Origin of the sequence: Helicobacter valdiviensis (genome assembly GCF_003245365.1) — a bacterium.
Classification (GTDB): Bacteria; Campylobacterota; Campylobacteria; order Campylobacterales; family Helicobacteraceae; genus Helicobacter_D; species Helicobacter_D valdiviensis.
Map to the genome: position 1 here is coordinate 1 of NZ_NBIU01000006.1, position 57,671 is coordinate 57,671.

A 57,671-nucleotide genomic window follows, 5' to 3' on the forward strand; every position below is an offset into this window, starting at 1 on the left:
ATATGATAATAATTCTAAAACTTTAACAGGTTTTATGTATCAAAAAGAGTTTGTGCCAAATAGATTGGATGTGTAAAGGTTTTTTGAAATAAATATTTTTTGTGTTACAAAATTGGATTTATTTTTAAGAATTTTTAAAGGTTTTAGAAAAATTTTGTATGTAAAAAGCTTGTAATTGAAATTTTTAGCTAAAATAATTTTCCAAATTTATGTTTAATTTTACACAAGGAGATTAATGGAAGCTAATACTACATTTATGGACACAATCATACAAATGTTTTCAAATTTTATCAGTGTTTCAAACGACCTTTTATATACCTATATTTTAGTGTTTGTTTTGATAACATGCGGATTGTATTTTACTTTCATGACGGATTTTATTCAACTTAAATTCTTGCCACAATCTTTGAGTATTTTAAGAGAAAAAAGCCAAAAAGAGCATATTTCTCCCTTTGCTGCTTTGATGATTTCCACTGCTTCAAGAGTTGGGATAGGAAATATCGTTGGGGTGGCTGTTGCAATAAGTTCAGGAGGTGCAGGAGCGCTTTTTTGGATGTGGATTGTGGCGATATTTGGTGGGGCAAGTGCATTTGTAGAGAGCACTTTGGCACAAGTTTATAAAAGAAAAGAGGGGGAGCATAATTATAAAGGTGGACCTGCTTATTATATCCATAGTGCATTAAATTCAAAAACTTTTGGAATTGTATTTGCAATTTCTTTGATTTTGTGCTTTACTTATGGCTTTAATGGTTTGCAATCTTACACGCTTACTTCGGCATTTGAGTTTTATGCAGGAAAAGAAGCATTTAATGAGGGCTATATTACTACTTTTGTAGGGCTTATTTTAGCACTTTTAACGGCTATCTTTTTCTTTGGTGGTGGAAAATCTACTGCTTTTATTTCTAAAATTATCGTGCCCGTTATGGCGTTTGGCTATTTGCTTGTAGCTTTGGCCGTGATTTTTACAAATTTTGGCGAACTTCCTAGAATCTTTATGGAAATTGTAGAGAAAGCTTTTGATTTTGAAGCAATATTTGGGGGTTTTGCAGGAAGTGCTATTGTAATAGGGATTAAAAGAGGTTTGTTTTCTAATGAAGCGGGTATGGGTTCAGCACCTAATGCAGCAGCAGCCGCACATACAAGCCATCCAGCAAAGCAAGGTATGGTGCAGACTTTATCAGTATTTATTGATACACTTATTATTTGTTCAGCAACTGCTTTTATGGTGCTTTGTTCTCAAGAAAATTTGGAGGGCTTAAAAGGTATGCCATTAATCCAAAAAGTGATGTATGGACATTTTGGCGAATTTGGATTGCATTTTGTGAGTATTGCGGTTGTGCTTTTTGCTTTTACTTCTCTAATAGGGAATTATTTTTATTCGGAGATGAATTTTAAATTTATTACAGAAAATAAAACTGCGTTGCAAATCTTCCGTTTAAGTGCAGTAGCAATGGTATTTGTAGGTTCTCAACTTAGCCTAGATCTTGCATGGGATTTTGCAGATGTGGTTATGGGAATTATGGCACTTACTAATATTGTGGCAATTTTCCTTTTGGGAGATATTGCAATTAAGGTATTAAAAGACTATGAAAAGCAAAGAAGAGAGGGTAAAAACCCTGTATTTAAGGCGAGCGATGTAGGGATTACTAACACAGAGTGTTGGAAATAGCTAAGTTTTTTAAAGATTCTAAAAATTCTTTTAATTTTTTAGGATCTTTAATCCCTATCTTGCTTTCTAAAGAAGAATTTACATCTAGCATTTTTGCTCCTATTTGCTTTAAATCTTTTAAATTATGCAAACCCACACCCCCAGCTACACATAAATAGTTATTTACTTTTTCTTTCAACTCTAAAAGTAGATGAGTATCAATACTCTTTCCGCTACCACCCCCTAATGTGCTTTTAGAATCCAAAAGAACAAAAGGGCTCAAAAAATTGTTTAAATCTTCTAAACTAGCAATGTTTTTTACTTCATAAAAAGGAAAGTTGGCTTCTTTTAGATTAAAAGATGCAAAGTTTTCTCCTTTTGTTCCGTGGAGTTGGATTGCATCTATCAAGCCTAGCCTATAAAGCTCTATGGCTTCTTGTAGTTCTTCTTGTTTATTACTTACCACAGCGATTTTAAGAAGCGGGAAAGGTGTAAGTGCGTTTGCTAAATCTTTGATTTTTGAAGGGCTAATGTAGCGAGGAGATTCTTTAATTAAAATAAAGCCTAATGCAGCAATTTTTTTTGCATTTGCTGTGTCTTTTAGCGTTTCTTCTAGGATTTTAGCACACAAAAGTGCATTTTCTTTATCGGTAATCCCACAAATTTTTATAAAACCTAGAGGGGAATTTAAAAGCATAAAGGCATTGTGGTAAAAATCATTAGGAGAATTTTTGCCTATTTTGATGCTAGAGATTAAATTTTGCAAATTTTTTGTGGGCTCATAGGTGCTTACAAGATAGCTTCCGCACAATATCCCATCAAAGCCTACATTTCCCGCTACAAATCCATCAAAACTACAAGAAATAGAAGATTCAAAAATAAATTTTGCTTGCTTGTTGGTAGTTTTTAGATGATTTAACAAGTTAAAAGCCATGATTTTATCAATTTTAAAAGTATGGAGATTTCTTGAATTTATTCCTATAAGTTTGGCATTAAGTGGTGTTATAAAGTCAATTTCTTCTTGATTATGCACTTCAATGAGGGGAGTAAGATTAAGGGCTAAAGCACTCCTATAAAGCTCTTTTAGTTGTTTGAAGCCTCCAAATTCTCCATTTGCAAAAATTGCCGCAATGAGCAAAACCATATCCGCACCAAAATCATAAGCTTCTTTAATCTGCTCTTTTGTGGTGATAAAATCTTTTCTTAAAACACAGGCATTGCTAAATTTGTCTTTAATGGCTTTTAAATCTTGTAAACTGCCTTTAAAATAATCTTCTTCACAAAGCACAGAAATGGCACTTGCACCACCTTCTAAATATTTTTGTGCTAATTGCGGAGGGTTTTTTATTGCTCCTATATCTCCAAGCGAGGGACTAGCGCGTTTGATTTCTGCAATTACAAAAGGAAAACTTTCTAAAGGAGGGCTTATTAGAGGGGTTTTGCGAGTGGCATTAAGAATTTTTGCTTTTTGCTTTTTTTCTAAAATTTCTTTTAAAAAAGTTGGAGTTTGCATCTTTAATCCTTAAGAGCTTTATGGCTTAGAGTGCTAAAAGTTTCTAGTGTGTTAAAAACTTCTTTTTTTGCAATAATCTCTTTTGCTAATAAAAAGCCTTCCTTGATACTAGATGCTTCCTCGCATACATAAAGTGCAGCGCCCATATTGAGTGCTACTAAATCAAGTTTAGGAGAGGGGATTGCATTAAAAATATCAAGACTAATGGCAAGATTTTCTTTAGAATCTCCTCCTAAAAGCATAGAGTGATTTACAAAATCTAGTCCTAATTCAATAGGGTTGAAAATAAAAGTGCGGATATTTCCATTATTTAGCTCTGTAATTTGTGTGGGAGCACATAAAGAAAGTTCATCATAGCCATCTAGTCCGCTTACAACAAGAGCGCGTTTAATACCTAAAATTGCAAGAGCTTTTGCCATGATTTCGGTATAGGCTTTATCAAATACACCTACTAATTGGTGTGTGATTTGTGCGGGATTGCTAAGAGGACCTATTAGATTAAAAGCAGTTTTAAAACCCAAAGAGGCTCTAGCAGGTGCTGCAAAACGCATAGCAGAATGGAACTTTTGCGCAAAGAGGAAAGTAATATTTAGTTCTTTATAAATCTCTTTTGCGTTTTTAATATCCATATTTGCATTAATATTTAACGCATTTAATAAATCTGCAGAACCGCTTTTTGAAGTAATGGCTTTATTGCCATGCTTAATGATACCAAAGCCTTTTTCTTTTGCATAGCTTGCCAAAAGCAGTGCAGAGGTGGTAGAAACATTGAAAGTTTTGGCTTGGCTTCCCCCTGTTCCCACCATATCAAAACGCTTTTGGAAATTATCCTTTATTTTAAAAGGAATTGCTTTTTTCTTTAATACAGAAGCAAAACCTGCTAATTCATATTCATCTACACCTTTAATCTCTAAACTTGTAAGAAAGCTCCCAATTTGTGCTTCGCTTAAATTGCCCTCAGTTAGCTCATCCATTAAATTATAGCTTTCTTGGAAGTTTAAAGATTTTTGGTGTAAGGCTTTGTTTAGATATTCTTTGATAGGAATAGGCTCTCTTGTGTAGTGGAGGAAGTTTAGGAGCATTTTAATGCCCTCCTTAGTGCCAATGGATTCTGGGTGGAATTGCAAGCCCACAAGTGGATAATGCTTGTGTTCTACTGCCATAACCTCACCATCTTCGCTCATACCGCTAATTAAAAAGCAATCTGGAATTTCTTCTTTTTTGCCAACTAAAGAGTGGTAGCGTGCAATGGGAGTTTTTTGGCTTATGTGGCGAAAAATTCCTTTTTGGTTGTGGATGAGGGGTTCTACCTTGCCATGCACGATATTTTTGGCATTTTTGATTTCCACGCCAAATGCACTCAAGATTGCTTGATGTCCTAGGCAAATCCCTAAAATTGGATAAATCCCTTTAAATTTTTGCACCACTTCTACACTAATTCCTGCATCTTTTGGGCTTTTAGGTCCTGGGCCTATGATGATGTAGCTAGGGTTTAAAGAGGCAATTTCTTCTAGGCTAGTTTTATCATTGCGTAAAACTTTGATGGGATAGTTAAACTGGCTAAAGGCTTGGTAAATGTTATAGGTAAAAGAATCATAATTATCAATTAAAACAATCATTGTTTTTCTCCCATAATGGCTTCAATTAAAGAGAGCATTTTATTTTGTGTTTCAAGATATTCGCTAAGTGGATCAGAATCATAAACAACTCCTGCTCCTGCTTGTAGATAATAAACTCCATTTTGATATACTGCACTTCTAATAGCAATGGCTAAATTAATATCACATTCTTTTGTAAAATAACCTATAGCACCCGCATAAATACATCTTTTGTGTTCTTCTAAAGCGTGGATTGTTTTGATGGCTTGAAGCTTTGGTGCTCCACTTACCGTTCCGGCTGGAAAACTTGCTAAAATCGCCTCTTCTTGTGAGTGCATTTTTAAGTCCATTTTGCCTTGCACTTCAGAAACTAAGTGCATAACGCGAGAGTATTTTTCAATGATTTTTTCTTCGGTTACCTTTACGCTTCCACCTATGGAAACTTTACCAATATCATTGCGTCCTAAATCAAGAAGCATTAAATGTTCGGCATTTTCTTTAATGTCATTTTTTAGTTCTTCTTCAAATTTTAAATCTTGCAGTTGTGTTTTTCCGCGTGGTCTTGTCCCAGCAATGGGGCGTAAAGTTAAAGTTGCTGTGCTATCTTCTTCATTTTTTAGTTTGATTAGCACTTCAGGAGAACTGCCAATAATATGAAAATGCCCGAAATTATAATAAAACATATAAGGACTAGGATTGCTAATCCTTAAATTCATATAAGCTTGCAAAGGGGTTAGGTTGCTTTGTATTTGCATGCTAGTTGATGGGACGCACTGCAAAAGATTGCCTTTATAAATTTCATCTTTTAGAATGGAGACAATATTTGTAAAATATTCCTTTTTGTCTTGTGAGAGGATTTTGGACTCTAATGGTTTAGAGCTAGAAGATGGGATTTTTAAATCTGTAAGTGAGGCTATAAGATCTTTTACCCTTTGTTCTGCATTGATACTAGAGATTTCGTGGGAATAAGAAATGCTTACTGCATATAATGATTCATAAAAATGATCAAATATAATAAAATCTCTCCCAAAAATAAAGGCATTTTCATAGGCATCATACAGAGATTTTTTCTCTAAATTGATTTCTTCAATTTCACTAAAAAATTCATAACCCAAATACCCTACGCCACCAAGGGGCAAAGGCACTTCAAGTGGCAATTTAGAATCTTTTGTGCTAGGGGCAAACTCTCTAAAAGCTTTTAGATAGTCTAAAAATTTCATAGGGGCAGAACTATGGAACATTTTAGGGTTTAAGGAGATGGCTTTTTCTTCTCCATTTTCTTTGAGAATCAGGGAGTAGTTTAAATCTTTTTTTATAATTCTAAAGGCTTCTTTTATTATGAGGATAGAAAAGCGTCCTTTGCCACTTTTTAAAAAGGCGGATTCTAAAAGCACACAAGCATTTAATGCTTCACAAACTAGCAGGGGTGTTAGTTTTGAGGCAGGTATTTTCTCTGCATATAAAGAGGCTTTTTGGGGAGTGCAAGAAGAATTTGAAACTAAAAAATCAAACATAACAATACTCTTTAATGGTAAAATTTTTGGTTATTTTACTTTATGTTAGGTAAAAAAGAATTTACAAAAGCGAGCTTGAATGTGTATTTAATCAAGAATATTAGAAAAAGAGATTTAGAGAGTTTCATAAAAATTTATGGGTAGTTTTTTCCATCATTGCCAAAGAAAAAGAGAGTATTTTTTAAAATTAGCATATTTTATAGTTTTAAAAGAGTTTTTGTTGTAGAATGAAGAAGATTATTTTATAAAAAGGGCAAAAACAAGATGGCTGTTGTAGGAACAAATAAGCAAGAATTAGAAAATATTAACGAGGAAGAAGACTTTGCTACAATGTTGGAGCAATTTGAAAAGAAAGAGAGCCAAAAGGCATCTAGCGGGCAAATTGTTGCAATTAATGATGAAAATGTAGTAATTTCTGTAGTTGGCGAAAAGAATGAGGGTATTATAAGTATTGATGAAATTAAAGATCAAGATGGGAACTTAAAATTTAAAGTTGGAGATTCTCTGCCTATAGTTATCACGGGCAAAAGAAATGAAAGACCTATTGTATCTTATAAAAAAGCAATCCGAAGAGACAATATTAAAAAATACATAGAAGAACTTGGAGAAGACTATAAAGATAAAGTGATTGAGGGTGTTGTTACACATAAAAATAAAGGTGGCTATGTTGTAGAGAGCAATGGAGTAGAGTTTTTTATGCCAAAATTTGCTGCTGCATTTAAAGCAGGGGCAAAAGTAGAAGGAAAACCTATTAAGGCTTGCATTATCAATGTGAAACCTGATGAAGATAGCATTGTAATTTCACGCAAAAGACTTTTTGAGCTTGAAAATTCTGTAAAACAAGAAGTTGTGGATAAGATTTTAGCAAACGAAGGCAATTTAGAAGGCGTAGTGAAGAAAATTACAAGTTTTGGTATGTTTGTAGATGTGCAAGGTGTTGAAGGCTTGGTGCATTATACAGAGATTAGCTATAAAGGACCAGTAAATCCTTCAAAACTTTACAAAGAGGGTGATATAGTGCCTATTAAGGTGCTTTCTTATGATAAGGATAAGAGACGCTTAGCACTTTCTATTAAAGCAACCGCAGAAGATCCTTGGAAAGAAGTTGAAAATGAGCTTGAAGTGGGTGATGCTATTAAGGTAACTGTTAGCAATATCGAGCCTTATGGTGTTTTTGTGGATTTAGGAAATGATATTGAAGGCTTTTTGCATATTTCAGAAATTTCTTGGAATAAAAATATTCAAAACCCAGAGCAGTTTTTGAAAACAGGACAAGAGATTGATGTTGAGGTGATTGAAATTGACACCAAAGAGAGAAGATTAAGAGTGTCTTTGAAAAAATTGCTTGATAAACCTTTTGAGCAATTTGTTAAAACACACAAAGAAGGTGAAGTTTTAAAAGGTGTTGTGGCTACCCTTACAGATTTTGGTGCTTTTGTAAAGCTTGGTAGTATTGATGGACTTTTACATAATGAGGATGCATATTGGAATAAAAATGAAAAATGCAAGAACCTTATGAAAGAGGGAGAAGAAATTGAAGTAAAAATTGCCAAGATTGATAGAGCAAAAGAAAGAATTTCCCTAACTAGAAAAGGTTTAATTGCTTCTCCTATTGATGAATTTGCAAAAACTCATTCTGTAGATGATAAAGTGACTGGTGTAGTGCGTGATATTAAAGACTTTGGTGTGTTTATTAAGATTGATAATGATGTAGATGCACTTATCCGAACAGAAGATCTATCGCCTCTTAAAAAGGAAGAAATTAAGGTGGGTGATGAAATTAGCGGTGCTATTTCTTTGATTGATAAGGAAAATAATCGCATTAGAGTTTCTGTAAGAAGATTAGAAAGGGCAAAAGAGAGAGCAAATTTAAAAAGCTTCAATGATAGTGTAGATGACAAAATGACGCTAGGAGATATTATTAAAAACCAAATTTCTTAGCAGTTAAAGGGGGCTTAGGGTATGCAAATAAGATTGTTGGTTGTTATTTTCTCTATCTTTACTTGCATACTCTTTTTTGTTCTTATACGCTTTTATGTTGGGGCAATGGGTGCTTATGAGCTTCCTTTAGTGCAGACTTATAATTTTAAAGATCAACAAGATAATAATTCTCAAGAAGTCTTAAAATCAGCATGGGTAAGTAGATTGGCCATGCAAGATAAAGCAGAATATATTTATCCTGCCCCAGAAATGCAAGTGAAGCTTATGTTGTCTTCTGAAATGGAGCAAGAGCAAGAAAGCAAGATTTATAGGGTTTCTGTGGGGGTTATTGATGAGTATCAATTTTTTTGTATCAACCAAGTTCTTAGTGCCCATAAGATTAAATATTCCTATTATAAAGTAGGGGATCATATTTGGCTACTTGTTGCCTCTAATAATCAAGATTATCTTCATAATGTTTTAGAGAAGTTAAAGCATTATGAAATTAATTATACAATAACTTTGTCTTAGGAGTTTTAATGTCAAATTTTACAATTATTGTGTGTGATCATATCCATCAAAGTGGCTTAGATTTATTGCAAAAGGCTGAAGATGTAACCATGCTAAATTTAGCACATCTGCCAAAAGATGAGCTTAAAAAAGAATTGCATAAAGCGGATGTGGCAATAACAAGAAGTTCTACAGATGTAGATGTAAGTTTTTTGGAATCTGCTAGCAAGTTAAGGGCAGTGGTTAGAGCAGGTGTAGGAGTGGATAATGTAGATATTGAGAGTTCTAGCAAGCGGGGTGTAGTTGTTATGAATGTTCCTACTGCAAACACAATCGCAGCTGTAGAGCTAACCTGTGCACATATTTTAAGTTCTGTTAGAAACTATCCAGGCGCGAATGCACAACTAAAAAATGAGAGGAAATGGAAAAGAGAAGATTGGTATGGCACAGAGCTAAAAGATAAAAAGCTTGGAATTATTGGCTTTGGAAATATTGGAAGTCGCGTAGGTAAAAGAATGAAAGCCTTTGAGATGGATGTAATTGCGTATGATCCTTATATTAATCCTACAAAAGCAACAGATTTAGGAGTTGCTTATACGACAAACTTTGATGACATTTTAAAATGCGATATTATTACTATTCATACTCCTAAAAACAAAGAGACTATTAATATGATAGGCAAAGATGAGATTGCCAAGATGAAAGAGGGTGTGATTTTAATCAATTGTGCTAGAGGTGGCTTATATAATGAGGAAGCTTTGCTAGAGGGTTTAAAAAGTAAAAAAATCCGTTGGGCTGGAATTGATGTATTTAATAAAGAACCAGCTACTAGTAATCCTCTTTTGGATTTAGAAAATATCTATGTTACGCCCCATATTGGTGCAAATACACTAGAATCCCAAGAAAAAATTGCCATTGAAGCAGCACAAGCAGCATTGGAAGCTGCGAGGGGTTCTAGTTTTCCTAATGCACTTAATTTGCCTATTAAAGAAAATGAATTGCCAAGTTATTTAAAAACTTATTTAGAACTTGTGCAAAAGATGGCATTTTTTGCAATACAGGTTAATAAATCTGAAGTGCGTAGTATTCAATTAGAGGCATATGGAGAAATAAAAGAATATATTTCTTCTTTGGCAACTTTTGCATTGGTGGGTATGTTAAATGCTTCTGTAGGCGATAAGGTAAATTATGTAAATGCTCCTTATGTGGCTAAAGAGAGAGGAATTGAAGTGGAATTGGCTGCTAAGGATTCACAAGGTGTATTTAAAAATCAGATTAAGCTTACTCTTATTACGCAAAATGGTGATTTTAGCGTAAGTGGTGCTGTATTTAATGATAATACACCTCGTTTGGTAGAAATTAATCATTTTAGCTTAGATATAGAGCCAAAGGGTCGTATGATACTCTTTAGGAATAATGACACTCCTGGAGTTATTGGAAGTGTAGGTAGCACACTAGCAAGACATAATATTAATATTGCCGATTTTAGATTAGGGCGTTATGGTAAAGAGGCTTTAGCATTGATTGTTGTAGATGATGAAGTGAGTGCTGAAGTTTTAAATGAACTTTCGCAAATTGAAGCTTGTTTGTCAATAAAATATGCTATTTTATAATTTTTAAGTTAAACTTATACAAAAAGAGGGTATAATTACCCTCTTTATGATCAGCCGGGGTGGTGAAATTGGTAGACGCGCCAGACTCAAAATCTGGTGGGGGCAACCCCGTGTCGGTTCGATTCCGACCCTCGGCACCACTACTTTTTGGGCTTTTTATAGCATTCTTTTATTTTTCTTCTTTGTATTTTTTATTTACTTAAATTTAAGGTAATTTTACTAAAAGTAGCATTATTTTATAAAGTTTGTTTTTATTTCATAATTAAGCTAGAAAATAGCTCCACATTTATAGAATGGATTTATAAAATTATTAAACATAATTTATATCAGTAATTAATAAACTATTAAAATTATTCAATGCAGTTTTATAATGTGTCAATAATAAAATTAATGCATTGTTAATACAAATTTAAGTAGAATTTCAAGAATAAATGGGGTTTAATAAATAGTTAATATTTAAAAGAGGGTTCTATGTTAATAGAGTGGGAAAGAAGCTTTAGCATAAGAAATGCTACAGTGGATAGGCAACATCAAAAAATCTTTGATATTGCCAATAAAGCATTTGCTATTTTGGTGGATTTGAAAAACGGGGAAATTTGTGAGACTACAAAAATACAGATACGAAAGATTATTGTAGAGCTTATAGAATACACAAAGAGTCATTTTAAAGATGAAGAGAACTATATGGAGAGTATTAAATATCCTCTTCTTAATGAACACAAGAAGCTTCATACAAAACTTATTGTAAAGTTAAAAGAAATATTAGCACATATTGATGATGTTAAAAAATTGGTAGATTCTTTAAGTCATCTTATGAAAAACTGGATTTTAGAGCACATATTAAATGAAGATATTTTGGTGCAAGCCTTTGTAAATAAAAGTTTAGAGATTAAAGAGATACACCATAATTTGGAGCTTTATACTAAATTATGTTCCCTAAAAAGAGATATTTATCAAGAAGTGCAGTATGAATATATTTGTGCTTGTGCATTAAAAAGACATAAAGTTTATCAAAGCATTCATGAAGAGTTGCAAGGTGGTGTTTTGTTGCGTTGTCATTCTTGTAAGCAGCCTTTAGTGTATTATCCTCAAATGAAGGGTGCTAAGATTAAAGAGCTAAAGGAAAAGTTTTGCTTAAGGGATAGGAGTTTTTAATGGAGGGGGCTTTATATGCAACTAAAGATCCTTATGGATTGGTTTGCGAGATGCAAGCAAAAAACAATCAAGAATATGATTATGAGATTTTAAGAATTACTACCCACGCAAAACATAAAGGAAATATTCGTAGTTTTGCTTATAGTGAGTTAAGTCATTTTAATAACGGGGTAGAATTTCTTCTTTATGAAGAGATTTATCAAACCTTTGAAATACGCCTTAAGCAAAAGGAAATTAAATATTTTTCTTGGTGTCCCATTACAGAAGAAAAAGCATTGGATTTAGAGGCTGTATTGTCTTTAGAAGAAGGACTTGTTTATGATGAAAAAATAAAAGATAAACTTATACAAGAGCTTTATAAGGAGATGGTTAAAGAGGGTTTATTGGTGGGAATTAGGATTTTGCCTATATTTCTTAAACAGCTAGATGAGATTATAGAGCAGATTAAAACCCAAGAGTATCCTTCAAGTATAACTTTTAAAGTAGCAAAGGGAATTGTAGGAAGAGAAAGTCAAATGGATAAAATGGTGCTAAAGCATCCTATTTTTCAAACCTCCCAACAAGAGATGTATTATGAAAAGCCTGTGCAAAAAGATTCTTTATTGTTTTATTATAAGAGAGGAATAAAAGGAGTAAAAGGAAGAAATTTAAAAGGAGAGATTTTAGAAACTTCTGCTAAAAATATTCATAAAAATATGCCAAAAATTTTAGAAGGGATATATACTAAACAAACTGATGAGGGTTACTTGGCTTATGCTAAGCAATATGGATATCTTTTTAAAAGCGGTAATGAATTTGGAGTGTTTAATGAGATAAGATTGCAAGAGATTTCATTAAAAACCACAGGAAATCTTCAAGCAAATTTAAAAGAAGATATTTCTTTGCATATTAGAAACTTTGATAAGCTTCAAGATAGCATAGGTGAAAATATAGAGTTATGTGCTAATAGTATCCAAGTAGATGGTAATGTGGGAAAATCTTCCATATCGGCTCATACAATAGAGGTGCAAGGGCAAACACATCTAAAAACAAATATCCAAGCACACAATGCAACACTTAGTAATCTAAAAGGGAGCATTAAAGGAGAAGTGGTTTGTGTGGATTCTTTGGAGAATGGTAAAATTAAGGCAAAAGTCGCTATTGTTAATCAGTGTATGGGGGGTAAAATTATAGCGGATAAAATTTATATTAAAAACCTCAAATCCTATAATGAAATTTATCCCAAAGAGGAGCTTGTAATAGGTGAAATAAGCGGAGATATGAATCTATTAGAAATTAGCACAGAAGATAAAGAGGGAATGTGCGAAAATGAGGTGATTTTATCCCAAGATATTAATGAGCTTAGGACAAAATTGCAACATCTGCTTTTAAATATGGAGCATTCTTATTCTTATATTAATAAAAACCAATCCAATGTTTTTGTGCTTAAGAATTCGTTGAATGGGCAAAAAATGCCAGCAAATATTATGAATATTATCCATAAATATGAGGAAATTTTGCAAAAATATAAAGAAAATTTAAAAGAATATCAAGATCTTATTAGGCTTATTTTTCATCTTGAAGGAAAAAGACAGAAAATTGAAGATGCGATTATGGATATTAAATGTGTGATTATGGGAATGGCAAATGGCAAAGACAATCTTTTGAGATATAAAATAAAAAACGCAAATCAAAAAGAATTGCGGTATATGTTAGATGGCACAAAATATAAATATTTTTCATTGAATAAATTAGAAGATAACGGACTTTTTAGATTGCAAAAAGAAGAAGAGTATAAAGAAAACAAAATAGCATGGATTAATTACTATCAAACTTTTTAATAAAAGTTACATTTTGTAGATAGTGTAGAAGTGGTGCGGAAAAGAGGACTTGAACCTCCATGCCTTGCGGCGCCAGATCCTAAGTCTGGTGCGTCTGCCAGTTTCGCCATTTCCGCAAATGAAGAATGGAGATTATACAGAGATTATCCTTAATATAAACTAAACAAGCAAATTTTAGAGGTTTTAAAAATCAATTTTAGCCCTTAGCCAAAAATTTCTTCCTATTTCATAAACTCGCGAGTTTATCGGATTATCTACCGCATCTAGTTCTATGCTGTTTTTGGAAAGATGGTAGCTATAAAGTTTGTTGGTGATATTTTCAACTCCTGCAAAAAGTTTAAAGTTCTTATAGGTGTAACCTGCATAAAAATTTAAAATACCAAATCCGCTAGAATCGCCAAAATCTTGCCCTACTACATTTCCATAGCCTTTTAAGCTTCTAGTTTGTTTGGCATGTGCTATAAGTTCCCCTTTGATGAAATATTTATTATTATCATATTTTAGAGCAAACAAAGATTGTAAAGGTGCAATTTGTGCAAGAGGTCTATTTTCTTTTGTATCTTTACCATAAGTGTAGCTTATTTGTCCTAGTGCAAATGTATAAGGTAGAAATTCATAAGAGATTTCTGCCTCACCACCTAGCAAAAGAGCATCGGTGTTAAAGCTTGTGGTAGATGGAGTGTTATAATTTAGCATAATATAATCTTTAATATAGGAAGCATAACCAGATACATTAAAGCTTAGCTTATCTTTTTGATAGCTTATACCTAAATCTAGTTGAGTATTTTTTTCTTTATTTAGGTTTAGGCCATCTTTTTTGGAGACTTCCCAAAAATCAGGAATTCTTTGTGCATAGCCTAAGCCTGTATAGAGTGTGTAATCTCCTAAATATTTTTCAATTCTGCCAAAACCGCTTAAAGCATATTTTGTATTAGAGATCCCTTGTTTGTGTGCTGAGGTATCTACCCTATCTCCTCTTAAGCCTGCAAAATATCCTACATTAGAGTAAGTAAAAGTTTCCATTTGTGTGAAAATTCCATAATTTTTAAAAGTGTAATTAGGGCTATAAGGATTATTAAGAATGCTCTCTGCATCTTGTGGGCTATTTTGATTGGAGATAGATCTAATTTTGTGCTTATCTAGGTTGTAATTTCCTCCAAAATAAAGCTTAGTAAGTTCAAATTTTTTTTGGTATTCTAATCTTGCCCCTGTGTTGGTTCTATTTGGATTGCTAATTTGGTATTTATTGCCTATTTTAGGGATACCATTAGTGAGGCTAAAATTATCCATAATATGATCAATTTCATGATGATAGAGATGAAAATCTAGCACATCATCTCCAAAAAGCTTAATAAGATGTGCTTGATAAGATTCTCTATCAAAGGTTCTAGCATCCATTGCTCTATCTGCATAAGCAGCTTCTCCTCTGCCAATATCTAGGCTAAGTTCTAGCTTTAAATCAGGGCTGGGGGTTAAAGCACCTATAAAAGTTCCAGATTGTCTTTTGTATTTAGAATGCACTTTTGCACCCTCTCCATTTTTATAATCATCACTTCTATAATTAGAATAAATAGCTTGTAAATTGCCCCATTCATTTCCACCTATTAAGTGAGTATTTGCATCTATCCTGCCAAAACTTCCATAAAGCATATCTGCACCACCATTAAAGCTAGGCTTATTAAGTGTTAAAATTTCTCTATCAAAAAGCATTCCACCTGTAATTAAAGAGCCAAATCTTACATCTTGAGGACCTTTTATAATTTCAATGGAATTGTAATTTTGTGGGAATATGTAGGTTAAAGTTGTATCCATTCTGCCCCCACAGCCACCTAGCAGAGTTCCTCCATTGACAATAATGGGTAATCTCCCGCCTCCAAGTGAGCGGAAAAATGCCTCTGTGCCACCGCCACCTTTTTTGGCAACAGAAAAACCAGGAATTTGTTGCAAGCTTTTTGCAATATCGCTATTATTTAAAAGGGCATCTTTGCCTAAAATATCCGTATAATCAATTTGAGTGGGATTGGTTAGAGGGGAGTTTGTATATTTTATTGATACTTGATTGCTTTGTGGATAGAGAAAAGAAGACAGAGATAGAAGTGCAAATAATTTATATTTCATTTTAATTTACCTTAAAAATTTCTATTTTTATATATAAGTATAATAGCTTTTTACTTAGTAAATAGAAAGTTAAAGTTTTTAAGAGAGATTTTTAAATAAAAAAATAAGAATATGATTATTTTTCACAAGTTTAAAAGATAAAATTTAATAAAATACAAAATACATTTTAAAATAAGGAAGTGAGAATGAAAAAAATAGCCTTGCTATTTAGTTGTGTTGCTTTATTTGCGTATGCAGACTTTAATGCAAATTTTACAAAAAGCATTAAAGAATTAAGTGGTGTAGATGTAAAAGTAGAATTTAAAAAAGAGCTTGAAAGTTTTAAGGATACTTATTTTGTGATTGCAAAAACCAGTAAAGGAGATGCTTTTCCAGTATTTGTTAGCAAAGACGGTAAATATCTTATTGGTTTTAGTAATGTTTTAAACTTGGCAGATAATGATATGAAAATGATGCAAGAGCAACTAAAAAAGGCAAGTGAAGAAAATCTAGCTAGAGATAAACAGGCATTGAGTAAGCTTTTTGCAAGTTTTAGCAAAGATGATTTTGTTTATTTAGAGGGTAATAAAAAAGGACTTCCTACCAAGATTGTTGTAACTGCTCCAGATTGTCCGCATTGCCAAAATCAGCTAAAAGGTGATATTGATAAAATTTTAGAGGAGTCTAATTTAAAAATTATTTTTGCCCCTCTTGGAAAAGAAGATGCATTTATTAGAGCACAGCTTATTATGAATGAAACAAAAAATTTAAAAAGCACCAAAGATAAATTAGCAGTGCTTAAAAAATATTACTTTGCAAAAGAGCTTAGCAAGGCACAGCTTAAAACAAATTATGACAAAATTAAAGCTAATCAAGAAAAAATCTTTGGTTCAGGATTAGTGCAAGGCGTTCCTTTTGTATTTAGTGAGGAATAATGGAAGCATTTTTAGAATATAAAGCTAAAAATGTAGTAATACTTGGAGGGTTTTGGGATTATTCTCTCTCAAAATCCTTGCTTAAAAAACTTCAAAATTGTAAAAATCTCCCCTCTTTAGAAATTATTTTGGATTCTAGTTTTGATCTTGATTTTTGTGGAGGAGAGATTTTGTATGCTTGGGTTTGTGCTCTTAAAAATCCTATAAAAAATGAACTTTTAACACACACTAAAACTCAAGAAATCTTTACACATTTAAAACTAGAACAAAAAGAAGAAAAAATCTCACTAAAAGAGAACTTTTTTAAACTCCATAGCGATAGTTTTAAGATTATTGGAAATTTTTGCAAAAAAATTGTAGGTTTATTGAATTTTTTGGGAGAGATTGTTTATTTTTCTTTTTATATGCTTTTAAATCCTAAAGGTTTCCGTGCTAAAAGCATTTTTTATCATATACAAGAATCTTTAATTAAAGCTGTTGGGATTGTAAGTCTTGCTTGTTTTTTAATTGGGATTGTTGTGGCTTATCAGGGTTCTATCCAGCTTAGGCAGTTTGGAGCAAGCATTTTGATTGTAGAGATGAGTTCTATGCTTACTTTGCGAGAAATGGCACCTATTATTACAGCAATTATTATTGCAGGGCGTAGTGCTTCTGCTTTTAGTGCAGAAATTGGTATGATGAGGGCTACACAAGAAATGGATGCTATGAGGGTAATGGGATTTAATCCTATTACTTTTTTGGTGTTGCCACGCTTTATTGCTTTGGTGTGTGTTATGCCTCTTGTAGTATTTATTTCAGATATTTTTGGGCTTCTTGGGGCTATGCTTATTTCTCAACTCCAATTAGATATTAGCACAGAGCAATTTATAGAGCGTTTCTCTTTAATGGTGTCTTTAAGACATTTTTGGGTGGGGATAATCAAAGCTCCTTTTTTTGGACTCATTATTGCTTTAGTGGGTTGTTATTATGGGTTTAATGCTAATAAAGATACAAGAAGTATAGGTAAAAATACCACCAAAAGTGTTGTGGTTTCTATTTTTTGTGTGATTGCTTTTGATGCGCTTTGTTCTATTCTTTTTACGGAGCTTGGATTATGAGCGGAGTTATCATAGAAGCACAAGATTTAAGCACCGATTATAATGGACGCTTAATCCATGATAGAGTGAATTTTAAAATCTATAAGGGTGAGATTGTAGCATTACTTGGAGGGAGCGGAAGTGGTAAAAGCACACTTTTAAATACAATGATTTTTTTAAAAAAGCCCAAAAGTGGAAAAATGTTAATTTTGCAAAAAGATATTTGGAGTTTAAGTCCTAAAGAAGAACTTGCAATGAAGCTAAATTTTGGTGTTTTGTTTCAATTTGGTGCGCTTTTTAGCTCTTTAAATGTGCTAGAGAATATTGGTATTGCCTTAAAAGAATATAGCGTTTTTAGTGACAAAGAAATTAAAGAATTAAGTAAAATGTGGCTAAATAAAGTGGGACTTAAAGAAAGTGTTGCAGAACTTTTTCCTAATGAATTAAGTGGCGGAATGATAAAACGCGTGTCTTTAGCTAGAGCTTTAGCACTTAGTCCTAAGATTTTGTTTTTAGATGAGCCCACAAGCGGGCTAGATCCCAAAAGTGCTAGAGAATTTGATACACTTATTTTGTCTTTAAGGGATTTACTAGGGCTTAGTATAGTAATGGTAACGCACGACTTAGAGAGCGTTAAAAAGAGTGCGGATAGATTATTAATTTTAAAAGATCAAAAAATTTCTTTTAATGGTTCTTTAGGGGAGTTGGAAAAAGAAGTGAAATCTTTAGACTTGTTTTTGCATGAGATTTAGGAGAAGGAAATGGAGAGTAGATTAAACTATGTTTTGTTGGGTGTGTTTTTTGTTTTCTCGCTTGTAGCACTTGCATTCTTTGTATTTTGGGCAGGGAAATATGATAGAAATCTTACACAATATAACCCCTATTATCTTTACCATAAAGAGCTTCCAAAAGGAGTGAGGAAAGAAACGCAAGTGCGTTATCTTGGCATTCCTGTGGGTTTTGTGAAAGACTATAAGCTACAAGGCGATAAGGTAGAAATTCTTTTGTGGGTAAAAAAGGAAATTGAACTAAAAGAGGGTGCAAAAGCAATCGTGGAATCTCAAGGATTAACAGGAGGGAATTATATCTCTTTAATCCAAGGCGATGGAGGAAGCTTTAAGGGAGAAAGGGCGGTGCTTGCATTTGAGGCAAATTGGATAGAAAAGGTGGGAGATAGAGCACAAGAGACTATTAAAAAATTAGAAATTAGTCTAGATAGGGTTAATCTTTTGCTCAATGATAAAAATTTAGAAAATTTTGAAAAGAGTTTGGAGAATTTTGCTTCTTTTACAACGCATTTAAATTCTACTTTGGTGCATTTTAATAATGAAATTGATGGTTTTAGCAAGGTGCGTGATTCTTTTAGTCAGAGTTTAGAAAGAGGGGATTATAACCTAAAGCAAATGCTAACCCCTTTATTGTATGAGCTAGAGGAAAATTCTAAAAATTTACAAAGGATTTTGCAAACAAGCAATGATATTTTGCAAAATTTAGAAGAATCGCCTAGTGATTTTTTCTTTAGTAGGCAAAAAATTGAGCTAGGACCAAGAGAATAAGGAGGAAGAATGTTAAAAATATTACGATATTTTTTTGTAATTTTAGTAGTTTTTGTTTTAAGTGGCTGTGTGGGAAGAGAAGTGCCAGCTAAAAATTATTATGAACTTAAGGGAGAATTTGGTGGAGAGGGGAAACTAAAGACGCCTATGGAGCTTGAATTTACTCTTAGTGTGCCAAATAAGCTAGATACTAAAAAGATTGCTTATAAAAATGAAACTAAAAAAGAGATAGAAATTAAGAGTATGCAAAATGAGCAAAATCCACAATTAAAATATTTTGCCAAAAATGAGTGGGTGGGAAATACTAAAGAGATATTAGAAGACTATTTTATTCAAGTAGCATTAGAAAAAAATAATATTTTATTAAAAAAGAGTGCAAAAAATACAAAAGGAAAAATACATCTTAAGGTGATGGATATGTATTATTCTCATAATGATGAGAGTGTGAAATTTAGAGCATTAGGATTTTTTAGTATTAAAGAGGGTGTAAATATAGTGTATATTATTTCAGAGAGTGAAAAAGTGGGTAAGGAATATGGTGATTTTAGAGATATTCCAGAGGCTTTTAGTAGGCTTTTAGACAAAGCATTGAGTGATTTTTTGCAAGAGTTGCAAAAGAGTGATTTAAGGTAGGTTTTAGAGAATGGGTATGAAAAACTATGAAATTAGTTTAGAAGATTTGGAACTTGAAGTAATCATTGGAATTTTAGAAAATGAGCGGAAAAATAAGCAAAAAATTAAAATCAATGCTAAATTTTTTTATCAAAAAGAGGGAGAATTTTTAGATTATCGGCTTTTAAGAGATTTTATTAAAAATGCTTTTTGCCAACAATTTTTACTTTTAGAAGATGCTCTAGAGTATTTTTATGAAAAGCTTCCGCAGAATTTTCCACAAATCCAGCAATTTTCTATGTGTATTTGTAAGCTTGAAATTTTTGAAGACTGCAGAGTTTGTATGAAGATTTCTTATCCGTAGTTTGTATTTGTGTGCTTATTAGGGCATTTTCTTGTTATAGCTATAGCCAAAGCAATCTAAAAGGAAACCAAGAAACTTAGTGCTTCTTATAGACTGCCTTAGCTAAAGCCCTTATAGCGAATCTTTGGCTTCCTTTTTCTATCATTTTTTCTATCATTGCGAAGCCCTGAAGTAATCCAGCCTTTTTATCATTGCAAGGAGGCAAAGAGTTATCAAGCAAGCTAAAAGAATAACCAAGAGTTTTGCAATTTCTTTAAATTGCCATGCAAAACTAAAGTTTTGTTCTTAGTGGCATTTAAGAAGCTAAACCACCTCATTTTGAGCGAAGCAAAAATCTCTAAAAAGATATTTTTGTAATATGACAGAGTATAGACTGCCATAGCGGACAAGTCCGCTTTGCAGTGACGGATAGGAGATGTCATTGCAAGGCAACTTGGTTGCCAATCTTAAGATGGTAGAGCAAATCCTTATTTAAAGAAAAATTCTACAATAAAGGTAATCACTCCACCATTGATAATATCAATAAAGAATGCACCCACTAAAGGAACGACAATAAAAGCCATATGGCTTACGCCATAGTGCTGTGTAACTGCCTGCATATTTACTACAGCAGTTGGAGTGGCACCTAGTCCAAATCCGCAATGTCCTGCTGCTAAAACGGCTGCATCATAATCTTTTCCGCATACTCTAAAGGTAATAAATATCGCATAAAGCACCATTAGCACTACTTGAACGATTAAGATTACAAACATAGGGAGTGCCAGTGAAACAAGCTGTGCAACATTAGTAGCCATGAGCGTAATAGCTAGAAATAAAGAAAGGCTAACATTCCCTAAGACAGATACTTCTCTATCAAAGACTTGATGGACTCTAGTAGCCTGTAAAAGATTTCTTAAAATCGCACCCACTAACAAGCACCATACAAATGTTGGCATGGTAAAATTAATCTGCTTGCAATATTCTGCAATTTTTGTCCCAATAAAAAGACAAATTGCAATGAGTGCTAAAGATTCCACAAAAGAAGTTGCAGTAATCAATCTTTCTTGTTCAGGCTTTTCTAAGCCTATGGGTTTGTCATCATGCTTTGTGATAGGTAAAGGAAGATTGTAGCGTTTTACTAAAAATCTTGCTACAGGTCCTCCGATTAATCCTCCTGCTATAAGTCCAAAAGTAGCACTTCCTACAGCTACTTCAAGTGCTGCACTAAATTTATAAGGTTCTTCTACAAAAACAGCAGCCCAAGAAGCACCCGTTCCATGCCCACCACTCATTGTAATGGAGCCACCTAAAAGTCCAATGAGAGGATTTACGCCCATAGCATTTGCTACTGCTAAACCTGCAATATTTTGCAAAATTAATAATCCAGTAACTACAAAAAGAAAAATAAAAAGAACTTTTCCACCCTTTTTAAAAGAAGCAAAATCAGCCGAAAGTCCAATACTTGCATAAAAAGCGAGCATTAGAGGATCCTTAAAGCTTTCATCTAGCTGTATAGTCATGCCTTGATAGGTGGCTAGCAAGTAAATTGCAATGGCTGCAATAATCCCACCCACAACAGGCTCTGGAATATTATAATCGCGTAAAAACTTGATTTTGCCAATAATCCATCGCCCAAGCAATAAAACAAATACCATAGCCAATAAAGTGCCATAGAAATTTAAAGAAATACCGGTAATTAAATCGCCATTTTTTATAAAATCCATAACTTATCCTTAAAAAATAGTATTCTTAGTTTTAAATTTTTAGTGGAAAATATTTTATAAAAAAACTTTTTATGTAATCTTGAATTTTGCAAATAGATTAAAAATATTTTAAACTTTTGGGGTTTTTCTCTGTGTAAAATGTGTAAAATTTATACAATATGTAAAATTTAAGCAAAAGTGAGAAGTATTGTTACTTTAAGATAAGGGTGTGTCTATACCTTCTTTAAAAGTCCAAAAACGCTTAGGAGGCTCTTTAAGGAGCAGGAAAGGCGATTTGTAAAGCTCTTGCTTGATGGCTTGATAAAACTCTTTAGCCTTAAAATAATAGATAAAAGAAGCGCCTATCTTTTGTATTTTAATAACTCCTAAAGAGAGCAAAATCTTAAACATTTTAGAATAATCTACTTTTATTTCTCCATTTGGAGGCAAGCAAAAGTGATAAAATTCTCCTTTGTATGAAACTCCTTGTAAATCTATTACTTCCCCAAAAAAAGGCTTAAAATAGCGGTATTTTACCTTAAGTTTTGCTTCTAGAAACATCATAAAGGTGCAAACTCTAATATCAATCCCCAAAAAAATCATCAAGGCATTGGAGTTTAACAATCTTTGATAGACGCAATCACCTAAAAAAGGATTGTATTCAGCATTTTTGTCTATACTCTCTCCGTTGTTGGAGTTAAAGCTAAACATAGGGTGGATACTTCTGTATTTGGTGGTTATTCTATAAGCTTCTGTTAGGCTTCCAACCTCGCTTGGCAATGTTCTTAAATCTGCAAAAGCACTTTTTGGAAAATCATAATTGAAACTAGGCATTAAAATCTCGCTCTTACATTTTGATAGAAACTCTAAATAGCTATTGATGATATTTTGTGGAGATATTTTTTTGTCCTTTTTTGTGGGGATTCCTAAGTTTGCAATGGCACTATGTATTAAGATATTTTTGGAATCTTTTGTTTGTATTTTTAAAAAAGTTTCAAACTCTTCTATAGCATATGTTTTCATAAAAAATCCCCAAAATTTTTAGCAATTTCTTCATAAGCTTGCGAGATTTCATGTTTAAAAGCTTCGCTTTTCCAAGCCTTACGGCTTAAGAGTAAAAATTCTAATCTTTTATTGCATTTTGATAAATCCTCATTCAAATTTAGCCTGCTTAGAAGATGTGTATAAAGAATTTCTATAGTTTTAAACGCAAAAATTAGTTTTGGCTTAAGCAAAAGAGGTTTGAGCTTTTCTTGTAGGGTGGTAAAAATTTCTTCTTTATTTTCTCTAGCAAGCGTGCAAGGGTGGTTTAAATCATTATAAATCACATCAAAAAGCGAAGCGTATAAAAATCCTTCGCACTCTCCTTTAAAAGAAACTTTAGGAATAAAGGGGTAGATTCTACAAATTAAAGGACGCATAGAGTGTGGATTGCATAAGCCTTTACAGTTACAAATAAGGTAATAAAGTGTGAATTTTTTGCCATTTTGTAAGATAAACTCTTCTTTTTTAAAGTCGTTGATGTTTTGGATTCCACCCTTTTGTCTATAGTAGTTGTATTCTTCTTCTAAAAGCGGAAGGGTTATGCTAGAGATAATAGAAAAATCTTTTGAAATATCACAACAATACCCTCCACAGCCACTTAGATAACAGTCTTTAAAAGCAACAAATTCTGTGTTATATACATATTCCCATATCATTTTTGGGTTTCCTTTTTGATGATTTGGCACAATCCACTAATTGTGCTAAAATCTTTTGGATCGTATTCGCTAAAATCAAGCTCAACACCAAGCTCCTCTTCTATAAAACCAAGTAACTCTAAAAATCCAATCGAATCAATACCGTTTTTGCCAAAAATTAAATCTCCACTAAAATTTGGATTTTTTGTTTTTATAAAGCTTTCAATTTTTTCTTCCATTTTATAACCTTAAATATAAATTAAAATACTTCTTCAATGAGACCAAGCTCTATGAATTTTTTAAGAGAATCTTTCATTTCAAGTAAGCTAAATCCGCATATTTCTGCTATCTCTAGCAAATCCCTCTTACCATCACAATACATCAAAAGATTTCGCATATCTTTGATTTTTTTAATACTTTCTTTTGTGGAGAGTGTGGGGTATAGCCCGTATTTTCCAAGTTGAGGTTCGCACAAGATTTTGTTTTGATAGATTTTGTTAATCTCTAATGTTTCTAAAATTTTTTTAACAAAATTAAAGCCACCTTCTAATCCCTCTTTGCTAATAAAGTCTAAATTATCTAAAGAAGTGTGGTATTCCTCATATTCTCCAAATTTTGTGCGAGAGAGAGTGCAAAAGGGTAAATCAACCCCAGGGGCACAATACTGCCTCTCATCACTCCCACGCTCTAAATAAGAATATTCTTTATAATCTTTATAATAATTTTTTAGAATATGTCTAGTGCATCTATCGGCTAGATTGTTGCCATTTTGCGAGGTTACAAAAGAGTATTGGTTGTTATCACCTAGGCAAGTTAGCACAAATCCAGCTATGCAATTTTGTTGCATTTGTTTTAAATGTGTGGAGAGATAATAAATGGCTCCTATGGTTTCTGGCAAAAACAAGATTCTATAAGTATAGTAGCAAGTTTTTTCTAGTAGATATTTTGCTAGATAGGTTGCTATACAGATACCCGAAGTTTCATTATTTGCCATTTGTGGGTGGCAAATATAGGTGCTAAGAATTATTTCTTTTTCACTCTTGCCTTTTATAAGTATTTCTCCATAGCTAAGAAAGCCATTTTCTAGAGTGCTATCAATCACAATTTCAAATTTTTCTTTGCTATTTTTGTATTTATGTTCTAGCTCCTTTTTTAAGCTATCTTGCAGGCAAAATCCCCAATATTCTTTATAATAGGAAGTGATATAAGGAATTGCATTTTCTTGATTTTCTAGCGAGTATAAGTGTGTTTTTAGTTCATTAAAATCAAGTTCTAAATTTTGTGGTGTAGAATATCCTACTAAATGCAGATTATTTTCTTTAAAATCACATATTTTCTCGCCATTTGGGGTTAAGATATAGGCATCTTTTACATTCCATTCTTTTGGGATTGTCCAATCATATGCTTTTGTGCCACTTGCTACTTCATGAATTTCTAGCTTGTGGTTTAGAATTTTGTCAATTTCTTTTAGGGTTTGTCTGTTGCCATCTCCGCTAAGAGAGCGTGGTATCTTGAAGATAGTTTTGGCAAAACAATAGAGCTGATAACCCATATCATTATGCCCCCCCCCCCCGCTTATTTGCTATTTTTTGCATAAAATCTCCTCTTTAATTTTGTTTCTATCTATTTTGCCATTTGCGTTTAGAGGGAATTTGTGCATTTTTTCAAATCTAGTGGGTATCATAAAGCTAGGCAAGGCATCTTTGCATTGTTTTAATATTTCTGTTGTGTCTATATTGTCTGCTTCTATTACACCTATAAGCTTGTTAATGCCATTTTCTTCGGCTACTATTGCTATGCTTGGTAGATTTGTTATTTTGCTAAGTTTTAAATCCACTTCTAAAAGCTCGATTCTGTATCCTTGAATCTTTACTTGATCATCTATTCTACCACAATAGCAATATAAAAGCTCATCGCCGATCTGCTTTTTTATGCCAATATCGCCACTTTTATAATATATTTTATGATTTATGTGTATAAACTTCTCATTTGTTTTTTTCTCATCATCTAAATAGCCTAAGGCTACTTGATCTCCGCTTATCCAAATTTCACCCATTTCTTCATTTTCTACTTCTTTGCCATTGTCATCTCTTAGGCTTATTTCTAGGTTTTCTAGTGGGTATCCAAGTGGGATTCCAACTTCGCTTAGTTCTTTATTGCAAGGTTCTCCAAATTTATAGCATAGATATTCCATAACTATTATTGTGGCTTCTGTGGGGCCATAGAGATTATATACCTCACTTTTGTTGGCACATTTAGCCCAAATTTTTGCATTATCTGCACTTAATGCTTCAGCACAGAATAAAGATAGTCTAAGAGTGGGTAAAATTCCTTCTTTTAATGCTTTGAGTTTTGAGAGAAATTTAATTAAAGAAGGAACTGCATAAAAGATGGTTAGCTCTTTTTGTTGTATGAATTTAATGGGATTTATTAGGGTGTTTGTAGGTATCACACATAATCTTGCCCCACTTAAAAAAGTGCAGAAAATATCATGCATAGCAACATCAAAAGTTATATCAAAAAAGTTTGAGATTTTATCATGTGGAGTGATTTGCAAAAGTTTTTGCATTTTTAAGATGTAGGCATAGAGATTGTCCCTGCTTACTTTAACACCCTTTGGAATCCCTGTGCTACCAGAGGTAAAAAGTATATAAGCAATTTCATTTTGCACTGCTTTGTGAAGATTGTTTGCTTTAGATTCTACAAAGGAGTAAAAAACTTCAAGTTCCAAATTTAGCTCGCTTTGTAATTCTAAAAACATTTCTTTGCAAGTCTCATCTACTATAATTTTGTTTGCCTTAGAGTTTTGTATCATTAGCTTTAGGCGTTCTTTATTGAATTTTGGATTGAGTGGAACAAAGGTTAGATTTGCCTTTATGCAGGCTAAAATAGAGACATATGTAAGATAGCTACGGGAGCAAAAGATTAAAACCCTCTCTCCATCGCTCTCCAAAAGAGAATTAGCAAGAGTGCTAGAATCTCTATCTAGCTCATAATAGCTAAAAGCTCTATCGTCTATTTCAAGTGCAATTTTATCTCTATGCAGTGTTAGAGACTTTACAAGGGCGTTTTTTAGATTCATTATCTCTCCTCTAAGGCTAGATATTCTTCATAACTCCCGCGAAAATCTACTACTTCATTGTTTTCTTTAAATTCTATGATTCTATTTGCATAGGCATCAATTAGTTCTCTATCGTGGCTTATGCAAATTACATTGCCACTATATTTGTATAATGCCTCTCCAAGCGCAATGATGGCTTCTAGATCAAGATGGTTTGTAGGCTCATCAAGCACTAAGAAGTTTCCACCCTCTAGCATAAGTTTGCTTAGCATCATTCTGTGCTTTTCTCCACCACTTAGTGCATTGACACTTTTTTCTTGTTCTTCTCCATTAAAAAGCATTCTTCCTAGTGCGTTTCTTATTTCTGTGGCTTCTTTTTTCTTATCAAACCCTCTTAGCCATTCATAGAGGGTTTCTTCACCCTTTATAAGCTCTGTGGTGTTTTGCGGGAAATATCCTCTCTCAATGGTAGCACCCCATTTTATACTGCCACTTTGTGGAGTTAGATTTTCGCAAATTAACTCACAAAATGTAGTTTTGCCAATACCATTTCTTCCAATAAGTGCGATTTTATCACCAGGAAGTATAGTTAGGCTTAGATTTTTAATTACTTCTAAATTTTCATAAGAAAAGCTTAGATTTTCAATGTTTAATGCTTCATTCCCTATGGTTCTGTTTGGTTTAAAAAGTATACTAGGATCGCGTCTAGAGGATACCTCAAGTGCTTTTATATCCAGCTTTTCAAGTTGTTTTTGTCTAGAAGTGGCTTGTTTTGCCTTAGAGGCATTAGCAGAAAATCTTGCAATAAAAGATTCTAATTCCTCTTTTTCTTTTAGCTTTTTATTTCTCTCCATTTCTTGTTGTTTGGCAATCAGTGTGGAAGCAATATACCAATCATCATAATTTCCGCTAAATTCACGCACAGATTTGAAATCTAAATCCAAAATATGTGTGCAAACACTATTTAGAAAGTGTCTATCATGCGAGATTACCACGAGTGTCCCCTCATGGCGTTTTAACTGCTCTTCTAAGTAGCTAATAGTCTTTAAATCTAGGTTGTTTGTAGGCTCATCTAAGAATAAAACATCAGGTTTTGGAAAGAGCACTTGGGCTAAAAGCACTTTAAACTTATCCCCTCCAGTTAGTGTTTTCATAAGCTCATCATGGATTTTAGCAGGGAAGCCTAAATCTTCTAAAATTTTTTCTATTTGCACATCATATTCATAGGTAGGATCTTCTTCAGCACAAATCATCTCTAGCTCACCTAGTCGCTCATTTACCGCATCGCTAAAATCTCCTGCTTCATAGAGCCTTTCTTTTTCTTTGATAGCATCATAAAGCCTTTTGTTGCCATAGAGAACGCAATCTTTAATGCTAAAATCCTCATATGCAAATTGGTTTTGCCCTAGCACCCCAAGTCTAGCATTAGGATCAAAGGAAATATCTCCACTTGTATGCTCTATCTCTCCACTTAAGATTTTTAAAAAAGTGGATTTTCCAGCACCATTTGCACCTATTAGCCCGTATCTTTTGCCTTTATCAAGCTTTAAATTTACATTTTCAAAAAGTTTTTTGGTAGCATATTGCATACCAAGTCCGGTTATTTGAACCATAAAATATCCTTAGATTTTACTTTGAATTCTAAGGGGGATTGTAGTATATTCTAGCTTAAAAGCTTGTTGGGGGAGATTTTTGCATTTTATTTTTGAAGGTAAATATATTAAAATTTTGTTAATAATATTTAGGAGGCTTTAGGTTTATTGGTTGTTTATAAACAAGCAAATAAATATTAATAAGCATGGAGCTCCTTTGTGGCTACACCATGCTTTGTATCAATATTTATTACTTCGCTTTGCCTGCAATAATAAACCTTAGAGCATTCAGCTTAATAAATCCTGCGGCGTCTTTTTGGTTGTAGACAGAATCTTCTTCAAAGGTGCTATACGCTGCATTAAAGAGGGATTTTTTAGATTCTCTACCTAAAATGGTTACATTGCCTTTATAAAGCTCTAAGCGCACCACACCTTCAACCTTTTCTTGCGTTTTATCAATGAGTGCTTGGAGTGCCTCTCGCTCTGGAGAAAACCAATATCCATTATAAATAAGCTCGGCATATTTTGGCATGAGTGAATCTTTTAAATGCGCCTCTTCTCTATCAAGACATAGAGATTCTATCGCGCGATGGGCTTTTAGATAAATTGTCCCACCTGGAGTTTCATAGCAGCCACGAGACTTCATTCCTACATAGCGATTTTCTACTAAGTCTAGTCGTCCAATACCATTTTCGCCACCAAGTTTATTCAGTCTAGCCCAAAACTCCGCAGGGCTTAGCTTCTCTCCATTTATCGCCACACCATCGCCGTTTTTAAACTCTATGGTGATAATTGTTGGTGTATCTGGTGCATTTTTAGGGCTTACAGACCATCTCCACATATCTTCTTCAGGTGCGACATTTGGATCTTCTAGAATCTGCCCTTCATAGCTAATATGCAATAAATTTGCATCCATGGAATAAGGAGATTTATTTTTTTTCTTTTCAATCTTTATTCCTGCTTTTTCTGCATAGTCTAGGAGCTTTTCACGGCTGTTTAGATCCCATTCTCTCCAAGGTGCGATAACCTTAATATCTGGATTTAGTGCATAGGCACCAATTTCAAATCTCACTTGATCATTTCCCTTACCTGTTGCACCATGAGAGATTGCATCCGCACCCACTTTTTTGGCGATTTCTACTAATCTTTTTGCAATGAGTGGGCGTGCGATACTTGTGCCAAGCAAATATTCTCCCTCATAAATAGTATTTGCCCTAAACATTGGAAAGACAAAATCTCTAATAAACTCTTCTCTTAAGTCTTCAATAAAGATATTCTCGCTCTTTATACCTAGCTTTTGTGCTTTTGCTCTTGCTGGTTCTACTTCTTCGCCTTGTCCAATATCTGCGGTAAAAGTTACCACTTCGCAATTATAAGTATCGCCAAGCCACTTTAAAATCACGCTTGTATCAAGCCCCCCGCTGTATGCTAAAACTACTTTTTTGTATTGTTTCACCTTATCTCCTAAAAGTTAAAATTTTGCATAATTATAGCATTTAGATTTCGCTTTGGGGTGGTATTTTGAGAATATTTTAAAAGTTTATAGTAAAAATATTTTATAGCTATAAGAGATTTTAGCTTCTTTTAATTATCATAAAATCAAACAAAGATGAAACCAATAAGATAAAAAGGCTAAAAGGTATAAGTTTTTAAGAAAGAAAGATAAGCCTAGCTTTTGCCTTTTTGTATTTTAAGCTTTTAAAACTTGAAATTTTTTACTACAATTTTATAAAATTTTTAAAAGGTATTTTATGAATCTTTCCAAATCTCTTTATGTAAGGGGAGTGCAATGTGCCAAATCTTTGTGGCTTAAAATTTATAAAAATGAGGAGCTAGAGAAGTTATCGCAAAGCACAATGGATAAATTTAGCGTAGGCAATAGGGTGGGGGAATTTGCTTGTGGGCTTTTTCCCAATGGAGTGAAGATAGAATTTGAAGGTAGCACTTTTGAAGAAAAATACATTCAAACCAAAAAACTCCTAGAAAACAATCAAGAAATTATCTATGAAGCTACTTTTTTATATGAGGGAATTGTGGTGATGATAGATATTTTACAAAATACTAAAGAGGGTCTAATTATTAATGAGGTAAAAAGTTCCACCACATTAAAAGAGATTTATAAGCAAGATTGTGCCTTACAATATTTTGTATTAAAAAATCTAAATTATGTAATCAAGCAAGTTAATTTAATACATATAGATAATACTTATATCAGAGGAGAAGAGTTAGAGCTTAAGAAACTTTTTGTAATTTGTGATATTACAGATGAGGTTAGAGCTAAGCAAGAAGAAGTAAAGAAGAATCTAGCTTGTTTTAGTGAAGTTTTGCAAGGGCAAAATGAACCTGATATTGATATAGGGGAACATTGTTTTAATCCTTATCCTTGTGAAGCTTATGAGTATTGTTGGGAGAAGCAAAGAGGGCTTTGCCAGAGGGAAAATATTTTTTGCATTGCAGGGCTTAGAAAGGATAAAAAGTTTGCACTTTATAAAAGGGGCATTGTTGAATTTCGTGATATTAAAGATTTTTCTAGTTTTGATACAAAGCAAAAAGGACAAATTCAAGCCTCGCTTAACAAGCAAGTTGTTTGTGATAAAGAACAGATTAGAAGGTTTTTAAACACACTAAGTTATCCTATCTACCATCTTGATTTTGAGACTTTCACTCAAGCAATCCCAGAGTATAAGGGCATTAAGCCCTATATGCAAATCCCTTTTCAGTATTCTTTGCATATTGATAATAAAAACACTTTAGAGCATAGAGAATTTTTAAGTGAATGTGGTGTGGATCCAAGATTAGAATTGGCAAAGAGCTTAGTAAGTGATATTCCAAAAGATGTGTGTGTTTTGGCCTATAATGCTAGTTTTGAAAAAGGAGTGATTAGAAACCTAGCCACCTTGTATCCTAGTCTTAGCGAGCATTTATTAAACATAGAACAAAACATTAAAGATTTGATGATACCTTTTAAAAATAGGGCATATTACCATTATAAAATGCAAGGAAGTTATTCTATTAAAAAAGTTTTGCCTGCTTTAATTCCAGAAATGGAAGAGGCTTATAAAAAGCTAAATTTAATCCATGATGGAAGTGAGGCTATGCAGAGCTTTGAAGCAATGCAATACATGAGCGAAGATGAAAGGAAGTCTTATCATCAAGCACTTTTAGAATATTGTAAATTAGACACTTTAGCGATGGTGAAAGTTTTGGCCTTTTTAGAAGAGATTGTTAGCTAAAAGTTTTCAAAATCTATCTTCCTTTCTTTATGGAGCTTTTTAGCTACTTCAAGCTCCATACTCCAAAATACTGCGTCCATAGACTTTGGATAGCCCTCTTTTGTTTCGTATTTTTTATTGAGAGCTTCATAGACTTTATCTCCTTTGGTGCAGTCAATTGCAATGCTTCCAAGATAAGGATAGATTAAATAGCTTATGGGTGCTATATCAAAGATATTTGTAAGTTTGGTATTAGGAAAATTTTCTTGCATAAAATGTAAAAATTCTTGCCTTTGTTTTGTGTTTGTTTTGCTTTTGTCAAAGGGATCTAAGCCTTCTTTGTTGTTTTTATTGATGGAGCAAATATTGTGGTTTGTATTAAAACATATCCAAAAAGATTGTTTGTTGTTTTTTATTGTGTATTGGTAAATAGTATTTAGTGCTAGAGGCATTTTATCTCCTTTTTTGAAATTATAGTAGATAAAAATGGACTCTTTTTGTCTATAAGTTAAAATATTGCTAAAGCCCTTGCAGAGAGCAAAGGCAGATTAATTCTTTTTAAGGACTTCTTTAGCTTCTTTTACACCCTCTTCCCAGAGGCTGTGGCGATTTAGGCTATAGCTAGCATCTACTTTTCCGCTAAACATTCCTTTTAAAAGAGGGCGATTTTCTTTAAAAACAAAGGCTAAAAGATGGAAAATGATTAAAAAAATCATTAAAAACATTCCTAGATTATGCACTTGTGCTACCCAAAAAATCATTTCTTCGCCTAGGTTAAGTCCAGCTAGATTTTTATAAGTTTTAATAAGTCCGCTAATAATCAATAAAAGCAAGGTAAAGCCGATTGCAAAATAGGCTAGTCTTTGTTCAGGAAGATATTTTTGGCTAGGAGGTTCTTTGGTTTTAAAAATCATGGCTTTTATAACTAAAATACTCTTTTTAAAATCACCTTTTTTGGGAAAAATATCAAATTCCTTTTTCAAAGAATGCACGCAGATATGAAAAAATACAAAAAAGCATAAAAGAAAGGCAAATACATAATGCACCACAAGTGAGATAGAATAATCCCCGCTCCAACCCATAAGCGGTAGTGTATCTAGCATATAGCGTTTAGAAACAGGCATTTGTAAAATCCCGCTAAAAATAAGTCCAAATGTGCTAAATGCTACACCCCAATGAACAAGGCGGTTTTGAATGCTTTGTCTTTTGATTGTTTTCATTTAGGAATCCTTTTTATTTTGTTTGCTTTTTGCCACTGCAATTCCACCTGCAACCAATCCTACAAGTGGTGAGAGCAGAACGCCTTTAATGAGTGCGCTATCTTCGCTTACGAAATTTTTCACTTCTAGATTTAGGTGGGGAATACCTTGTTTTTGCTTACCTTGCTCTAGATTATGCTTTTTGCTTAAAGCATTATCTAGCTCTTCAAAAGGAATGGGAGAAACATAGAGGGTTGAAGTTCCCCCATTTTGTTTATCCCCATAAATAAAGGTTCCCTCTTTACCGCTTTTTAGTTGATAGTCTTTAGCAAGTTCTTTTGCTTTTTGGTAAATTTCTTCTCTTTTGCCAAAGATAATTGCACCTTTAGGGCAAGAAGTTTCACAGACTGGTTTTTTGTTTTGTGCTAGGAGTGAAGCACAAGAATCGCATTTAAACATTGCACCTCCTCCTGCAAGTTTGGGGGCAATTTTTAGATAAATTCCCACTCCTGCTTGTCTTTGTGGAATGCCCCAAGGACATACATCACGGCACTTTGCACCCCCAAAGCAAAAATTCTCATCAATATCTACTGCACCATATTTGTCCTTAGAAATCACTCCAAAAGGGCATATTTTTTGGCAAGTGGGATTATCACAATGCATACAGCGTCTAGGCACAAAAACACTTTTGCCCTCTATTTCTAGTTTTTCTATATAGGTGAAATTATAGGGGGTTAATCTTGAAATGTTTTCTTTGTCTTTAGAGTGGTCTTCATAGATTTTTCTAGGAAAATAATAAGGAATATTTTCTATAGGATTTGGAAAGCGTTCTAGGTTTTTATTTTGGCAGGCTTTAACACATAAGGGAGTTTTTAAATCTTTGCACCCATCGCATAAGCCAATATCAATGATGGAAGCCATTTGGTAATTTTCTTGTGTATTGCTTTGTTTTGGGGTTGCATTGGCTTGTGTTAGAGAGAGTGCGCTTCCAATACCTACGATTTTAAAAAAGTTGCGTCTTGTTAGAGTGGTTTCCATAAAGTGCCTTATTGTTGAAATATATTTTATGCAAGTATAGGGAGATTTGAGATAGAATAGCGTGATAAAGTTACATAAGGGAGTGTGATTTGCTACAAAAAGTGCAGGATTTGATGTGTTCATGGGAAGTTTCTAAAGAGGATAGGGAGATTTATTTAAATCTTGTGTATGCAAAGAATTTTCCCAAAGGACAAAAGATTTTTAGCAGTGAAACAGAATGCAGAGGTTTAGTGCTAATTGAATATGGGGCACTTAGGGCTTATATTATTTCCCCAAATGGTAAAGAGATTAATCTTTTTGTGCTAAAAACAGGAGATTATTGCATACTTTCTGCATCTTGTATGTTAAAAAATATCAGTTTTGAAGTGAATTTGGAATTTATTGAAACTTCTAGTGTGTTTATTTTGCCAAGCAAGGCTTTTAATGAGATTAGCAATAAATATAAAAAAGCAAAGCAATTCCATTTAGATTTACTCTCTTCGCGTCTTAGCAATGTTGTGGATTCCCTTAGTTCCCTTGCTTTTATGTCGTTGAGTGATAGAGTTATGGCATTTTTACTTAATTCTATTCAAAATAAAGGCACAAACTCTCTTTATATTACGCATGAAGAGATTGCCAATTCCTTAGGAAGTGCTAGAGAGGCAATCTCAAGAGTGTTAAAAGAATTGCAAAAGCAGGGCAAAATTTCTCAAACGCGTGGAATTATAGAGATATTGGAAGCTCAAAGTGTGTAAAAATTAAATCATTGCGATTTAAAATTTATATTTTAGAATATTTTAATAGTCGGTTTTGCTAAATTTACCAATAATATAGTATAGTTAAAGAATATTTAACCAAAAGTGAAATATTTAATTTCTGCAAGGATGTGGATATGGTTTTAAATAGCAAAAAAGCTTTTACAATGCTTGAGCTTATTTTTATTCTTGTGATTTTGGGTATCTTAGCAGCTATTGCTATTCCAAAGATTTCAGCAAGCCGTAATGATGCTAAGCTTATTGCATTAAAGAGTGATGTTGTGATGTTAAAAACTGCCCTTACTTCTTATTTTCTCTCTCAAGGAAAGGGGGATTTTGAAAGTGCGATTGATCTTAGTGCGACAAATTGGGAAATTAGCCCTTTTAAAATCTCTAGTAAGCTTGAAGATAAAGAGGGAAAGGCTTGTGTAGAGGCAGTTTTGCTAAGTGATCAAGAGGGAAAAATAGCAACCAATGATAAAGAAATTAGTTATTTAAAAATTAGCACACAAAGCAAGAGTTTAGAAGGCGGTGATACTTGTGAGAAGCTTAATTTTACTCTTAATTTAAGTGCAGATTCTCCACAGATTATTCCGCTTTTAAGTAGCTCTATTGAATTTTAAAAGGAGGGCTTTTAGCCTTTTTGAAGTTTTGATTGTGCTTATATTGCTTGGGATTTTGAGTTCTTTGGCTTTGCCAAAATTTTATGCTTTTAAAGAGGGGGCTTGCACTAAAAAGCTTCAGTTGCAAATTTTTGATGTGAAGCTAAAAATTGCAAGCAAGAGAGAACAAAATGCTATAGGGATTGAAAATATAGATTTTAGCGATGTGTTTAATGGACTTGATTTTGTGCAAGGCTCTTGTTATTTTAAAAAGCAGAAAAATGGAGTGATAGGAGTTAATGGAGATAAAAAAGTTTCTTTTATTTTAAAAAATGGGATTTTAGAATGCCAAAATACAAAAAGTTCTAAGTTGCATAACAAGGAATCTTATTGCGATATTTTTTAAAGGGGTTTTTGGATAAAAAGTTGCAGATTAGAAACTTTGCAACCCTTTTATTATAAAGGGTTAAAGTCTTAAAATTTCTTTTAAAGATAAGAAGTAAAACAGTGAAATAATCTTAAATCCTATTAAAAGAGATATTGCTATCACTCTAATGATAAAGAGGGAAAATCTTTAAATGACATTTCTTAGGTTGCTACAAAAGAGTTAAACATCATAGTGGTTTAACAAACTATCCAAAACACTAAAATAAATAGAGCATAGTCTTATATAGTAATCTATAAAATATTTAAAGTTATTATCTGCTTGCTATGGATTACTTTAGAGCTAAAGCTCCTTGCAATGATGGAGAAGAGTATCTAACAATGACAAAACTTTACAATAGCAAAGCTTTTAAATGCAAACAACAATAATCTATAAGAGGATACTTTTTCTTGTTTAGGAGACTTCTTATAGTCTATTATTTAAGTTAATATCTCTAATAAAGCCTATATAGACTTTTATAAAAACTGTAGGTTAAGTGATATTGGGTGCTTATAAAATAATCTTTTTAAAATTCACAAATATTTTACATTCATAAGGACTTGTTTTTACACGCCTTTTTTATACTTTCATAAAATTTAATTCTTATAAAGGACAAATTTATGAAAAAGTATTTTTTGGGAATGTTGGCAGGTTTAAGTCTTACTGCAAGTGTGGCGATGGCAGAGAATATCCATCCTATTACTAGAGAAATGGGTTCAGGAACTAGAGGGGCATTTGTGGAGATTTTTAATATTACCAAAGAAGTAAGAGGCAAAAAAATTGATGCAATTTCTACAAGTGCAGAGGTTACAAACTCTACAGGAGTAATGATTGCAAGTATTGCAAATTCTAAAAGTTCCATAGGTTATATTTCTCTTGGTTCTTTAAAGGATAATGTAAAAGCATTAAGTATCGATGGAGTAGCACCTAGTGTAGAAAATATCAACAATAAAAGTTATAAAATCGCAAGAAATTTTAATCTTGTAACCAAAAGCACAAATCCTTTAATGGAAGATTTTTTAAACTATGCGACCACTTCTAAGGACATCATTCAAAAAGCGGGCTATATTGCTACAAAAGAAGGCAATCACAAGGTTTCACAAATTGAAGGTAAGCTTGTAATTGCAGGATCTAGCTCTATTACTCCTCTTATGGAAAAATTAGCAGAGGGTTATAAAGGTGTTAATAAAAAGGCTACCATTGAAATTTTGCAATCAGATTCTACAACGGGTGTAAATTCAGTTGTAGATGGATTGGCTGATATTGGTATGGTTTCACGCGATGTTAAACAAGCGGAGTTGGATAAGGGTATTAAAGTGCAAGTGTTAGCGGTAGATGGTTTGGCAATTATTGTCAATAAAGAAAACAAAATTGATAATATTTCTAAAGAAGCTGTTAAGAAAATCTTCACAGGGGAGACAAAAGAGTGGGATAAACTCTAATCCCTCTTTTGTAAAAATTTAAGGATTTAAAAACCAAATGATAAATATTCTTTTTTCTTCATCTTTTAAAGAAAGATTTTTTCAAGCTCTTTTTGGTATCTGTGCTTTAGTTTCTATTATTGCTGTGGCTTTAATTTGTATGTTTTTGTTTGCAAATGCTGTGCCTACAATCCACAAAATAGGATTATTTGATTTTATTTTTGGGCTTGATTGGTATCCCACAGAAGAGATTTTTGGGATATTGCCTATGATTGTAGGAAGTTTTTATGTGAGTGCGCTTGCAATTTTAATAGGTGTTCCTATTGGTGTTTTAAGTGCAATTTATCTTTCACAATTTTGCCCTCCAAAATTAAAGCGTTATTTATTGCCTTGTGTAGAACTTTTAGGGGCGATACCAAGTGTAGTTTATGGATTTTTTGCATTAATGATTATCGTCCCTATGCTTTCATCTGTTTTTAGTGGAACTTCTGGAAAAAGTTTGTTGGCTGCTAGTTTGATTTTGGCAATTATGATTTTGCCTACAATTATTTTGGTGTCTAAGGCGGCATTAGATTGTGTAAGCAAAAGTTATTATGAAGGGGCTTTAGCACTTGGTGCAAGTAAAGAGAGAAGTGTCATTTTTGCTATGCTACCTGCTGCAAAAAGCGGAATACTAGCTTCTGTTATTTTGGGAGTGGGTAGAGCTATTGGAGAGGCTATGGCAGTGATTATGGTAGCAGGTAATCAAGTCCAAATTCCTACTGCAATAAGTGATGGCTTACGCACACTTACTACAAATATTGTGCTTGAAATGGGTTATTCACAAGGATTGCATAGAGATGTATTGATTGCAAATGGCGTGGTGCTTTTTGTGTTTATTCTCTTGATTAATCTAAGTTTTAATGCACTTAAAAAAGGATAAGAATGCAAAAGGATTATACTTCTCTTTTTATTTATTATGCACTTAGAATTTCTATTTGCATAACTTTAGGGATTTTTATTTTAATTATTGGTTTTATTTTTGTAAAAGGTTTGGCACATCTTAGTCCTAAATTATTTGCCCTAGAATATAATAGTCAAAATGTATCTATGATGCCCTCAATTATTAATACGCTTAATATGATGCTTTTATCGCTTTTAATTGCCATACCCTTTGGTGTTTTTGGGGCAATTTTTTTAAGCGAATATGGGAAGAAAAATTCTAAGATTAAACACATTATAGCCATAGCTTCTGAAACTTTGGTGGGGATTCCTAGTATTGTTTATGGACTCTTTGGTTATTTAGTGTTTGTGCATTATTTAGGATTTGGTTATAGCTTTTTATCAGGTAGTCTTACGCTTTCTATTATGATTTTGCCCCTTATTTTAAGAAGCGCACAAGAGGCTTTGCATTCTGTGCCACTTTCTTTGAGGGAAGCAAGTTTTGCTCTAGGGGCTAGCAAGCTTCGCACACTTTTTTCTATCATTTTGCCTGTTGCAATTCCTGGGATTTTGGCAGGTGTTATTTTAAGTATCGGAAAGATTTTTGGAGAGAGTGCAGCATTACTTTATACAGCTGCGACTGTTCCACAAGTTGCAGGGCTTTTAGATTCTGCTAGAACTTTAAGTGTGCATATGTATGTGATTTCAAGCGAGGGCTTACATATGAATGAAGCTTATAGCACGGCAATGGTTTTAATTATTATTGTTTTATTAATCAACATAATTTCTAATTTTTTAGCAAAAAAACTAACAAAGGCTTAATATGGATAAAAAAGTATGTTTTAGCATTAAAGATATGAATTTATTTTATGGCGATTTTCACGCATTAAAAAATATTAATATGGAGATTTTTAAAAAAGAAGTTACTGCATTTATTGGTCCTAGTGGTTGTGGAAAATCAACCTTTATTAAATGTTTAAATAGAATGAATGATTTGGTAGAAAACTGTAAAATTAAGGGAAAAATACTATTTCACGGAGAGAATATTTATAAAAAATACGATGTTACTGCTTTGCGAAAAAAAGTTGGTATGGTGTTTCAAAAGCCTAATCCTTTTCCATTAAGTATCTATGAAAATATCGTTTTTGGCCCTAAAACTCACGGTATTAAAGATAAAGCAACGCTAGATAATATTGTAGAAGAAAGCTTAAAAGATGTGGGACTTTGGAAAGATTTAAAGGATAGATTAAAGCAATCTGCCTTATCTTTAAGTGGGGGACAACAGCAAAGACTCTGCATTGCTAGAAGCATTGCTATCAATCCAGAAGTTATCTTGATGGACGAGCCAACAAGCGCATTAGATCCCATTTCTACTTTGAAAATTGAAGAGCTAATTTCTAAGTTAAAAAAGGATTATACAATTATTATTGTTACACATAATATGCAACAAGCCAATCGTATTTCAGACAAGACTGCCTTCTTTCTTCTTGGGGAAATGGTGGAGTTTGATACGACACAAAAGATTTTTAATAAACCTAGAGATAAAAAAACTCAAGATTATATTCAAGGAAAATTTGGTTGATAAAGAAAAATAAAATTAATAATGTATTATAATTTATCCAAGACAAGGTTGTTAATTTAAGGAATATATATGGTATATATACTAGAAGATGAAAGTTCTATTTTAGAGCTTGTTTTATATGCTCTAAAATCTCAAAACATTGAAGCAAAAGGATTTAGCAACGCACAAGATTTTTTTGAAGAATTAAAAAATAAACTGCCAAAAGTTGTCATTTTAGATGTAATGCTTCCAGGAATTGGCGGGTTTGAAGTCTTGGAAAAATTAAAAAAATCTCCAAAGACTAGAAATATTGGAGTGCTTATGCTAACAGCCCTAAGTAGCGAATATGAGAAAGTTAAAGGGTTAGATTTAGGAGCAGATGATTATATTACCAAGCCTTTTGGGGTTATGGAATTATTGGCTAGAGTAAGAGTGATTTTAAGGCGTTTAGAAAATAAAGAGGAAGAAATACTGCTAGATGGATTGGAATTTTCTACTAGAAGCCATAGAGTTGTTGTTGATGGCAAAAGAATAGAACTTACTTTAAAAGAATTTGAGCTTTTAGGATTTTTATTAAAAAATATTGATCGCACCTTTAGCCGCGATGAACTTTTTGAAGTGCTGTGGGGGTATAGCTATACTAATGAAAGTAGAACTTTAGATGTGCATATTAAAACCCTAAGGCAAAAGCTAGGTTCTTGGGGGAGTAAGATAAAAACTATTAGAGGGATTGGTTATAAAATAGAGGTAGAATAGTGTATAAAAAGATATTTTTAGCCATATTTCTTACTTGTGTTAGTCTTTTGGTTTTGGCGAATCTTTTTTTGCTTTTTAGCTTAGAAAATGCACTGCAAAAGGAAGCTTTTAGCACATTAAAAAAAGAGGCGATGCTTTTAAAAACTCATCTTTTTGATGTGGCTAAAGGAGAAATCCCAACTACTTATCGCATAAGTATTATTTCTAAAGAGGGTAAAGTAATTTATGATAACAATGCTAATGAGTTAGGAGTGCATAAGGATAGAGAAGAGATTAAAAAAGCATTAAGGGATAAAGAAGCAAGGGCGGTGCGTTATTCTCATACAATGCAAAGCAAAATGCTCTATTATGCCACACAGGCTACCTTGCAAAATGAAATTGTTGTTTTGCGTCTTGCTATGCCAAAAAGCAATGTAGAAGAGAATTTTGAAGAATTTTTACCTTTTTTTGCATTAGAATTTGTTTTGTGTCTTTTGCTAAGCTTTATGATTGCAAGGGTGCTAACAGCTTCTATTATCAAGCCTTTAAAAACTTTAACTTTGGATAATTTATCCCAAAAAATGCCCTATAGAGAGTTAGAGCCTTTTATTAAGGCATTAAAGCAAGAGCATAAAGCTGTGAAAAATAAATTAAAAGGTTTAGAGCATAAGCAAAATCAAATGCTTTTGCTTACACAAAATATGAGCGATGGGATAATTTTACTCAATAAAGATGGCAAGATTTTGCTTGTAAATGAGCGTGCAGAAGAGTATTTTAATGCTATTTCTAATTTGCATTCTATTTATGAGTTAAAAGATGCGCTTTTTTTGCAAAAGATTCTCCCTCTTCTTACGCTTTTTAAAAAGCATAAAAAGCAGCAAACAGAATTTGTAACTTTGGGAAATAAAGAATGTGAAGTGGTGTTTTGCCCTATCCATTCTAAAGATAAATTTAAGGGAATTATCATTATTTTGCACGATTTAGATGCACAAAAACAAGCCCAAAAACTTCGTAGAGAGTTTAGTGCAAATGTAACCCATGAGCTAAAAACACCCTTAACTTCTATCTTGGCTAGTAGTGAAATGCTAAGTAATGGGCTTGTTAGCAAAGAAGATACGCAACAATTTTTGCAAAAAATAGAAAAAGAAGCTAAAAGACTTTTAGAGATGATTGATGAGATTTTGCGACTTTCTTTTTTAGATGAAGCACAAGATCATTTGCCTATGCAAACTGTGGAATTAAAAAATATTATCCAAAATGTTTTTGAAAGACTAAAAATTATTGCCAATAACAATAAAATTACACTTTTAAGTGATTTACAGGAATGCACCATTAGAGGGAATGGAGAGCTATTAGAAAATCTTATTTACAATCTTTGTGATAATGCTATTAAATACAATAATAAAGGCGGTTTTGTAAAAGTTACATTAAAAAAAGAGCAAGATGGCATTTGCTTAAGCGTTAAGGACAATGGGATTGGCATACCAAAAGAATCGCATAAGAGAATATTTGAGCGTTTTTATTGTGTGGATAAGGGCAGAAGCAAACAGCTTGGAGGCACTGGGCTTGGGCTATCTATAGTAAAATCTGTAGCCAAATTGCACCATGCAAAGATTGAGGTAAAAAGCAAGGCAGGCAAGGGAAGTGAATTTTTGTTTTATTTTCCTTAATGGAATAATGTTTTGTTATAAACACTATTATGGTTTTAAGAAGAAACCAATGAAAGAGTGTAGAATAAGTGTGTTGTGATAGCTTGTGGAGTGTCATTATTCTAAGCTAGGGTTTTGTAATGATTTGTTTTGTTGTGCTTTATGATAATGTGCTACATTGTCATTAAAGAGGCAGAAGCACCAAAGAAGCTATCTTGATTGTTAAATTTCATAATGGGCTAGGTAATCCTATAAGGAGCAACTAAAATCTAGTAGATAATTCCTTAAAATTACATTCTACTTTATTCCATTTGTGATGATAGAGGGAGAAAAGCCTTATGATAACTATGCTTTAGTTTTAAAGGAATTAATAACAATGGAGATTTTTGCTATTTAGCCCTATTATCTTAAACCATACAATATAATTTACTTTTTTCTTGCTTTGTTTTTGTATTTTCAAATTGATTGAATATTTTTTGAAAATTATAAATTATTGTAAAAATCATAATATTTATTTATATTAAGTATCATTTATTGTATTTATTAATATATCTAATATAAATATTATTGTTAATATTTTACACATTTTATAAATAAAATATATTTATTTTATAATTTTTAAAATATTTTATTTTTGTTTAACAAAATGATTAATAAAATTTTGCCTCAAATTTTCTTAAATTTTACAATAAATTAATAAAAAGGAAACCCATGAGTAATGTCAAATTCCTAGCGGGGGGGGGGGGCAAAATATAACCTTTTAAAAGCTTCTTTCCTTTCATTTACTGCATTTTCAGTTTTAACTTCAAATATTTATGCGACTTCTATAGATTCTAAAACCATTAGTGGTGGAGGCTGTAATAATAATGAATGCACGATTAGTGGTGAGCAGACTGATAAAGTTATAATCAATGGCGATAATAGTAAATTAACCATAGGGAGCAAAGGAAAGCTGGTTGTAAGTGGAGAAGGGCAAAATGGCAATAGTATACAAATAATAAACGGTAAAGATTTAAGTATAGACAACCAAGGAAGTATTAGTGCTACAGCTAATGGTATTTTGCTTGAAGGTAGTAATGGAGCTATTAGTGCCAATATAAATAATAGTGGTTTTATCACAACTACAGGACATGCTGCTATAAATATTAATAAGAATTCTATAGTGAAAGAGTTAAAAAATAATGGGAGTTTACAAGGGCAAAATGGCATTGCTTTGTGGAATGGTGGTAATATAGAAAGTCTTAATAATTATGGGACTATAAAGGGGACTAGCGGAAAAGGACTTAGTGTAGAAACCAAAGTGGATATAGAACAAATTGTTAATTCAGGTGAGATTATAGGAAAAGACAATGCTATTGAGTTGCATGAGCAAGCGAAGGTAGATAGAATAGAAAATAGTGGCACCATTCTTTCTAGTAGCTCTAATGGTATGTATGTAAGAGGAGATGTAGGAGAAATTAATAATAAACAGGGTGGAAGGATACATGGTGCTGAGAGTGGATTAAGTATTATCCGTTTAAATGACTATAAAATCAATATTGAAAAAGTAATAAATGAGGGTGATATTGTTGGAGTGGCAGGAAACGGCATTGAGCTTCAAGGGTTGGTTAATGAAGAGGTTTTAGGAGAGTTAGACAATAGGGGAAATATAGAGGGAAAGCAAAATGGAATCTATCTAGGAGCGTTTTTTGGAAAGCATGCAAAAGTTGGAGAGATTAAAAATGAGGGAAACATTAAAGGGGGTGTCAATGGGATTGCACTGATGACAAATAAAGAACTTGCTACACTTGCAAACTCCATTGAAAAAATAGATAATAAAGGCTTTATTGTAGGTGAGAGTGGAGCTGGATTATTCTTGCAAAATCAATATCAAAAGATTTTAAATACCATCACGCTTGAGGGTTCTAATACTTTAATGGCAGGAGGAGAAGCAGGAATTATTAATAATGGAACCATAGGAAGTGATCAAAAAGACAATGAAGATACTATCATTTTAAAAGAGGGTGCAATAATTTCTTCTATAGTTTCTAGTGCAAATAATCTTTATCTAAACACGGCTAATCCTGCTATTTTAAATGAAAAATCAGGAAAAATACAAGGAAACATTTCTTTAGAAAGTGGCTCTAAACTCATAGGGGGCATTTATAATAAAGGAACTATCAGCGGAGATATAAAAACTAGCGGAAAAGACACGCAAATCCTAGGCGAAATTAACAATGAAGGGAGCATTAATGGTATTAAAAATGGCAATGGTGCTTTCATTGAAGCAATTACTAATAATGGCATGATTACTAATGGAGTTATGAATAATGCAACTATAGGAGAGATTACTAATAACAAAACTCTAAAAATTACAAATACCAAAGAAAATAATGATGAGGGAGGCTTTATAGGAGCTATTGCTAATAATGGAGCTATGGAGATTGATAATGCAAGTGAGATTGGAAGTCTTACTAATAATAAAGAGGGTTCATTAAGTCTAAAAAATCAAGAAAAAGGAATTATAGGTAGCTTTACTAATGAGGGAGAATTAACAAGCTTGGAAAATCAAGGAGTTATTAAAGATTTTGAAAATCAAGGAAGTTTAGAGAGACTTAGCAATGATGGAAAACTAGAACTTAATAATGCAAAGGGGGAAATTAAGCAAGGTATTGTAAATACTGGGGAATTAACCTTTGCAAATTATGCCTATAATAGCCCATCTTTAAGAGAAAGTGGCACTAATATTACACAAGGCTTTGTGGGTAAAACCTCCAATGGCTATCATTTTGAAAATAATGGGGATAGTGCTAAACTTAAAATTAGTGGTTGGTATTTTAATGCTCCTGAATTTAATAGTAAGGAAGAAAGATTAAACAATTCTATTTTGGCAGGGGGGACAAATATAGGCGGTATTAGTGCAGATAAAATTTATGTAAGTGGTGCAGATATGAATGTTATTTATGATTCTAATACTTTCTTTAGTGATAAAGATGGAAATGCTATAGGAGGAAGCATTAATAATGGAATGGGAATAGATGCAGATGATATTTATTCTGTAGATGAACTTTTTAAATTTGTAAATGTAGGAGAAAAAGGTAAATATACAGCTTATTTATTGACTGATGAACTAAGCGGTAAAACTCTTGCAAAATCTATCATTCAATCAAGTAGAATGCGACAGATTAATACAAGCAATATTTTAAAAGAAGTAAATTCTAAAAACTTTAGAACAAACTTTAGAGATATACAAAGATTAGAACAATCCACTAAAGATATTGCTATTTCCTCTTCTAGTTTTGTAGATAAACAAGAAAAGAATACAGAAGAAAATTATAACACCTATGATATTTTAAGAGAGTTTGAAGAAATCTTCCTGCCTCAAAAAGATGTTAATAAAGATATTTATAGTTTCTTAGTCCCTTATTATAATTACTCTTCATTAAATTTAGAAGAAGGACTGGGAAGATTAAAGGTAAAAACAAGTGGTATTATAGGAGGAGCACAAACCAAACTAGATAATGAATATGGAATTTTAGGCTTTTATCTAGGATATGAAACTGCAGACAAAGAGCAACAAAGACAAAGATTAACAATGGATGATACAGTTTATTATGGAGGACTAACCTATCATCACACTTTTTTAAGAGATGGGATTAAAGAATTTTACTTTAGCACTACTACAAGAGTAGATTATACAAAAAGCAAAGTAGAAAAAACTTATCAAAATGGTGTTGCAAAGATTAATACCAAAGTAGAAACTTATGGATATGGATTAGAATCTAAAGTAGGGGCAAATTTATTTAATATAGGAGATATTTCTATACTTAGTCCTGAAATGGGATTGAGTTATATGGGGATTAGTTCTAAGGATTTTAGCCTAAACCATTTAGGAGGCACAAAAGAGCATTATTATGCAACGCAAGTAAATTTTGTAGATTTTATTGCTTCTATTAAATACCAAAGAGCTTGGAATGATAGATTAAGATTTAATGGAAGTGTGGGAGCTTTAATAAATCTTTATAATGATGCCAAAGGAGAAATGAGAGTAAATAGAACCTATTTAAGCAGTGATGTAAAAACTTCAGGTGCTTATGGTTTTAGCACATTGGGTGCTACTTATAATATTGCAAACAATACAGATTTATCTCTAAATTATGGAGTGGTTTTAGGAGATGCTAAAAGCTATTCACACAATATCTATTTAAAGCTAGGAATATGGTGGTAGAAAGCTAGTGCATAGCTAGAGAGATTATATAAGGTTAGTTTTTTCTAACTAACAAAACAAAGTAGAGCGTAGTAGCCTAAAGAGAATACTTTTAGAGTAGCTCATTTAGACTACCACAGCCTATTAGTATAAGTCTTGTGGTAATAAAGAAATGTTATCTGTAAAGTCTCTTGCTTACTATTGCAAGCAAATATAGCTAACAAAGTAATCTAAAATACCCCTAAGACGATTTTAGATTACCACGCAAAACTGTGTTTTGTTTGTAATAGCAGGGAGGAGTGTTATTACAAGATTTGCATAAGCAAATCATAGCAATCCAATAAGAGATTATCAAAAAGAATTAGGAATCTAAAAACTAAAATATTTTAATACTTTAAAAGGGTTGCAAAATAAATTTGTAATATTATGTCTATATTATCTCTATTAAAATCAATGGAACTCTCTATGAAGATATGATAAAACTTGCAATAGAATTCAAAATGCAATTCAAAGAGAAAACAATCAAAAGCAGGAAATCACTAAAGGAAATTAGAGCCAATATAATATAAGTCTATATTGGAAAGATTTATATGAAGATTTATTGTAGGCTGTTATGACTTACTAGCATAGTTCTTGCAATGATATAAGGAAAACATCACAAAAGAGTCTTACTTGTTGTGGTTTAGAGGTTCTCCTTTGTATTGTAGCCTATAGATTGAAGTATTCTAGTAATCCATTTACCCTAATTTAATCAAAGAAACCCTAAAGCAAAATATCTCTTTGCTTGGAAAATCTTTTAGAGATTTTAGCTAATACCAAGTGATGGTATAAAGTTTTGCAAGAAAATATAGATTGCCACGCAAATATTGCATAATGGCTAGCAATAATAGAGAAAGAATATCTAGCAATGATAAAAATTTTACAATGGCGTAAAGAAGAAAGGATAGTTGTGGTGTAAAATTTAAAGAGCGTTAGAGATAAGCTCTTGCCATTTTTTTAACACAACCTCTTTGCCAAAATGCTCTTTAATTTTAGGGGCTTCCTTACTCATTTGTTCTTTTTGTTGGATTAATTGACAAAAAGCTTCTTCTAATCCTTCTACATTACCAAGTTCCACCAAAAACCCATTTTTGTTATGTTCTATAATTTCTCCTGGTCCATAAGGGCAATCATAGCTAACCACAGGAATCCCACACATTAAAGCTTCTATCAATACATTGCTTAGCCCTTCTTTGTAGCTACTAAGGGCAAAAAATTCTGCTTGTTTATAAAGACTATATAGATTTTCTTGTTTGCCTAAAAACACTACCTTTGCTCCAAGCTCTTTTGATTTTTGCTCTAGGCTCTCTCTTAAAGCTCCATCTCCTGCTAAAAGAAGAGAATATTCTGTGTGTGTTTTGCTAAATTTTGCAAATGCTTCTATAAGCTCATCAAAATGTTTGCTTTCTATCATACGCCCTGCACTTAGGATATAAGGCTTATATGTGCTGTAATCTTTTAGCTCCTCTTCTTCTATGCTTATGGGATTTGGCATTACGCATATGTTTTTTAAAAAAGAGTAGTTTTTTAAATCCTTGCTTGTAAGTGTGGTAATGCAAGTTGCATAGGGGTAAATTATCTTACGCAACAAAAACCAGACTTTTTGGGATTCTAAGCTCTCATAAATGCTATGCTCTGTGGCAATACTTTTAATTTTAGCTAAATTGCTAGCTATTATGTTTAAGATGTTTGTTTGATGGATAAAACTTATTGTTAAGTCTATTTTGTGTTTTTTAAAAATCTTAACAAGACTAAAAATTTTTGTGATATTAGAGATTAAACCACCAATAAGCGGGATTCTTTTGTTTCCTATTACGCATATTTTTACATTTTCATTAACAGAATAAAAACGATTTTTATCACTCCATAAGATAAGCGTAATATTAAAAGGCAAATTGTTAGCCAAAAAGGAAGCCACCTTTTCAGCTCCACCCATAGATAGTGATGAGACGATAATAGCGATATTTTTTTTATCCTGCATTGTGGTTAAACTCCACTACAATTTCTTTGAGTTTAGAAACTTTATCCTCACATTCTAAAAGTTCTAAAATATCTTTATTGAGTTTGTTTATGTTGTATTCAGTAGGGCGCGCAACTTGGATTGAAGGATATTTTGTCTTACCTTCACTCTCTCCGATTAATAATTCTTCATAGAGTTTCTCACCCGGTCTTAAACCACTAAAGGTAATTTCTATCTCATTTTCTTTGCCATAAAGCCTTAGCATATTTTTAGCTAAATCTACAATTTTTACAGGCTCTCCCATATCAAGGATAAAAATCTCTCCACCTTTGGCAATAGAGGCGGCTTGAAGCACTAGCCTACAAGCTTCAGGAATAAGCATAAAATATCTTGTAATATCGGGGTGGGTTACGGTTATAGGGCCTCCACTTTGGATTTGAGCTTTAAACTTTGGCACAACAGAACCCGAAGATCCAAGCACATTTCCAAACCTAACTGCTACAATCTCGCTTTGTTTAGAATCTACATTTTGTGCATAAAGCTCCACCACACGCTTAGTAGCACCCATTACATTTGTAGGACGCACAGCTTTATCTGTGGAGATAATTACAATTTTTGGTACTTTAGATTTTATAGCACAATCCATTACATTTTTTGAGCCAATAATATTATTTTCAATGGCACTTTTTTGATTATATTCACAAAGAGGCACATGCTTATAAGCTGCTGCATGCACGACAATGTCTGGCTTTTCTTCGTCTAGCAACTTTTGTAGCCTTTCTTTTTCTAAAATAGATAGCATAACTGGACGCAAAGGCTGGTTGGCATTTAGCTTTCCTAATGGATTGTTTTTTGTAAGCTCTTCTGTAATGGCATATAAGTTATATTCACTATGCTCTACTAAAATTACCCTTTTTGCTCCAAAGCTCACACACTGCCTTGCAATCTCGCTTCCTATGCTTCCGCCTGCACCTGTGATTAATACCTTTTTTCCACTTATGAAACTTGCTATTACTTCTTTGTCTAAATCCTTGCTAGGACGCGAGAGCAAATCTTCAATAGAAATATCTTCTAGGGGTGCATCATCTTTTAGCATGGAGGCAATTTTAATCTCTTCAATACCTATTTGTTTTAGCTCATTAAACAAGTTTTCTAAGGGTGGCTTTGCATAGCTTTTTGTCAAAATCACGCTTTTAATGTTATGTTTTTCCATTAGCTCTTTTATGGCGCTCTTTGGATAGACTTTTAAATTGGAGATGTAGTTTCCTTGCTCTTTTAAATCCTCATCAATAATGGCTAGAGGATAGAAAGGAAGTTCCCCATTTAATGCACTTTTTATAAGGGTGGCACTTTGTGTGTTTGCCCCAAAAATCAAAGCAGGTTTTGGAGAGTTTTTGGGGGAATTTTCCAAATAGGTTCTTTTAGAGATTCTAATAGCACCAATAAAGATGGAGGAGATTACAAAATCTATTATCACAACACTTAAAGGAAAATCGGCAAAAACGCCTAAAAATACTAAAATACCAAAAACACTATAGCTAAGTAAATGTGCATAAAGTAGCTTCAATGCCTCGCTAAGCCCAAAAAACCTCCATGGAACAAGATAGATTTTAAATACACTTAAAGCAAGGATTTTTAAAATTATCAAGGAAGCAAAAGCAAAAATCACATTTTTACTAAACTCTAGGGGGACTTGAAAAGAAAATCTTAAATCATAAGCAAGTAGTAAAGTAAAATAGGATACTAAAATATCTACAAGCACAAAAAAGATTATGCGTTTTGTGTTGCTAGGACGCAATAGGTTGGATTTTAGCACTTAAGCCCTTTTAATAAAATCTAAAATATAAGAGCAAATTTCTTCAATATCGCTTCTTTGTAATGCTCCACCACTTGGCAAACAAATCCCACTTTTAAAAAGCTCTTCACTCACACCATTAGTAAAAGAAAGCGAGTCTTTAAAGAGGGGTTGAAGGTGCATAGGCTTCCATAGCGGACGACTTTCAATTCCAAGTTTGGCTAAAAAATCCACTAAGCTAAAAGGATTGATTTTACTATTTTTAAAACTCAAAGTTGTTAGCCATCTATTGCCCCTAGTGTCTTTTAATTCTGGCATAAACTCTACTTCTAAGTTTTTTAGAGATTCTACATACCAAGAAAAAATTTCCCTTCGTTTTTGCACTTTAGATTCAATTTCTTCTAGCTGTCCTACACCAATAGCGGCACAAATATTGCTAAGCCTATAATTATAACCGTAGTCTTTATGTTCGTAATATGGAAGATTCTCTCTAGCCTGAGTGGAATAAAATCTAGCTTTTTGCATAAGCTCTTCATTTTTGCCAAGAAGCATTCCTCCGCCACTTGTTGTAATAATCTTATTACCATTAAAAGATAATGCGCCAAACTCCCCTATAGTTCCTGTATGTGAGCCTTTATAAAATGCTCCTAGAGATTCAGCTGCATCTTCAATTAGCAAAATATTATATTTTTTACAAATTTCACTAATTGCATCAAGATTTGCACATTGTCCATAAAGATGTGTAACAATTAATGCTTTTGGAAAAATATTTTGCTTTTTTAGGCTTTCGCATGCTTCTTCTAAAAGCTTAGGAGAGAGATTCCAAGAATCTTTTTCGCTATCAATAAATACGGGAATTGCACCCTCATAAAGAATTGCATCAATAGAGCCAATAAAAGTAAAAGAAGAGGCCAAAATATAATCACCTCTTTTAATCCCACTTACTCTTAAGGCTAGATGAAGTGCAGAAGTTCCGCTATTTAATGCAAGTGTATTGGGTGATTTTGTATAATCCATAGCGTTTTTTTCAAATCTATTGACAAACTCGCCTAGAGGTGCAATATAATTGCTTTTAAATGCTTCATCAACATATTTTTGTTCGTTTTTTCCCATTTGGGGTGGGGATAAAAATACTCTAAAACTCATTTTAGCTCCTTTAATGCGGGATTTCCTACTACTTTTTTATTTTCTTTAATATCACAAATCACTACACTTCCTGCACCTATTATGCAATCATTCTCTATATTTTTGCAAGGAATAATTGTAGAACCTGCTCCTATATGTGTGCGATCTCCCACTTTCACAGCTCCACATAAAGTAGAATTTGGTGAAAGATGGGAAAACTCACCCACAATGCAATCATGTTCTAGCACGCAAGAAGTGTTTAAAATTGTGCCTTTTTTTACAAGTGCATTGGCATTGACTACAACATTTGGCATAATCACACAAGCTTCCTCAATAATGGCACTTGGAGAAATTATAGCACTCTTATGGATAATGCTTGGTAAGCCAAAATTGAAAGAAGTAAAAAATTCATAAAGTTTTTGACGCAAGGTATTATCCCCAACGCCTAGCGCAATAGAAAGGGAAAAATCCTCTAGCGCCAAAAACTCTTCGCGTGAAATTGCAGGGATTTTGCCTATTTCTTTGTTTTGTGGATTGTCATCTATGATATATTTTACTTCAAAGCCATTATTTTTTATCATATCAAAAATCACTCTGCCATGCCCACTTGCACCAAAAATTGCAAACTTTTTCAATAAAATCCTTATTTTTTCAAAGTAATTTTAAAATTTTATATTGAAATTATAAAATAAAACTTTGCCAATCTCATAGTAAAAAATGCAAGTTTTTGTTAAAATCTTATTTACATTTATTTTTTACACAAGGTAAAGGGCTTGAGATTAGAAATCTTAGATGAAAATTCTTATATTTTACATGGAAAACTTAAAGAGCTTGAAGACTATTTTGAACTAAAACGCTTGCTTTTAAAGCATAAAAACGAGCAAAAAAAAGAAATTAATTTTTATATTCCCACAGCAAGAGAAATTAATTTTTATATTTTGGGCTACTTTTTAAAACTCGCTAGATATGATGGGTTTTCTTTTAGCTTTTCTTTGGGAAGTCTTAGTCTTTATGAGAGCTTTTTACGCTTAGGGTTACATTCATTTTTTAAGGTAGTTTATGAAGATTTGGAATGAAATTTATGCACAATTTGATCCGGTTGCTTTTAAAGTTTTTGGGATGGCAGTGCATTGGTATGGGATTATGTATGTTTTAGCACTTTTAGTGGCTTTAATGGTGGCTAAATGGATTGCCAGAAAAGATTCCTATCCCATTTCAAATTTAGAGCTTGATAGCTATTTTATTTGGGTGGAAATTGGCGTAATTTTGGGTGCAAGATTAGGATATATCATTTTTTATGATCCTTATACTTCTTATTATTTGTTAAATCCTTGGCAGATTTTTAATCCTTTTGATAAAGAGGGGAATTTTGTAGGAATTAGAGGTATGAGTTATCATGGTGCAGTCATTGGCTTTTTAGTAGCTTCTTTATTGTATGCTAAAATTAAAAAGGCAAATTTTTGGCTTTTTATGGATTTAGCAGGACTTAGCATACCTCTAGGCTATGTGTTTGGAAGAATTGGAAATTTTTTAAATCAAGAATTAGTCGGCAGAGAAACTACAAACCCCATAGGAATCTATGTAGATGGAATCTTACGCCACCCAAGCCAGCTTTATGAAGCATTTTTGGAAGGTATTGTCGTTTTTGTGATTTTATATGCTTATAGAAAAAGAGCTACATTTATTGGGCAAATAGGCTTGCTTTATGGATTGCTGTATTCTATTATGCGGTTTATTGCTGAATTTTTTAGAGAGCCTGATATTGAGCTTGGTTTTATTGCATTTAATTTTTTCACGCAAGGGCAATTACTCTCGCTAATCATTGGAGTTATCGCACTTATTTTATTATTTGCTAAAAAAGATTATAAAGGAGTAAAATGATTGCGCTTATTAATGTTTTTAAGCAATACGATCATAAACCCATTTTAAAAGATATTTCTTTGCATGTTAGAGAAAATGAAAGGGTGGCAATTGTTGGTAAAAATGGTGCAGGAAAATCCACACTTTTAAAAATTTTAGGAGGAATGATAGAAGCAGATGAGGGGCAAAGGGTTTTAGAGGGCAATCCTTGCTTAAAACATTTAGTGCAAAAGCCTGATTTTAAAGAGGGACAAACTACAAAAGAAGCCATTTTGGAAAGTTTAGAAGAAATCAATCTTGCCAAAAATAGATTAGAAGAAATTGCTCTACTTTTGCAAAAATCTCCTAGCGATAAAGCTTTATTAAAAGAACATGCAGAAATTTCAAGTTTTATAGATCATCACAATGCTTGGGATATTAATGCAAAGTTAGAGCAGATTTTGGAGAGTTTTAATCTAAAGCCTTTAGAAGATTCTTATGTAAATTTACTAAGTGGAGGAGAGCAAAAGCGTGTTGCACTTGCTTGTCTTTTACTTGCAAAGCCTGATATTTTATTGCTTGATGAGCCTACCAACCATCTTGATGTAGAAATGGTGGAGTTTTTAGAAGAATTGCTATTAAGCACAAACCAAACTCTAGTTTTTATAAGCCATGATAGATATTTTATAGATAGAGTAGCTACAAGGATTATAGAAGTAGAAGATATGATTATTAGGCAGTTTAGTGGGGGATATGGGGATTATTTAAAGGCCAAAGAAGCCTTGCTTTTAAGTTTAGCAAAAAGCCATGAAGTGCTTTTAAAACATTTAAAGGCAGAAGAAGAATGGTTGGCTCGTGGTGTTAGAGCAAGAGTAAAAAGGAATGAGGGCAGAAAAGAACGCATTATGCAAATGCGACAAGAGGCGAAAAACAATCCTTCTTTAATCCGCAAAATGAGTTTGGAGCTAGAACGCGAGAGAAAAAATTTCAACCAAAGTGAAGGCGTAAATCGCAAAAAAATGCTTTTTGAGCTTGAAAATATCCATATCCAATTTGGTAATAAAAATCTTATCTCCCATTTTAGCACAAGAATTTTGCAAGGTGATAAAATCGCAATAGTAGGTAAAAATGGTGCAGGAAAATCTACTCTTTTAAAAGCAATGCTAGGGGAATTAAAAATTTCAAGTGGCAAAATAGAAAAAGGCGATATAAAAGTGGGATATTTTGATCAGCATAGAAAAATGCTTGATGATTCTAAGGATTTATTAGAAACTTTTTGCCCTTTTGGAGGAGATAGAATAGATGTAAAGGGTAAAAATATGCATGTATTTGGTTATCTTAAAAACTTTCTATTTCCTAAAGAATTTTTAGATAAAAAAATAGGCACATTAAGTGGGGGAGAGAAAAATCGCGTAGCTTTGGCACTATTATTTACAAAAGAGTATGATTGTTTGATTTTAGATGAGCCTACAAATGATTTAGATATTCCTACTATTAATATTTTAGAAGAATATTTGCAGAGCTTTGAAGGAGCTATCATCTTTGTAAGCCATGATAGATATTTTGTAGATAAAATTGCAAGGCGTCTTTTTGTCTTTAGGGGGGAAGGTGAGGTTGAAGAAAGTCATAAAAGTTTTAGCGAGTATTTGGAGATTGAAAAGGAGCTAAAAAGCTATGTTTCTTTGCAGGCTGAATTAAGTAAAGCTACCCAAAAACCTAAAGAAAAAAAAGCTAAAACAAAATTATCTTATCATGAACAAAGATTGTTAGAGAATTTGCCTATTGAAATTGAGGCTTTAGAAGCAAAAATCAAAGAGCTAGAGGCTAAGCTTTATGCTGGAGATAAAAATTTAGAGGAGCTTAAAAAGCTTTCAAGTGAGCTAGAAGAGGCAAAAAATCTAAATGAAGCAAAGATATTGCAATATTTAGAGCTTGAAGAATTAAACAATGAGCTAGAAAATGCAAAAATTTAGTGAGTTTATGCAAGAGTGGCTTTATGGGGAGAATGGATATTATAGAACTTTGCGTGTGGGAAAAGAGGGGGATTTTTATACAAGTGTGAGCGTGAGTGCTTTTTTTGGATATAGCATTGCAAATTATCTTTTAGAATTTTTGCAAAATCGCCCAAACCAACGCATAGCAATCGTAGAAATTGGTGCAGAAAGAGGAAATTTAATAAGCGATGTTGCTTTTTATTTACGACACAAAAACCATTTAAAAAATGTAGAATTTGCCACATTAGAGCCTTTGCAAGATTTGCACTCCATCCAAAAAGACACTTTTAAGAGTGTTTGTGAGGGATTAGAGTTAAAAATTTTTAATGCTTTTGCAGATTTAAAAAAAGAAAGCTTTGATTTTATTATTTTTATTAGCAATGAGCTTTTAGATGCTTTTGCTTGTGAGCTTTATTATGAAGGTAAAATGGCTTTTGTAGAAGATTTTAGATTGCAATTTTTGTCACAAAAAGAAGCAGATTCTAGTTTTATAGGTGAAATACCTGTGGGTGCTTGCGAGTTTATAAAAGAAATAGAAGATTGTGCTAAAGAGTGGCTTTTTATCACTTTTGATTATGGAAGTAAGCAAAAAAGAGGGGAATTTTCTTTGCGCTTTTATAGGGGGCATACTACACAAAATCTCTTTAAAAACTATAAAGAACAAGACTTTGATTTAAAAGAGAATTTTGGAAAATGGGATATTACTTATGATGTGGATTTTTCCTTTTGGGAGAAAGAGTTTTTAAAGACAGGTGCAAAAGAACTCTTTTTTGGCAGACAAAATAGGGTTTTAGTGGATTTTGGGCTAGATCAAGTAGGGCAATGGTATATCCATACATTTGGGCTAGAATCTTTTATGCAACAAAGCTCAAAAATACGCACTTTAATTGAGCCTGCACTTTTAGGGGAAAGATTTTTTGGTGTGGGGTTTTTAAAGGTATTGTGATTTTAACTCTCCATTGTTGCAAGAGCTTTTGCTTGTGGTAATCTAAAAAAACAACTAAAAAACTTAAAAAAACCCATTAGGTCACCATTCAATAAAATAAATATTTGTAATAAAAATTCTTAGTATTAATTTTTTTTATGCTATAACTGCAACGCTTTAAGCTTTGTTTTTATTGTCTTTATAGGAGATGTAAAAAGGAGCTAGTATGGAATTAATAATTTTATTTATAATTTCTTTAATAGTTCTTGTTCTAGTCTCAAAGAAAAACTAGAACTAACACTTATAAAACCAATAAGATTCTAGTTAATACCTGCTTAACTTAGACTTAAAGCATTTTAAAAAAACTTCTAAAGGCAAAGAGCGAAGCTCCCCGCAAGCGTAGCGTATTGGGACGGGGGCTTCAGGTGGTGCAGGGAGTGGAACTCCCGCTCGCGTAATGAGGAATTCACAACCCCAGCAAAGTTAAAACAAAGAACAAAGCTCTCACGAAGTGGCGCGGAGCCTTCAGGGGTTTGGAAAGGACACTTGTGTCCTTCCTCGCGTAATGAGGAATTTACAACCCCAGCGAAGTTAAAATAAGTAGGTTAGAATCTTTTCTTTTTACCTTTTTAAAATCTTGCGGTATTTATCTATTTTTTAATGTTTTTATTTGTGGAATGCTTTGTGGGTGCTTTATGGATTTTTGCTTAATGGCTATAAATTTAAAATTTGTAAAGTTTTTATGTGTTTTTTGGCATTGTGAAATCTCTGCAAAAGGCTGAAGCAATCTATAAATATTGAAAATAAGTCTTTGGATTATTAGGTGTTTTTAACCCTTCTTTGTTTTGTGAATTTGGTAAAATTTAAGCGATGTTTATATTTAGGGCAATATTTTTATTGAATAGCTTGTTTTTAAAATCTTAATAATATTTCTTAAATATAAAATTAACAAAAGTTTAAAAATAATTTTACTTATTATAAATTTTTCTAAATAAGTCCATTATCCCTTAAAATAGTTGCTTTAAAAATGTTTTCTTTTTGATACATATAAAAATTAATATATTCCAAATTTCTAACTTTCAGCATTAAAAGGATTTATTTGTTCTATAATTCTTAAATATTAAATATGATTTATAAAGGATAAAAAATGCTTTCAAGACGCGATGTATTAAAGACTTCCGCAGTTGCTTCTGTGGCATTGATGGGTAGTGCCTCTCCTCTTAGTGCGGTGGGTGCTATTAATGAAATTAAATATATTCCTCATGCGACACATTTTGGACCATTTATTGCTAAGGTTAAAGACGGTAAATTTATAGATGTATTGCCAAGTCCGCAAGATAAAAATCCAAGCGTGATGATAAAATCTATGATTGATAGACTTTATTCTGATTCTAGGGTGAAATATCCATGTGTTAGAAAAAGCTTTTTAGAGGGGAAAAATTCTCCCGAACTTAGAGGAAAAGAACCTTTTGTAAGAGTGGATTGGGATACTGCACTTAATTTGGTAGCACAAAAGATAAAAACTACTCCAAAAGAAAACATTTATAATGCAGCTTATGGAGGTTGGGGACATGTAGGAAGATTGCATAATTCAAATATTGTAACTGGTAGATTTTTTAATATCGTATTAGGCGGTGCTGTTGGAACTGATGGTGAGTATAGTAATGGTGCTGCAGGGCGTGTAAATAGCGATATTATAGGGGATTTAGAAGTATATTCCCAGCAAACTACCCATGAGCAAATTATTAAAAATACAAAAGTTTATGTAATGTGGGGTGCGGATTTGTTTAAGTGCAACCGCATTGATTATGTTGTGCCAAACCATGCAAATGATTTATATTATCCAGAATATAAAAAAGCAGGGATTAAATTTATAAGTATAGATCCATATTATAATGAGAGTGCGCAAATGTTTGATGCAGAATGGATTAAAATACGCCCAAACACAGATGTTGCTCTAGCTTTAGGTATGATGTATTATCTATATACAACTGGTAAATATGATAAGGCATTTGTTGAAAAATATACTGATGGATTTGATAAATTCCTGCCTTATCTTTTAGGTAAAAACGATGGTATCCCCAAAGATGTAGCATGGGCTTCAAAAATTACAGAAGTGCCTGAAGCTAAAATTCAAGAATTATGTGATTTATTTGTAAGTCAAAGCACATTTATAGCAGGAAATTGGGCTATGCAAAGAGCAGAGCATGGCGAACAAGCAGATTGGGCTTTAATTTGTCTTGCTTCCATGATAGGACAGATTGGGACTGCAGGTGGCGGGATTGGTTTTTCTATGCATTATGCAGGTGGAGGACAAGCAAATAGCGGATATAGAACTACCCCTGGACTTTCGCAAGGACGCAATAG

The 57,671-nt window shown here is 32.8% G+C and carries 47 protein-coding genes and 2 tRNA genes (1 of these 49 running past the window's edge); 29 read left to right on the plus strand and 20 right to left on the minus strand.

The genetic code is table 11. The annotated features are described in order from the left end of the window. Positions 1–256 precede the first annotated feature (256 nt). A complete protein-coding gene (locus tag B6S12_RS03235; protein WP_111229443.1) occupies positions 257–1,669 on the plus strand; it encodes an alanine/glycine:cation symporter family protein in 1,413 nt (470 codons plus the stop codon). On the opposite strand, the gene trpF is transcribed toward B6S12_RS03235, so the two are convergent. Genes trpF through B6S12_RS03250 form a run of 3 tightly spaced genes read right to left on the minus strand, consistent with a single transcriptional unit; the run spans position 1,647 to position 6,273 of the window. After that, positions 1,647–3,161 (minus strand): bifunctional indole-3-glycerol phosphate synthase/phosphoribosylanthranilate isomerase, encoded by a 1,515-nt coding sequence (trpF, locus tag B6S12_RS03240; protein WP_111229381.1) that lies wholly within the window; start codon positions 3,159–3,161, stop codon positions 1,647–1,649. The two genes, B6S12_RS03235 and trpF, sit on opposite strands and share 23 nt — an antisense overlap. Before the next feature lie 2 nt (positions 3,162–3,163). Next, positions 3,164–4,780: a bifunctional anthranilate synthase component II/anthranilate phosphoribosyltransferase gene (locus tag B6S12_RS03245; RefSeq protein ID WP_111229382.1), complete on the minus strand. Its 1,617-nt coding sequence runs from the start codon at positions 4,778–4,780 to the stop codon at positions 3,164–3,166. Further along, the gene (locus tag B6S12_RS03250; protein WP_111229383.1) at positions 4,777–6,273 is read right to left on the minus strand and encodes an anthranilate synthase component I family protein; all 1,497 of its coding nucleotides are present in this window, start codon (positions 6,271–6,273) and stop codon (positions 4,777–4,779) included. The genes B6S12_RS03245 and B6S12_RS03250 overlap by 4 nt, the downstream gene beginning before the upstream one ends. A gap of 264 nt (positions 6,274–6,537) precedes the next feature. Here B6S12_RS03250 and B6S12_RS03255 point away from each other — a divergent pair, with 264 nt between their 5' ends. The 6 genes from B6S12_RS03255 (at position 6,538) to B6S12_RS03280 (ending at position 13,291) form a co-directional block, all read left to right on the plus strand. Further along, positions 6,538–8,214, plus strand: coding sequence for a 30S ribosomal protein S1 (locus B6S12_RS03255; RefSeq protein ID WP_111229384.1), 1,677 nt, complete (start codon positions 6,538–6,540; stop codon positions 8,212–8,214). Positions 8,215–8,235: 21 nt separating this feature from the next. Next, positions 8,236–8,724: a hypothetical protein gene (locus B6S12_RS03260; protein ID WP_111229385.1), complete on the plus strand. Its 489-nt coding sequence runs from the start codon at positions 8,236–8,238 to the stop codon at positions 8,722–8,724. Between the two features lie 8 nt (positions 8,725–8,732). Beyond that, positions 8,733–10,316, plus strand: coding sequence for a phosphoglycerate dehydrogenase (gene serA / locus B6S12_RS03265; RefSeq protein WP_111229386.1), 1,584 nt, complete (start codon positions 8,733–8,735; stop codon positions 10,314–10,316). A gap of 53 nt (positions 10,317–10,369) precedes the next feature. Beyond that, positions 10,370–10,456 (plus strand) — tRNA-Leu (locus B6S12_RS03270). Positions 10,457–10,787: 331 nt separating this feature from the next. Continuing rightward, on the plus strand, positions 10,788–11,471 hold the full coding sequence (locus B6S12_RS03275; protein WP_111229387.1) for a bacteriohemerythrin: 684 nt from the start codon (positions 10,788–10,790) through the stop codon (positions 11,469–11,471). Continuing rightward, the gene (locus B6S12_RS03280) at positions 11,471–13,291 is read left to right on the plus strand and encodes a bactofilin family protein (protein ID WP_111229388.1); all 1,821 of its coding nucleotides are present in this window, start codon (positions 11,471–11,473) and stop codon (positions 13,289–13,291) included. The genes B6S12_RS03275 and B6S12_RS03280 overlap by 1 nt, the downstream gene beginning before the upstream one ends. A 31-nt stretch (positions 13,292–13,322) precedes the next feature. On the opposite strand, the gene B6S12_RS03285 is transcribed toward B6S12_RS03280, so the two are convergent. Together B6S12_RS03285 and B6S12_RS03290 are read right to left on the minus strand one after the other, a co-directional pair. Further along, positions 13,323–13,407: transfer RNA gene (locus B6S12_RS03285), tRNA-Leu, on the minus strand. 67 nt (positions 13,408–13,474) lie between these two features. Beyond that, entirely contained in the window at positions 13,475–15,409 is a 1,935-nt protein-coding gene (locus B6S12_RS03290) for a TonB-dependent receptor domain-containing protein (RefSeq protein WP_111229389.1), read from the minus strand. 185 nt (positions 15,410–15,594) lie between these two features. Here B6S12_RS03290 and B6S12_RS03295 point away from each other — a divergent pair, with 185 nt between their 5' ends. From B6S12_RS03295 to B6S12_RS03320, 6 genes are read left to right on the plus strand one after another with little or no spacing between them, the layout of a single operon-like run. Beyond that, positions 15,595–16,323, plus strand: a complete 729-nt coding sequence (locus tag B6S12_RS03295) for a thioredoxin domain-containing protein (RefSeq protein WP_111229390.1) — start codon at positions 15,595–15,597, stop codon at positions 16,321–16,323. After that, positions 16,323–17,420, plus strand: a complete 1,098-nt coding sequence (locus tag B6S12_RS03300) for an MlaE family ABC transporter permease (RefSeq protein ID WP_111229391.1) — start codon at positions 16,323–16,325, stop codon at positions 17,418–17,420. Before B6S12_RS03295 ends, B6S12_RS03300 begins: the two co-directional genes overlap by 1 nt. Continuing rightward, positions 17,417–18,151, plus strand: coding sequence for an ABC transporter ATP-binding protein (locus B6S12_RS03305; protein ID WP_111229392.1), 735 nt, complete (start codon positions 17,417–17,419; stop codon positions 18,149–18,151). Before B6S12_RS03300 ends, B6S12_RS03305 begins: the two co-directional genes overlap by 4 nt. Before the next feature lie 9 nt (positions 18,152–18,160). Then, positions 18,161–18,955: an MlaD family protein gene (locus B6S12_RS03310; RefSeq protein ID WP_111229393.1), complete on the plus strand. Its 795-nt coding sequence runs from the start codon at positions 18,161–18,163 to the stop codon at positions 18,953–18,955. 9 nt (positions 18,956–18,964) lie between these two features. Next, positions 18,965–19,588 carry a hypothetical protein gene (locus B6S12_RS03315; RefSeq protein WP_111229394.1) on the plus strand — a complete coding sequence of 208 codons (624 nt, stop codon included), beginning with the start codon at positions 18,965–18,967 and terminating at the stop codon, positions 19,586–19,588. Between the two features lie 16 nt (positions 19,589–19,604). Continuing rightward, positions 19,605–19,931 (plus strand): dihydroneopterin aldolase, encoded by a 327-nt coding sequence (locus B6S12_RS03320; protein WP_111229444.1) that lies wholly within the window; start codon positions 19,605–19,607, stop codon positions 19,929–19,931. 467 nt (positions 19,932–20,398) lie between these two features. On the opposite strand, the gene gltS is transcribed toward B6S12_RS03320, so the two are convergent. From gltS to B6S12_RS03360, 8 genes are all read right to left on the minus strand, one after another. Next, on the minus strand, positions 20,399–21,634 hold the full coding sequence (gene gltS, locus B6S12_RS03325) for a sodium/glutamate symporter (RefSeq protein ID WP_111229395.1): 1,236 nt from the start codon (positions 21,632–21,634) through the stop codon (positions 20,399–20,401). Between the two features lie 195 nt (positions 21,635–21,829). Further along, positions 21,830–22,636 carry an AAC(3) family N-acetyltransferase gene (locus tag B6S12_RS03330; RefSeq protein ID WP_111229396.1) on the minus strand — a complete coding sequence of 269 codons (807 nt, stop codon included), beginning with the start codon at positions 22,634–22,636 and terminating at the stop codon, positions 21,830–21,832. Further along, positions 22,633–23,313 (minus strand): hypothetical protein, encoded by a 681-nt coding sequence (locus B6S12_RS03335; RefSeq protein WP_111229397.1) that lies wholly within the window; start codon positions 23,311–23,313, stop codon positions 22,633–22,635. The genes B6S12_RS03330 and B6S12_RS03335 overlap by 4 nt, the downstream gene beginning before the upstream one ends. Beyond that, positions 23,310–23,531: an acyl carrier protein gene (locus B6S12_RS03340; protein WP_111229398.1), complete on the minus strand. Its 222-nt coding sequence runs from the start codon at positions 23,529–23,531 to the stop codon at positions 23,310–23,312. Before B6S12_RS03340 ends, B6S12_RS03335 begins: the two co-directional genes overlap by 4 nt. 20 nt (positions 23,532–23,551) lie before the next feature. After that, positions 23,552–24,844 (minus strand): DUF4910 domain-containing protein, encoded by a 1,293-nt coding sequence (locus B6S12_RS03345; RefSeq protein ID WP_111229399.1) that lies wholly within the window; start codon positions 24,842–24,844, stop codon positions 23,552–23,554. A 30-nt stretch (positions 24,845–24,874) separates the two neighbouring features. After that, on the minus strand, positions 24,875–26,374 hold the full coding sequence (locus B6S12_RS03350) for an AMP-binding protein (RefSeq protein ID WP_111229400.1): 1,500 nt from the start codon (positions 26,372–26,374) through the stop codon (positions 24,875–24,877). Beyond that, a complete protein-coding gene (locus B6S12_RS03355) occupies positions 26,374–27,966 on the minus strand; it encodes an ABC-F family ATP-binding cassette domain-containing protein (RefSeq protein ID WP_111229401.1) in 1,593 nt (530 codons plus the stop codon). The genes B6S12_RS03350 and B6S12_RS03355 overlap by 1 nt, the downstream gene beginning before the upstream one ends. 229 nt (positions 27,967–28,195) lie before the next feature. Then, entirely contained in the window at positions 28,196–29,401 is a 1,206-nt protein-coding gene (locus tag B6S12_RS03360) for an argininosuccinate synthase (RefSeq protein WP_111229402.1), read from the minus strand. Positions 29,402–29,696: 295 nt separating this feature from the next. Between B6S12_RS03360 and B6S12_RS03365 the strand changes: the two genes are divergently transcribed. Then, complete coding sequence (locus B6S12_RS03365; RefSeq protein WP_111229403.1) at positions 29,697–31,178, plus strand: DUF2779 domain-containing protein; 1,482 nt, start codon at positions 29,697–29,699, stop codon at positions 31,176–31,178. Here the strand turns inward: B6S12_RS03365 and B6S12_RS03370 are convergent. The 3 genes from B6S12_RS03370 to B6S12_RS03380 all read right to left on the minus strand — a co-directional run bounded on the left by B6S12_RS03370 (position 31,175) and on the right by B6S12_RS03380 (position 33,394). Further along, positions 31,175–31,609, minus strand: a complete 435-nt coding sequence (locus B6S12_RS03370) for a hypothetical protein (protein WP_111229404.1) — start codon at positions 31,607–31,609, stop codon at positions 31,175–31,177. The genes B6S12_RS03365 and B6S12_RS03370 overlap by 4 nt on opposite strands. 96 nt (positions 31,610–31,705) lie before the next feature. Continuing rightward, the gene (locus B6S12_RS03375; RefSeq protein WP_111229405.1) at positions 31,706–32,377 is read right to left on the minus strand and encodes a cytochrome b/b6 domain-containing protein; all 672 of its coding nucleotides are present in this window, start codon (positions 32,375–32,377) and stop codon (positions 31,706–31,708) included. After that, positions 32,378–33,394: a 4Fe-4S dicluster domain-containing protein gene (locus B6S12_RS03380; RefSeq protein ID WP_111229406.1), complete on the minus strand. Its 1,017-nt coding sequence runs from the start codon at positions 33,392–33,394 to the stop codon at positions 32,378–32,380. An 89-nt stretch (positions 33,395–33,483) separates the two neighbouring features. On the opposite strand from B6S12_RS03380, the gene B6S12_RS03385 reads away from it, so the two are divergent. From B6S12_RS03385 to B6S12_RS03430, 10 genes are all read left to right on the plus strand, one after another. Continuing rightward, positions 33,484–34,128, plus strand: coding sequence for a Crp/Fnr family transcriptional regulator (locus B6S12_RS03385; RefSeq protein ID WP_181450939.1), 645 nt, complete (start codon positions 33,484–33,486; stop codon positions 34,126–34,128). A 137-nt stretch (positions 34,129–34,265) separates the two neighbouring features. Then, positions 34,266–34,751: a type II secretion system protein gene (locus B6S12_RS03390; protein ID WP_111229407.1), complete on the plus strand. Its 486-nt coding sequence runs from the start codon at positions 34,266–34,268 to the stop codon at positions 34,749–34,751. Then, entirely contained in the window at positions 34,741–35,136 is a 396-nt protein-coding gene (locus B6S12_RS03395; protein ID WP_111229408.1) for a prepilin-type N-terminal cleavage/methylation domain-containing protein, read from the plus strand. The genes B6S12_RS03390 and B6S12_RS03395 overlap by 11 nt, the downstream gene beginning before the upstream one ends. Before the next feature lie 638 nt (positions 35,137–35,774). Then, entirely contained in the window at positions 35,775–36,596 is an 822-nt protein-coding gene (locus tag B6S12_RS03400; protein ID WP_111229409.1) for a substrate-binding domain-containing protein, read from the plus strand. A gap of 37 nt (positions 36,597–36,633) precedes the next feature. Beyond that, positions 36,634–37,497, plus strand: a complete 864-nt coding sequence (pstC, locus tag B6S12_RS03405) for a phosphate ABC transporter permease subunit PstC (RefSeq protein WP_111229410.1) — start codon at positions 36,634–36,636, stop codon at positions 37,495–37,497. A gap of 2 nt (positions 37,498–37,499) precedes the next feature. After that, positions 37,500–38,318 carry a phosphate ABC transporter permease PstA gene (gene pstA / locus B6S12_RS03410; RefSeq protein WP_111229411.1) on the plus strand — a complete coding sequence of 273 codons (819 nt, stop codon included), beginning with the start codon at positions 37,500–37,502 and terminating at the stop codon, positions 38,316–38,318. Position 38,319: 1 nt separating this feature from the next. Beyond that, entirely contained in the window at positions 38,320–39,078 is a 759-nt protein-coding gene (gene pstB / locus B6S12_RS03415; protein ID WP_111229412.1) for a phosphate ABC transporter ATP-binding protein PstB, read from the plus strand. Between the two features lie 69 nt (positions 39,079–39,147). Next, positions 39,148–39,813 carry a response regulator transcription factor gene (locus B6S12_RS03420; RefSeq protein ID WP_111229413.1) on the plus strand — a complete coding sequence of 222 codons (666 nt, stop codon included), beginning with the start codon at positions 39,148–39,150 and terminating at the stop codon, positions 39,811–39,813. Between the two features lie 53 nt (positions 39,814–39,866). Beyond that, positions 39,867–41,462, plus strand: a complete 1,596-nt coding sequence (locus B6S12_RS03425) for a sensor histidine kinase (protein WP_181450940.1) — start codon at positions 39,867–39,869, stop codon at positions 41,460–41,462. A 1,039-nt stretch (positions 41,463–42,501) separates the two neighbouring features. Continuing rightward, a complete protein-coding gene (locus tag B6S12_RS03430) occupies positions 42,502–45,648 on the plus strand; it encodes an autotransporter outer membrane beta-barrel domain-containing protein (protein ID WP_111229415.1) in 3,147 nt (1,048 codons plus the stop codon). A 940-nt stretch (positions 45,649–46,588) separates the two neighbouring features. Here B6S12_RS03430 and B6S12_RS03435 read toward each other — a convergent pair. Genes B6S12_RS03435 through B6S12_RS03450 form a run of 4 tightly spaced genes read right to left on the minus strand, consistent with a single transcriptional unit; the run spans position 46,589 to position 51,181 of the window. After that, positions 46,589–47,647, minus strand: coding sequence for a glycosyltransferase family 4 protein (locus tag B6S12_RS03435; protein WP_111229416.1), 1,059 nt, complete (start codon positions 47,645–47,647; stop codon positions 46,589–46,591). Next, positions 47,637–49,442: a UDP-N-acetylglucosamine 4,6-dehydratase (configuration-retaining) gene (gene pglF / locus B6S12_RS03440; RefSeq protein WP_111229417.1), complete on the minus strand. Its 1,806-nt coding sequence runs from the start codon at positions 49,440–49,442 to the stop codon at positions 47,637–47,639. Before pglF ends, B6S12_RS03435 begins: the two co-directional genes overlap by 11 nt. After that, positions 49,443–50,567: an aminotransferase class I/II-fold pyridoxal phosphate-dependent enzyme gene (locus B6S12_RS03445; RefSeq protein WP_111229418.1), complete on the minus strand. Its 1,125-nt coding sequence runs from the start codon at positions 50,565–50,567 to the stop codon at positions 49,443–49,445. Further along, on the minus strand, positions 50,564–51,181 hold the full coding sequence (locus B6S12_RS03450) for an acetyltransferase (protein ID WP_111229419.1): 618 nt from the start codon (positions 51,179–51,181) through the stop codon (positions 50,564–50,566). Before B6S12_RS03450 ends, B6S12_RS03445 begins: the two co-directional genes overlap by 4 nt. 138 nt (positions 51,182–51,319) lie before the next feature. On the opposite strand from B6S12_RS03450, the gene B6S12_RS03455 reads away from it, so the two are divergent. The 5 genes from B6S12_RS03455 to B6S12_RS03475 form a co-directional block, all read left to right on the plus strand. Next, positions 51,320–51,622: a hypothetical protein gene (locus B6S12_RS03455; RefSeq protein ID WP_111229420.1), complete on the plus strand. Its 303-nt coding sequence runs from the start codon at positions 51,320–51,322 to the stop codon at positions 51,620–51,622. Beyond that, on the plus strand, positions 51,606–52,427 hold the full coding sequence (gene lgt, locus B6S12_RS03460) for a prolipoprotein diacylglyceryl transferase (protein WP_111229421.1): 822 nt from the start codon (positions 51,606–51,608) through the stop codon (positions 52,425–52,427). Before B6S12_RS03455 ends, lgt begins: the two co-directional genes overlap by 17 nt. Beyond that, complete coding sequence (abc-f, locus tag B6S12_RS03465) at positions 52,424–54,358, plus strand: ribosomal protection-like ABC-F family protein (protein WP_111229422.1); 1,935 nt, start codon at positions 52,424–52,426, stop codon at positions 54,356–54,358. The genes lgt and abc-f overlap by 4 nt, the downstream gene beginning before the upstream one ends. After that, on the plus strand, positions 54,345–55,325 hold the full coding sequence (locus B6S12_RS03470) for an SAM-dependent methyltransferase (protein ID WP_111229423.1): 981 nt from the start codon (positions 54,345–54,347) through the stop codon (positions 55,323–55,325). Before abc-f ends, B6S12_RS03470 begins: the two co-directional genes overlap by 14 nt. A 1,126-nt stretch (positions 55,326–56,451) precedes the next feature. Then, on the plus strand, positions 56,452–57,671 hold the 5' portion of the coding sequence (locus B6S12_RS03475; protein ID WP_111229424.1) for a molybdopterin-dependent oxidoreductase. 1,177 nt of this gene lie beyond the right edge of the window; the window shows 1,220 of its 2,397 coding nt (coding positions 1–1,220); the start codon lies at positions 56,452–56,454; the stop codon falls past the right edge of the window.

Excerpts from the sequence above, each read along its gene's own strand:
- B6S12_RS03235 (WP_111229443.1), top strand. The coding sequence starts at position 257 with ATGGACACAATCATACAAATGTTTTCAAATTTTATCAGTGTTTCAAAC.
- trpF (WP_111229381.1), bottom strand. The coding sequence starts at position 3,161 with ATGCAAACTCCAACTTTTTTAAAAGAAATTTTAGAAAAAAAGCAAAAA.
- B6S12_RS03245 (WP_111229382.1), bottom strand. The coding sequence starts at position 4,780 with ATGATTGTTTTAATTGATAATTATGATTCTTTTACCTATAACATTTAC.
- B6S12_RS03250 (WP_111229383.1), bottom strand. The coding sequence starts at position 6,273 with ATGTTTGATTTTTTAGTTTCAAATTCTTCTTGCACTCCCCAAAAAGCC.
- B6S12_RS03255 (WP_111229384.1), top strand. The coding sequence starts at position 6,538 with ATGGCTGTTGTAGGAACAAATAAGCAAGAATTAGAAAATATTAACGAG.
- B6S12_RS03260 (WP_111229385.1), top strand. The coding sequence starts at position 8,236 with ATGCAAATAAGATTGTTGGTTGTTATTTTCTCTATCTTTACTTGCATA.
- serA (WP_111229386.1), top strand. The coding sequence starts at position 8,733 with ATGTCAAATTTTACAATTATTGTGTGTGATCATATCCATCAAAGTGGC.
- B6S12_RS03275 (WP_111229387.1), top strand. The coding sequence starts at position 10,788 with ATGTTAATAGAGTGGGAAAGAAGCTTTAGCATAAGAAATGCTACAGTG.
- B6S12_RS03280 (WP_111229388.1), top strand. The coding sequence starts at position 11,471 with ATGGAGGGGGCTTTATATGCAACTAAAGATCCTTATGGATTGGTTTGC.
- B6S12_RS03290 (WP_111229389.1), bottom strand. The coding sequence starts at position 15,409 with ATGAAATATAAATTATTTGCACTTCTATCTCTGTCTTCTTTTCTCTAT.
- B6S12_RS03295 (WP_111229390.1), top strand. The coding sequence starts at position 15,595 with ATGAAAAAAATAGCCTTGCTATTTAGTTGTGTTGCTTTATTTGCGTAT.
- B6S12_RS03300 (WP_111229391.1), top strand. The coding sequence starts at position 16,323 with ATGGAAGCATTTTTAGAATATAAAGCTAAAAATGTAGTAATACTTGGA.
- B6S12_RS03305 (WP_111229392.1), top strand. The coding sequence starts at position 17,417 with ATGAGCGGAGTTATCATAGAAGCACAAGATTTAAGCACCGATTATAAT.
- B6S12_RS03310 (WP_111229393.1), top strand. The coding sequence starts at position 18,161 with ATGGAGAGTAGATTAAACTATGTTTTGTTGGGTGTGTTTTTTGTTTTC.
- B6S12_RS03315 (WP_111229394.1), top strand. The coding sequence starts at position 18,965 with ATGTTAAAAATATTACGATATTTTTTTGTAATTTTAGTAGTTTTTGTT.
- B6S12_RS03320 (WP_111229444.1), top strand. The coding sequence starts at position 19,605 with ATGAAAAACTATGAAATTAGTTTAGAAGATTTGGAACTTGAAGTAATC.
- gltS (WP_111229395.1), bottom strand. The coding sequence starts at position 21,634 with ATGGATTTTATAAAAAATGGCGATTTAATTACCGGTATTTCTTTAAAT.
- B6S12_RS03330 (WP_111229396.1), bottom strand. The coding sequence starts at position 22,636 with ATGAAAACATATGCTATAGAAGAGTTTGAAACTTTTTTAAAAATACAA.
- B6S12_RS03335 (WP_111229397.1), bottom strand. The coding sequence starts at position 23,313 with ATGATATGGGAATATGTATATAACACAGAATTTGTTGCTTTTAAAGAC.
- B6S12_RS03340 (WP_111229398.1), bottom strand. The coding sequence starts at position 23,531 with ATGGAAGAAAAAATTGAAAGCTTTATAAAAACAAAAAATCCAAATTTT.
- B6S12_RS03345 (WP_111229399.1), bottom strand. The coding sequence starts at position 24,844 with ATGGGTTATCAGCTCTATTGTTTTGCCAAAACTATCTTCAAGATACCA.
- B6S12_RS03350 (WP_111229400.1), bottom strand. The coding sequence starts at position 26,374 with ATGAATCTAAAAAACGCCCTTGTAAAGTCTCTAACACTGCATAGAGAT.
- B6S12_RS03355 (WP_111229401.1), bottom strand. The coding sequence starts at position 27,966 with ATGGTTCAAATAACCGGACTTGGTATGCAATATGCTACCAAAAAACTT.
- B6S12_RS03365 (WP_111229403.1), top strand. The coding sequence starts at position 29,697 with ATGAATCTTTCCAAATCTCTTTATGTAAGGGGAGTGCAATGTGCCAAA.
- B6S12_RS03370 (WP_111229404.1), bottom strand. The coding sequence starts at position 31,609 with ATGCCTCTAGCACTAAATACTATTTACCAATACACAATAAAAAACAAC.
- B6S12_RS03375 (WP_111229405.1), bottom strand. The coding sequence starts at position 32,377 with ATGAAAACAATCAAAAGACAAAGCATTCAAAACCGCCTTGTTCATTGG.
- B6S12_RS03380 (WP_111229406.1), bottom strand. The coding sequence starts at position 33,394 with ATGGAAACCACTCTAACAAGACGCAACTTTTTTAAAATCGTAGGTATT.
- B6S12_RS03390 (WP_111229407.1), top strand. The coding sequence starts at position 34,266 with ATGGTTTTAAATAGCAAAAAAGCTTTTACAATGCTTGAGCTTATTTTT.
- B6S12_RS03400 (WP_111229409.1), top strand. The coding sequence starts at position 35,775 with ATGAAAAAGTATTTTTTGGGAATGTTGGCAGGTTTAAGTCTTACTGCA.
- pstC (WP_111229410.1), top strand. The coding sequence starts at position 36,634 with ATGATAAATATTCTTTTTTCTTCATCTTTTAAAGAAAGATTTTTTCAA.
- pstA (WP_111229411.1), top strand. The coding sequence starts at position 37,500 with ATGCAAAAGGATTATACTTCTCTTTTTATTTATTATGCACTTAGAATT.
- pstB (WP_111229412.1), top strand. The coding sequence starts at position 38,320 with ATGGATAAAAAAGTATGTTTTAGCATTAAAGATATGAATTTATTTTAT.
- B6S12_RS03420 (WP_111229413.1), top strand. The coding sequence starts at position 39,148 with ATGGTATATATACTAGAAGATGAAAGTTCTATTTTAGAGCTTGTTTTA.
- B6S12_RS03435 (WP_111229416.1), bottom strand. The coding sequence starts at position 47,647 with ATGCAGGATAAAAAAAATATCGCTATTATCGTCTCATCACTATCTATG.
- B6S12_RS03445 (WP_111229418.1), bottom strand. The coding sequence starts at position 50,567 with ATGAGTTTTAGAGTATTTTTATCCCCACCCCAAATGGGAAAAAACGAA.
- lgt (WP_111229421.1), top strand. The coding sequence starts at position 51,606 with ATGAAGATTTGGAATGAAATTTATGCACAATTTGATCCGGTTGCTTTT.
- abc-f (WP_111229422.1), top strand. The coding sequence starts at position 52,424 with ATGATTGCGCTTATTAATGTTTTTAAGCAATACGATCATAAACCCATT.
- B6S12_RS03470 (WP_111229423.1), top strand. The coding sequence starts at position 54,345 with ATGCAAAAATTTAGTGAGTTTATGCAAGAGTGGCTTTATGGGGAGAAT.